This is a genomic window from Gilliamella sp. W8145 (assembly GCF_016101145.1).
In the GTDB taxonomy this organism is placed as follows: domain Bacteria; phylum Pseudomonadota; class Gammaproteobacteria; order Enterobacterales; family Orbaceae; genus Gilliamella; species Gilliamella apis_A.
The window spans coordinates 57,672-100,336 of sequence record NZ_JACFRC010000006.1 but is presented as its reverse complement, the minus strand read 5'-3'; the positions used below and the strand labels follow the sequence as shown (position 1 = coordinate 100,336).

General features: G+C 34.3%; 41 protein-coding genes and 1 pseudogene (1 of these 42 only partly in view). 29 read left to right on the top strand and 13 right to left on the bottom strand.

The features are described from left to right. The first annotated feature begins 139 nt into the window (after positions 1-139). From H3T80_RS12065 to H3T80_RS12040, 6 genes and pseudogenes are all read left to right on the top strand, one after another. Positions 140-706: a pseudouridine synthase gene (locus H3T80_RS12065; RefSeq protein WP_110446885.1), complete on the top strand. Its 567-nt coding sequence runs from the start codon at positions 140-142 to the stop codon at positions 704-706. Positions 707-868: 162 nt separating this feature from the next. After that, a pseudogene (ftsY, locus tag H3T80_RS12060) lies at positions 869-1,792 on the top strand (signal recognition particle-docking protein FtsY); the annotation flags it as partial. Positions 1,793-1,801: 9 nt separating this feature from the next. After that, positions 1,802-2,461 carry a cell division ATP-binding protein FtsE gene (gene ftsE, locus H3T80_RS12055; protein WP_065577961.1) on the top strand — a complete coding sequence of 220 codons (660 nt, stop codon included), beginning with the start codon at positions 1,802-1,804 and terminating at the stop codon, positions 2,459-2,461. Then, positions 2,461-3,438, top strand: a complete 978-nt coding sequence (gene ftsX / locus H3T80_RS12050) for a permease-like cell division protein FtsX (protein WP_110446886.1) — start codon at positions 2,461-2,463, stop codon at positions 3,436-3,438. Before ftsE ends, ftsX begins: the two co-directional genes overlap by 1 nt. A 162-nt stretch (positions 3,439-3,600) precedes the next feature. Then, positions 3,601-4,461 carry an RNA polymerase sigma factor RpoH gene (rpoH, locus tag H3T80_RS12045; RefSeq protein WP_086360144.1) on the top strand — a complete coding sequence of 287 codons (861 nt, stop codon included), beginning with the start codon at positions 3,601-3,603 and terminating at the stop codon, positions 4,459-4,461. A 202-nt stretch (positions 4,462-4,663) separates the two neighbouring features. Next, positions 4,664-4,963, top strand: coding sequence for a hypothetical protein (locus tag H3T80_RS12040; RefSeq protein WP_110446887.1), 300 nt, complete (start codon positions 4,664-4,666; stop codon positions 4,961-4,963). Here H3T80_RS12040 and H3T80_RS12035 read toward each other — a convergent pair. Then, a complete protein-coding gene (locus tag H3T80_RS12035; RefSeq protein ID WP_198201840.1) occupies positions 4,949-5,638 on the bottom strand; it encodes an aspartate/glutamate racemase family protein in 690 nt (229 codons plus the stop codon). The genes H3T80_RS12040 and H3T80_RS12035 overlap by 15 nt on opposite strands. Positions 5,639-5,856: 218 nt before the next feature. Between H3T80_RS12035 and H3T80_RS12030 the strand changes: the two genes are divergently transcribed. Together H3T80_RS12030 and cobB are read left to right on the top strand one after the other, a co-directional pair. Next, positions 5,857-6,624 (top strand): hypothetical protein, encoded by a 768-nt coding sequence (locus tag H3T80_RS12030; protein ID WP_198201839.1) that lies wholly within the window; start codon positions 5,857-5,859, stop codon positions 6,622-6,624. Positions 6,625-6,676: 52 nt separating this feature from the next. Further along, on the top strand, positions 6,677-7,363 hold the full coding sequence (gene cobB / locus H3T80_RS12025; protein WP_110446890.1) for a Sir2 family NAD+-dependent deacetylase: 687 nt from the start codon (positions 6,677-6,679) through the stop codon (positions 7,361-7,363). A 9-nt stretch (positions 7,364-7,372) separates the two neighbouring features. Here the strand turns inward: cobB and mtgA are convergent, their stop codons facing one another. Together mtgA and mobB are read right to left on the bottom strand one after the other, a co-directional pair. Continuing rightward, positions 7,373-8,065, bottom strand: coding sequence for a monofunctional biosynthetic peptidoglycan transglycosylase (gene mtgA, locus H3T80_RS12020; RefSeq protein WP_110446891.1), 693 nt, complete (start codon positions 8,063-8,065; stop codon positions 7,373-7,375). A gap of 80 nt (positions 8,066-8,145) precedes the next feature. Further along, on the bottom strand, positions 8,146-8,640 hold the full coding sequence (gene mobB / locus H3T80_RS12015; protein WP_198201838.1) for a molybdopterin-guanine dinucleotide biosynthesis protein B: 495 nt from the start codon (positions 8,638-8,640) through the stop codon (positions 8,146-8,148). A gap of 73 nt (positions 8,641-8,713) precedes the next feature. On the opposite strand from mobB, the gene H3T80_RS12010 reads away from it, so the two are divergent. Then, positions 8,714-9,748, top strand: coding sequence for a low specificity L-threonine aldolase (locus H3T80_RS12010; RefSeq protein WP_198201837.1), 1,035 nt, complete (start codon positions 8,714-8,716; stop codon positions 9,746-9,748). A 323-nt stretch (positions 9,749-10,071) separates the two neighbouring features. On the opposite strand, the gene mobA is transcribed toward H3T80_RS12010, so the two are convergent. Continuing rightward, on the bottom strand, positions 10,072-10,665 hold the full coding sequence (mobA, locus tag H3T80_RS12005; RefSeq protein WP_198201836.1) for a molybdenum cofactor guanylyltransferase MobA: 594 nt from the start codon (positions 10,663-10,665) through the stop codon (positions 10,072-10,074). Positions 10,666-10,906: 241 nt separating this feature from the next. Between mobA and H3T80_RS12000 the strand changes: the two genes are divergently transcribed. Next, positions 10,907-11,176, top strand: coding sequence for a YihD family protein (locus H3T80_RS12000; RefSeq protein WP_110446895.1), 270 nt, complete (start codon positions 10,907-10,909; stop codon positions 11,174-11,176). 14 nt (positions 11,177-11,190) lie between these two features. Beyond that, complete coding sequence (locus H3T80_RS11995) at positions 11,191-11,931, top strand: DsbA family protein (protein ID WP_198201835.1); 741 nt, start codon at positions 11,191-11,193, stop codon at positions 11,929-11,931. Between the two features lie 91 nt (positions 11,932-12,022). On the opposite strand, the gene H3T80_RS11990 is transcribed toward H3T80_RS11995, so the two are convergent. Beyond that, positions 12,023-13,993 carry a MacB family efflux pump subunit gene (locus H3T80_RS11990; RefSeq protein WP_198201834.1) on the bottom strand — a complete coding sequence of 657 codons (1,971 nt, stop codon included), beginning with the start codon at positions 13,991-13,993 and terminating at the stop codon, positions 12,023-12,025. A 1-nt stretch (position 13,994) separates the two neighbouring features. Then, positions 13,995-15,197, bottom strand: a complete 1,203-nt coding sequence (locus H3T80_RS11985) for an efflux RND transporter periplasmic adaptor subunit (RefSeq protein WP_110446898.1) — start codon at positions 15,195-15,197, stop codon at positions 13,995-13,997. 260 nt (positions 15,198-15,457) lie between these two features. Between H3T80_RS11985 and H3T80_RS11980 the strand changes: the two genes are divergently transcribed. Continuing rightward, entirely contained in the window at positions 15,458-15,712 is a 255-nt protein-coding gene (locus tag H3T80_RS11980; RefSeq protein WP_198201844.1) for a YfhL family 4Fe-4S dicluster ferredoxin, read from the top strand. Here the strand turns inward: H3T80_RS11980 and ispH are convergent. The 5 genes from ispH to folE form a co-directional block, all read right to left on the bottom strand. Beyond that, positions 15,709-16,659 carry a 4-hydroxy-3-methylbut-2-enyl diphosphate reductase gene (ispH, locus tag H3T80_RS11975; protein ID WP_198201832.1) on the bottom strand — a complete coding sequence of 317 codons (951 nt, stop codon included), beginning with the start codon at positions 16,657-16,659 and terminating at the stop codon, positions 15,709-15,711. The genes H3T80_RS11980 and ispH overlap by 4 nt on opposite strands. Position 16,660: 1 nt before the next feature. After that, the gene (lspA, locus tag H3T80_RS11970; RefSeq protein ID WP_198201831.1) at positions 16,661-17,131 is read right to left on the bottom strand and encodes a signal peptidase II; all 471 of its coding nucleotides are present in this window, start codon (positions 17,129-17,131) and stop codon (positions 16,661-16,663) included. 118 nt (positions 17,132-17,249) lie between these two features. Continuing rightward, entirely contained in the window at positions 17,250-20,057 is a 2,808-nt protein-coding gene (ileS, locus tag H3T80_RS11965) for an isoleucine--tRNA ligase (RefSeq protein ID WP_198201830.1), read from the bottom strand. A gap of 37 nt (positions 20,058-20,094) precedes the next feature. Next, the gene (ribF, locus tag H3T80_RS11960) at positions 20,095-21,030 is read right to left on the bottom strand and encodes a bifunctional riboflavin kinase/FAD synthetase (RefSeq protein WP_110446900.1); all 936 of its coding nucleotides are present in this window, start codon (positions 21,028-21,030) and stop codon (positions 20,095-20,097) included. Between the two features lie 261 nt (positions 21,031-21,291). Then, positions 21,292-21,951, bottom strand: a complete 660-nt coding sequence (folE, locus tag H3T80_RS11955) for a GTP cyclohydrolase I FolE (protein ID WP_086363232.1) — start codon at positions 21,949-21,951, stop codon at positions 21,292-21,294. 204 nt (positions 21,952-22,155) lie between these two features. Here folE and polA point away from each other — a divergent pair, with 204 nt between their 5' ends. The 12 genes from polA (at position 22,156) to H3T80_RS11895 (ending at position 35,984) form a co-directional block, all read left to right on the top strand. Further along, complete coding sequence (polA, locus tag H3T80_RS11950; protein ID WP_198201829.1) at positions 22,156-24,930, top strand: DNA polymerase I; 2,775 nt, start codon at positions 22,156-22,158, stop codon at positions 24,928-24,930. A 272-nt stretch (positions 24,931-25,202) separates the two neighbouring features. Next, positions 25,203-26,633 (top strand): glutamate--tRNA ligase, encoded by a 1,431-nt coding sequence (gltX, locus tag H3T80_RS11945; protein WP_110446902.1) that lies wholly within the window; start codon positions 25,203-25,205, stop codon positions 26,631-26,633. Between the two features lie 58 nt (positions 26,634-26,691). Next, the gene (locus tag H3T80_RS11940) at positions 26,692-28,296 is read left to right on the top strand and encodes a YdbH domain-containing protein (RefSeq protein WP_198201828.1); all 1,605 of its coding nucleotides are present in this window, start codon (positions 26,692-26,694) and stop codon (positions 28,294-28,296) included. Between the two features lie 18 nt (positions 28,297-28,314). Continuing rightward, a complete protein-coding gene (locus tag H3T80_RS11935) occupies positions 28,315-28,500 on the top strand; it encodes a YnbE family lipoprotein (protein ID WP_173795303.1) in 186 nt (61 codons plus the stop codon). Positions 28,501-28,640: 140 nt separating this feature from the next. Further along, entirely contained in the window at positions 28,641-28,985 is a 345-nt protein-coding gene (locus H3T80_RS11930; RefSeq protein ID WP_198201827.1) for a YdbL family protein, read from the top strand. Between the two features lie 164 nt (positions 28,986-29,149). Then, entirely contained in the window at positions 29,150-30,823 is a 1,674-nt protein-coding gene (gene asnB / locus H3T80_RS11925) for an asparagine synthase B (protein ID WP_086363227.1), read from the top strand. Between the two features lie 339 nt (positions 30,824-31,162). Further along, positions 31,163-32,143, top strand: a complete 981-nt coding sequence (locus tag H3T80_RS11920) for a D-isomer specific 2-hydroxyacid dehydrogenase family protein (protein WP_198201826.1) — start codon at positions 31,163-31,165, stop codon at positions 32,141-32,143. A 61-nt stretch (positions 32,144-32,204) separates the two neighbouring features. Next, positions 32,205-33,029: a PTS sugar transporter subunit IIC gene (locus tag H3T80_RS11915; protein ID WP_065614796.1), complete on the top strand. Its 825-nt coding sequence runs from the start codon at positions 32,205-32,207 to the stop codon at positions 33,027-33,029. A gap of 43 nt (positions 33,030-33,072) precedes the next feature. Next, positions 33,073-33,933, top strand: coding sequence for a PTS system mannose/fructose/sorbose family transporter subunit IID (locus tag H3T80_RS11910; RefSeq protein WP_065577935.1), 861 nt, complete (start codon positions 33,073-33,075; stop codon positions 33,931-33,933). Between the two features lie 38 nt (positions 33,934-33,971). Continuing rightward, complete coding sequence (locus H3T80_RS11905; protein WP_065577934.1) at positions 33,972-34,469, top strand: PTS sugar transporter subunit IIB; 498 nt, start codon at positions 33,972-33,974, stop codon at positions 34,467-34,469. A gap of 15 nt (positions 34,470-34,484) precedes the next feature. Then, positions 34,485-34,928, top strand: coding sequence for a PTS sugar transporter subunit IIA (locus H3T80_RS11900; RefSeq protein WP_198201825.1), 444 nt, complete (start codon positions 34,485-34,487; stop codon positions 34,926-34,928). 231 nt (positions 34,929-35,159) lie between these two features. Beyond that, positions 35,160-35,984, top strand: coding sequence for a hypothetical protein (locus tag H3T80_RS11895; protein ID WP_198201824.1), 825 nt, complete (start codon positions 35,160-35,162; stop codon positions 35,982-35,984). Positions 35,985-36,054: 70 nt separating this feature from the next. Here H3T80_RS11895 and satP read toward each other — a convergent pair whose 3' ends face one another. Further along, positions 36,055-36,633: an acetate uptake transporter gene (gene satP / locus H3T80_RS11890; RefSeq protein ID WP_198201823.1), complete on the bottom strand. Its 579-nt coding sequence runs from the start codon at positions 36,631-36,633 to the stop codon at positions 36,055-36,057. Between the two features lie 229 nt (positions 36,634-36,862). On the opposite strand from satP, the gene dnaK reads away from it, so the two are divergent. The 5 genes from dnaK (at position 36,863) to H3T80_RS11865 (ending at position 42,285) form a co-directional block, all read left to right on the top strand. After that, on the top strand, positions 36,863-38,782 hold the full coding sequence (dnaK, locus tag H3T80_RS11885) for a molecular chaperone DnaK (protein ID WP_198201822.1): 1,920 nt from the start codon (positions 36,863-36,865) through the stop codon (positions 38,780-38,782). Positions 38,783-38,908: 126 nt separating this feature from the next. After that, positions 38,909-40,039 (top strand): molecular chaperone DnaJ, encoded by a 1,131-nt coding sequence (gene dnaJ / locus H3T80_RS11880; RefSeq protein WP_110446910.1) that lies wholly within the window; start codon positions 38,909-38,911, stop codon positions 40,037-40,039. Between the two features lie 195 nt (positions 40,040-40,234). Continuing rightward, on the top strand, positions 40,235-40,732 hold the full coding sequence (locus H3T80_RS11875; RefSeq protein ID WP_086363220.1) for a MarR family winged helix-turn-helix transcriptional regulator: 498 nt from the start codon (positions 40,235-40,237) through the stop codon (positions 40,730-40,732). Beyond that, positions 40,729-41,370 (top strand): peroxiredoxin-like family protein, encoded by a 642-nt coding sequence (locus H3T80_RS11870; protein WP_110446912.1) that lies wholly within the window; start codon positions 40,729-40,731, stop codon positions 41,368-41,370. Before H3T80_RS11875 ends, H3T80_RS11870 begins: the two co-directional genes overlap by 4 nt. A gap of 192 nt (positions 41,371-41,562) precedes the next feature. Then, positions 41,563-42,285 carry a GntR family transcriptional regulator gene (locus H3T80_RS11865; RefSeq protein ID WP_366940014.1) on the top strand — a complete coding sequence of 241 codons (723 nt, stop codon included), beginning with the start codon at positions 41,563-41,565 and terminating at the stop codon, positions 42,283-42,285. Positions 42,286-42,332: 47 nt separating this feature from the next. Here the strand turns inward: H3T80_RS11865 and H3T80_RS11860 are convergent, their stop codons facing one another. Next, positions 42,333-42,665, bottom strand: partial view of an enolase C-terminal domain-like protein gene (locus tag H3T80_RS11860; RefSeq protein WP_110446913.1) — the end only. 867 nt of this gene lie beyond the right edge of the window; only the last 333 of its 1,200 coding nucleotides appear in the window; the start codon falls outside the window, past its right edge; the stop codon is at positions 42,333-42,335.

Sequence of the window (42,665 nt, the reverse complement as noted above, 5' to 3'; positions counted from 1 at the left end):
AACGCCGTAGTGCCGATGGTAGTGTGGGTATTACCCATGTGAGAGTAGGGTGCCGCCAGACTTTTAAATATACGAGCCCAGCAGCAATGCTGGGCTTTTTTGCATTCTAAGAATAGTTAAAAATTCTTCTGAGGGTGAGATGAGTTCATTAATCGCTTTTAATAAACCGTTTAATGTTGTGACGCAATTTTCTGCACATGAGAAATATCAAACATTAAAAGATTATATATCTTTACCTGGTTTTTACCCTGCTGGTCGTTTAGACACCGATAGTGAAGGTTTGTTGCTGCTTACTAATGACGGTAAACTACAAGCAAAAATTAGCTCACCAAAATTTAAATTACCTAAAACTTATTGGGTGCAGGTAGAAGGATTAATTGATCGACAAGCCATAGATAGATTAACTCGTGGTGTGCAATTAAAAGAGTTTCATACCGCTCCGGCAATCGTGGCATCACTTGCAGAGCCAACTAATTTATGGCAACGAATACCCCCTATCAGAGAACGCAAAACTATTCCTACTTCATGGATAAGTATTACCATAACAGAAGGAAAAAATCGGCAGGTTAGAAGAATGTGTGCTGCGGTTGGATTCCCGTGTTTACGCTTAGTTCGTGTTCAGATTGGAAAATATAATTTATTCACTCATCAGTTACCGTTAGGCGAATGGCGTTCGGTTGCTATTGGTGATCTTTATCTCCGCTAACCTCATTTAACAGACAATTCTAAAAGAATTATATTTTTTGAAAGATCAAAAGGATCAATTATATGATTCTCTTTGATCGAATCCTTTGGGCTTTATTGTAAAATGAGATAAAATGATCATTAATATTGATCGTGGGATAGATTATTTATGGTTGAACAAAAGAAAGAAGGTTTTTTTTCTCGTTTAAAGAAAGGGCTTTTTAAAACTAAACAAAATATTGGATCTGGTTTTCTAAGCTTATTTAAAGGCAAAAAGATCGATGATGAGCTATTTGAAGAATTAGAAGAACAGTTGATCATTGCTGATGTCGGTTTCGACACCACGCAAAGATTAATTAGCTCGTTAACGCAACAAGCCTCAAGAAAAGAATTAAAAGATGCGGATGCATTACATGATCTATTAAAAAATGAAATGAAATCTATTTTAGATGGTGCTCAGCAACCACTTAATATAGAAAACCATAAACCTTTTGTTATTTTGATGGTTGGTGTCAATGGTGTTGGGAAAACGACAACCATTGGTAAATTAGCCCGTCAATTTCAACAACAGGGCAAATCAGTAATGCTTGCCGCTGGTGATACCTTTCGTGCTGCCGCGGTTGAACAATTGCAAGTCTGGGGTGAACGTAATAACATCCCTGTCATAGCTCAGCATATTAATGCTGACTCAGCATCGGTAATCTTCGATGCTATTCAGGCTGCAAAAGCAAAAAATATCGATGTTTTAATTGCCGATACTGCTGGCCGTTTGCAAAATAAATCTCATTTAATGGACGAATTGAAAAAAATAGTCAGAGTAATTAAAAAGCAAGATGAAACAGCTCCGCATGAAATTATGTTAACTATAGATGCTGGGACAGGACAAAATGCAATTAGCCAAACAAAGTTGTTTAATGAAGCGGTTGGCGTAACAGGGATGACATTAACCAAGTTAGATGGTACCGCAAAAGGTGGCATTATATTTAGCATAGCTGATCAATTTAATATTCCAATCCGCTATATTGGCGTAGGTGAAAAAATTGAAGATTTAAGACCTTTTGTTGCTGATGATTTTATTAATGCCCTATTTGACGAAACGGAAGAATAGAGATAAATCATGATCCAATTTCAACGCGTTAGTAAAGTTTATTCGGGTGGTAAACCAGCTTTACAAAATATAACATTTACTTTAGCGCAAGGAGAAATGGCCTTTTTAACTGGTCACTCTGGTGCGGGTAAAAGTACATTAATGCGTTTGATTTGTGGATTAGAAAAAGCTAATGACGGCAAGGTATTACTGAATGGCGTTGATGTTTCCAGCTTGAAAAAAAATCAAATGCCTTTTCTGCGTCGTACCATTGGTATGATTTTCCAAGATCATCAACTATTACTCGATCATACTGTTTATGATAATGTTGCTTTTCCATTAATTATCTTAGGTAAACCTGTTGAAGAAATTAAAAGACGAGTTTCTGCGGCATTAGATAAAGTTGGTTTGATTGATAAAATGAAATTTTACCCAATACAGCTATCTGGCGGTGAACAGCAACGAGTAGGGATAGCTCGAGCAATCGTCAATCGACCTACGGTTTTACTTGCTGATGAACCAACTGGTAATTTAGATGACAAACTCTCAAAAGATATTTTGAAATTATTTGAAGAGTTTAACCAAGCTGGTGTAACTGTGTTAATGGCGACCCATAACATGGGATTGATACGTCGAAAACATCATCGAATACTAAATTTAAATCAAGGACGTTTAGAGGTTAAAAGTTGATGATAAATGCGAAGGTTAAACCATCTAAACAAAAAAACAAAACCAACAACAATAGCTTTTTGGGCCGCTGGCAAAGGCAGATCAGCTACGCATGGCATAATGTGTTTAATTATTTTTACCAAAATATATTTGCTTCTCTGCTGACAATTTTGGTTATTGCTATATCAATTACTTTGCCGACGATAGGCTATTTATTATTGAAAAACGCCAATCAAGCGGCGGAACAGTGGTATCCGACGCCTAATTTAACAGTTTATATTAATAAAACATTAGATTCGGAACAAACTAATGATTTAATTGATAAATTTAAGACTATTGCTGAAGTTGAAAATGTGACTTATCTTTCTCGTGAAGATACACGAGAAGAGTTTAAAACTTGGTCTGGATTTGATGATGCTCTTGACCTACTCGATGAAAATCCATTACCAGCTGTTGCTATTGTTTTTCCAATAGAAGAAGCCAAATCTACCGATAAATTACATGATCTGCAAACACAGTTAAAAAAAATAGCGGGTGTTGATGATGTGCAACTTGATGATAGCTGGTTTACTCGATTAACCGCATTAACCAATATGGTAAAATCGATAGTGTGGACAATCTCAATTTTTATGGTTATTGCAGTATCACTGGTTATAGGTAATAGTATTCGGTTAAATATATTTGCCCGTAGGCAAACAATTATTGTTATGCAATTGATTGGTGCGACTGAAGGCTTTATTTTACGACCATTTTTATATAATGGTATTTTTACTGGATTGATTAGTGCGGTTTTGGCGTTGATTCTATCGAAAGTATTTATTCTTCAAATAGATTCAACCATGTTGCATGTATCAGATGTTTTTGGAACAATGATTAATATAAATGGGCTTTCATGGGAAGAAAGTTTGTTAATTGTTTTATTTTCGATGATTATTGGCTGGTTTTCAGCATTTATTGCCACTAAAAAGTATTTGAATAAAACGGTAATAGCTTCATAATTGTAAGTTAATTATTTACGATTTTTATCAGATGCTTTACTGCAAATATAATGATAAAAATGTGAACTAAATCACATTTTGATGGTCTAAGTTTATAGAAAGATTTTAAATTGTTACTGATGTAAAATGTAGCAAAATTAGTTTAATTTAAGGGGGAATTAAATGAGTACTGATTTAAAAATGCAAGCAGGTGCTTTAATCCCACAAGGAAATATTGAATCATATCTTCGTATGATAAATACTTATCCGATGCTAACTGCAGAGGAAGAGAAGTCTTTAGGTGAACGTCTTTATTATCATGATGATGTGGATGCAGCAAGACAATTGATTTTGTCCCATTTGCGTTTTGTTGCGCATATTGCGCGTGGTTATTCTGGTTATGGTCTACCACAAGCCGATTTGATTCAAGAAGGTAATATTGGTTTAATGAAAGCCGTACGTCGTTTCAATCCTGAAATGGGTGTTCGTTTAGTATCATTTGCAGTACATTGGATAAAAGCTGAAATTCATGAATATGTACTAAAAAATTGGCGTATTGTTAAAGTTGCTACAACCAAAGCACAAAGAAAATTATTCTTTAATTTAAGAAAGAATAAACAACGCTTAGGTTGGTTTAATAGCGCTGAAGTCGATATGGTTGCTGATGAACTAGGTGTAAGTCGTAAAGACGTCTTGGAGATGGAATCACGTATGTCAGCGCAAGATATGTCATTTGATATTGATAATGATGACGATGATAATTCAATTGTCGCTCCAGCGCTTTATTTAGAAGATGGTAATTCTGATTTTTCAAAATCGATCGAAAACGATAATTGGGAAAATGATGCAACTGACAAGTTACATGATGCCTTGTCTCAATTAGACGAACGTAGCCAAGATATTATCAAAGCTCGTTGGTTAGATGCCGATGACAGTAAATCAACATTGCAAGTATTGGCCGATAAATACAGCGTTTCAGCCGAACGTATACGCCAACTTGAAAAAAATGCAATGAAAAAACTACGAGTTGCGATAGAAGCATAATTGCTTTTATTAATAACATATAAGCCCTACTTTGGTTAAAAGTAGGGCTTTTTTATATGCTGAATTTAAGTTAGTTTATAAATAAATTAAGAATTAAAATAAATATTTGAATAAATTAGTTATATTTAAATTTTTTTATACACTATAGTTTAAGATTAAATAAATAATTACCAAGAAGTTAGTTTTGATACGAGGGATAAAAATGTTAAATAATTTGCAGAGAGTTATTTTACTTAGTCTAATTACTGTTAGTTTAGTTGCTTGTAATGATAATGCTAAAAATACATCTTCTGATGAATCCATTGATACTGGTGTTATTGAATGTGATCGCTATATAAAATTAGTTCACGAATTACAATTATCATCTAAACTCCCAGCTGATCCTGAAGAATCATTAGAAACTACTATAAATCATTTTAAACAATTGATAGAAAAAAATCCCGAATCAACTAGGAGAGAATGTAATTCTGCTTATACTGCTTTGCGATCAATGAATCGCTAACCATGCAGCTTCTTGAGCATGTAATAAGGCTGTATCAAAGAAAGGAATGGCGTAATCTTGTTGGGATATTAATAAACCGATCTCCGTACAACCTAAAATCACCGCTTCTGCACCTTGTTTAACGAGTTTATCAATAATATTGAGATAAGCTTGCTTAGATTCTAGTTTAATTTGCCCAAGGCAAAGTTCGTCATAAATAATATTATTAATGATTATCCTATCTTGTTCATTAGGGATTAAAACATTTAAACCTTTTTCAATTAATTTTGATTTGTAAAAGTCTTGTTCCATGGTGTACTTAGTACCAAGTAAGGCAACCGATTTTATTTTATCTTTGATCAAATGTTTGGCGGTCACGTCGGCGATATGAATGATAGGAATTGTAATTGCTTTTTGAATTTGGTCTGCAACTTTATGCATCGTATTAGTACAAATAATAATAAAATCAGCACCGGCTAATTCTAATTTTTTGGCTGCATCAGTTAAAATAATTGCGCTTTTATCCCATTCATTATTCGCTTGGCAGCTTTCTATTTCTTGAAAATCGACACTATATAACAGAGTTTTAGCTGAATGTAATCCACCAAGCGATTTGCCAATAAATTGATTAATGACTTGATAATAAGTAACGGTACTTTCCCAACTCATACCACCAATTAACCCAATTGTTTTCATTTCTAATACTCCATAATATTTTTACTATTAGTGATTAATTATTAGGTATAATTATTAGTATGTAAAGATAATAAATTAGAATGAAATATCATTAACTATCAGAATATTGTCGTGAATAAGTTATAAAAACCAATTGTAGCCGTTGTTTGATAAATGGATGATTATTATTAATGAAAAAATATAAAAAGTATTTCGCATTGCTCTCATTTGGATTGCTAATGTTATCATTTTCATGTTTGGCTGAACCCAAAGTGATCCATGTGCTGGTTGCGTTATGTGATAACAAATATCAGGCCATCGCTCCAGTACCTGCGGCAATTGGTAATGGTCAAGATCCTAAAAATAATCTTTACTGGGGCGCTGCTTATGGTTTTAAAACGTATTTTGCTAAACAAAAAGAGTGGCAAGTTATTCAAGTTAATAAACCTGATAACGGCAAGATATTAGAGGAGATAATTTATAAACATCAAAGCAAGGATGTCTATCTTATTGCTCAGGCATATGATGGTAAGTATATCAATGATACAGTAGATGATTTTATTAGTTACTCAGCTGGGAAACAGTCAGCGTCATTTTTAATCGATAAAACACAAATTGAGGCTGGAGCTAAAGCCAATTTAGTGGTTTACGTTGGTCATGATGCATTAATGGAGTGGTCATGGCGTAATTATTTACCCGATAGTTGGCGTTGGTATACCTTGTCAAAAGCAGAACAAGAAAAACAAAAATCACGCTATGCAGCCGTATTTGCTTGTAAAAGTCAGAAATATTTTACTCCGCCATTATCTCGATTCGGTATTACGCCACTTATTTTAACTTTGCACCGTATGGCTCCTGAAGCTTATAGTATTCATGCTATGATTAGTAGTTGGTTGGATGGTGAAGCAAAAGATGTAATAATGCTTAAAGTAGCAACAGCTTACAGTCAATATCAAAAATTAAGCAAGCCAGCGTTACATATATTTACGACAGAATATAGCCAATAATCGTGTTTAACTACTGTAAATAATTTAACTTGTTAATAAAAGGCCAATAAATATGTTGCAAATACCGAAAATAGTCATTTTAACTGGTGCAGGTATCTCTGCTGAATCAGGATTATCAACATTCCGTGCTCAAAATGGATTATGGGAAGGTCATAATGTAGATGATGTTGCTACTTACGAAGGTTATTTGCGTGATCCGATTGCCGTACATAGTTTTTATAATATGTTACGTAGTAAGTTACAAAATCCTGAGGTGAAACCCAATGCGGCTCATTTTGCTTTAGCGCAATTAGAACAGAAATTAGGCTCGGATAATGTACTAATTGTTACACAAAATGTGGATAACCTTCATGAAAAAGCCGGTTCCAAAAATATCATCCACATGCATGGCGAATTATTAAAAGTGCGTAATGAAAAAACAGGGCAAGTTTTTGCTTGTTATGATGATGTAATTTATCAAGATAACCACTTAATTCGTCCACACATTGTTTGGTTCGGTGAAATGCCCCTACAAATGGATGAAATCTATGATGCGCTATCGAAAGCTGATTATTTTATTTCAATTGGTACTTCAGGAAATGTTTATCCGGCCGCTGGTTTTGTGCAAATGGCTAATCAATTTGGCGTTAAAACGGTAGAACTTAACTTAGAGCCTAGTTTAGGTGAAAACTTATTTAATACTAAAATTTACGGTCCTGCCAGTCAAGTAGTACCTGAATATATTAAAAACTTTATGTAATGAAATATATCAGTTGAGTTGTTTTAGGTAATTTTTGCCACCTAAATTACTCATTTGCCCGCGGATCCATTCGGCCTTTTTTTGTATCTTATCATCAGGATTGGCCGGACTCCATTTTCTTGGATTTGGTAGTGTAGCCGCTAATAAACTAGCTTGATACGGTGTTAATTGGTTAGCACTGACATTAAAATAGTGTCGAGAAGCAGCTTCAATACCAAAAATACCCTCACCCCATTCAACACTATTTAAATAAATTTCAAGCGTACGTTGTTTTGACCAGATAACTTCAATCCAAACAGTAAACCATGATTCAACGCCTTTACGGATCCAACTTCGTGATGACCATAGAAAAATATTTTTTGCTACTTGTTGCGTTATGGTACTGGCACCACGGATTTTTCTATTTTTTTGATTATAAATTAGTGCCCGATTAATGGCTTTAAAATCAAAGCCCCAATGATCCGCAAAATTTTGATCTTCAGCTGCAATAACTGCAATCTTAATATTATCAGAAATCTGATCCCAATCTTTCCAAGTTCGCTGTTGGCTGATATTCCAGTGAGCGATTTTTCTTTCAACCATCAACATCGAACAAAATGGATTAACCCAGCGCATTAATAAAATAAGAAAAACCGAAACTAGCATAAATCCAATCACGATTTTTTTTATTATGCTTAACGTTTTCCTTAATGTAATTTTCATGTTAGTCCAGATACCACTAATTAAAAATGGTTGAATAAACAGTATTCTAATACAAAAAGAGTCAAGTGAGATAGGTTATATTAACCGTTAAATAAATAATTATTTATAAACATAATTATTTGTTCTGGCTCATTAATATCTAATACAGGTACGGATGTATTTAATGGCTCATTACTGGCAACGGCGATGGTAAAATCATCAATAAATAGTGGTTTTGCGATTGTGTTACGATGGCACATGATTTTGGGAATTTGCTCATCTTTAAATCCTTCAACTAATATGATATCAACATCGCTAAAATGGTTAATAAGTGTTTTTAAGTCAACGGGTTGATTGGGTGTTTCCTCAATCAATGCATAACGTTTATCACAAGCAATAATCGTTTGCTGCGCCCCAGCTTTGCGTAGCTCATAGCTATCTTTACCTGGAATATCTAATTCAATATCATGATGGGCATGTTTTAATGAACCTACCTTAATATTTTGTGAAACCATTAACTGAATAATCTTTTTTAACAAAGTGGTTTTACCACTCCCACTATATCCCGTGATGCCAATAATTTTTTTACTATTCATAGACTCTTGTCACTAACATGTTATATTTAAAAGTAGATATTACATTATTTTATACAAGATTAAAGGCAATGGTATGTATGATTTTTTAAATGATTATAATCAAACAGTGCACCCTGATTTATTAAAAGAATTTATCGATATTAATAATAAAAAGTTGAGTGGTTATGGTTTAGATGATTGTTGTAATGATGCCATCAATCACATAAGGAAAATATTAAAATCACCGAATGCTGATATACATTTTATAGCAGGTGGAACCATGACCAATTTGACGGTGATTTCGCATATTTTAAAACCTTATCAAGCGGTGATCGCTGCTGAAACAGGGCATATCAATGTGCATGAAACTGGTGCAATTGAGGCCACTGGGCATAAAGTGGTGACGGTTAAAACCGAAGATGGAAAATTAACGCCAGAATTAATCAAACCAGTGTTAGATTACCATTGTGATGAACATATGGTACAACCAAAACTGGTGTATATTTCTAATACCACCGAATTAGGGACTATATATAGTAAGCAAGAGTTACAAAATCTGTATCAATTTTGTCAAAAAAATCATCTTTACCTTTATTTAGATGGTGCGCGTTTAGCAATGGCATTAGCAGCTAAAGATAATGACATTACTTTTCCTGACTTAGCCAAATATACTGATGCATTTTATATTGGCGGAACCAAAGTTGGTGCTTTTGTCGGTGAAGCGTTAGTATTTAATAATCATAGTATTAATCATGACTTCCGCTTTAATATGAAACAGAAAGGAGCAATTTTAGCGAAAAGTTGGATTATAGCCGTACAATTTAAAGCATTAATGCAAAATAACCTCTATCTTTCCTTAGGTAAACATAGTAATAGTATGGCCGAAAAACTCACAACCTTATTTGAAAAAGCCGGATTTACTTTTGCTGCTAAACCACAAACTAACCAATTATTTGTTAAGTTACCTAATCAATTAGCGCAAAAAATTCTTTCTGTTTATGCCGTGGATAATTTAGGGCAAAGTGATCCTGAACATATTTGCTTACGTTTTTGTACTTCATGGTCCACTCAGCAAGCTGAAATAGAAAACTTTGCTAAACAGTTAACTAAGCTACTCAAGGAAGTATAGTGTGCTTTTCTATCGGTAAGTTTAGATTTGTTGTTATCTAATTTGAGAAATAAAAACATCTAAGGAAAGGGGATTTGAAGCTGTTAAATCGCTAAAAATCCCTTTTTTGTTATGCTGTGATTTAATATAAATAGATTAAAACTTCAACAGAATTGAAAATGTGTTTAGGTGTGAACTAAGTTTGTGATTAGCAAATCAACTAACTGTATTAAAAATACTAATAAACAATAATATGAAACTAAACAAAATTTTAATTTTGAGGAAAGGGGTTTTTTATAGTTTAAAATTACCGATTGGTTATTTGATATGGTTGTTTGAATGATTTAGTTATTTGTTTTGATCATAAAATTGGCGTTTTCCAGCATATCTAATGTATTAATATTGGTAAAACTAGCTGGTTTGTCACTAAAATCTACGGCAACGGCATTAATTTGCTGTAAAAATAACATCAGTTTGCGATCACCTTCTTCTAAATACTTTTTTAATTGAGGGGCGATGGATTTATTGATTAATAAAATGGTTGGGTGGTCATTTTTGCCATCAAAAGGATAGATAGCTTGATGGGTTGTAGTGAGTTTTACTAAACGAGTGATAAGATCATCAGGTAAAAAAGGGGTATCACAACTGACAAATAAATTCCAAGTAGTGGGACTGCGTAATAAGCCACTATAAATTCCGGCAAGAGGCCCTAAAAATCCCTGCAAATCATCACAAAATACTGGATAACCAAGCGAACGATATTGCTCAACATGACGGTTACAATTAATCATTAGCAAATCGATTTGTGGCTTAATTCGATCAATAACATATTGGTAAAGCGGTTTACCGGCTAATAACATCAAGCCTTTATCCTTACCATTCATGCGGTTACTTTGGCCACCAGCTAAAATAATGCCAGTAATTGGCGGTTTTTCCATAAATTCTTTCTCTTTTACATTGCTAAAAAACAAAATAGCATTACTATATAGCAAAGTTATTTTTTAGTCGCAAATAACGTATATCATCACCAGTTTATGAATCTTTGTAAATGCACTATTTAAATTTAAAGTCGAGTATATAATAGATACTTTTTAATATATAGATAGTAACGAAGAAGATTAACATAAAGGTTTATATCATCGCCTTCAACTTAGTTGAATATTAAATAAGGTATTTATTATGAAATGTCATCGTATCGATGAGTTAATAGAATTATTACAACCAGCTTGGGAAAACGATTCAGATCTTAATTTATTGCAACTTTTAAATAAATTAGGAAATGAAGCCGGTTTTGATGGTGATCTTAAAGATCTTAGTGATGAAGTTTTAATTTATCATTTAAAAATGCGTAATTCAGATAAAAACGAAGCTATACCTGGATTAAAAAAAGATTATGAAGATGATTTTAAAACCGCACTATTAAAGGCACGCGGAATTATTGAAGAATAAGGAGAATCAATTAAATGAAAAAAACGCTTATTGCAATTGGAGTATTACTAACCTCTGTGACCTGTTTTGCTGATGAAGCGCCAGCAACTAGTACAAATGATACTCAGCCAGCTACAGCAAGTGCTGCTACACAGGCAGCACCGATTGAAAGTGGCAAACAATATGGTGTTTTGCCATTTCAGCCATCTCCGGATAAAGAAGTCATTGAATTCTTCTCGTTCAATTGCCCTAGCTGTTTTAAATTTGAAAGTGAATATCATGCACCAGAAATGATTGCTAAAGCTTTGCCAGAAGGGATAAAGTTTAGACGTTATCATTTAGAAAACTTTGGCGCTTTAGCTAAAGAGCTTTCTGAGGCATGGGCTATTGCTAATGTTTTAGGGATTGAAGATAAAGCCTCTGATGCGCTTTATAAAGCGGTGCAAACCGATCGTAGAATAAAAACAGCCGATGACATTAAAACCGTTTTTGCTGAGTTAGGCGTTGATGCTGAAAAGTTTGAGAAAACCCAAAAAAGTTTTTTAGTTAAAGCGTTTATAGCCCAACAAGCAGATGCATTTAAACAATTAAGCCCAGATTCCATTCCAATGGTGGTGGTTAATCGCAAGTTTTTTGTCAACTCACGTGGTCTTAATACCAGTAACACTACTGATTTTATCAAAGACTATGCTAGAGTAACTGCTTATTTAGTTGATTTAGATACGAATGTAGACGTAGAAAAAGATAAAGCTGAGAGTCAAGAGCAAGCAAAATAATCATTAATTAATGCTTCTACGGTTTTCTAAAAATATTAAAATCCCTTTGTTGATTTTTACGACAAAGGGATTTTATTTTATTAAAAAGTCTCTATTCTCTTTCTAATGCATAAATTGGATCAAGTTTTGCTGCTCGTTTTGCCGGAACATAGCCAAAAATAATACCAATCATAGTTGAACAACTAAAGGCTGCGATAATCGAAATGATAGAAAAACTCATGGCAAATGAGGTAACAAAATAATTAAAAATAAAGCCGATAATAAATGATAGAACGATACCTAAGGTACCACCAATTAAACACACTAACACAGCTTCAATTAGAAATTGTTGTAAAATATCACTAGAACGAGCACCAACCGCCATACGGACGCCAATTTCCCGAGTTCTTTCTGTTACTGATACCAGCATAATATTCATTACCCCAATACCTCCAACAATCAAAGAAATTAATGCGATAGTTGAGATCAACAAAGTTAACACCCAAGCGGAAGAATTAACGGTTTCTCTTACGCTGTCTGAATTAAAGATAAAGAAATCTTTACTACCATGACGTTGCAACATAATTTTATTAATCGCTTGTTCGGCAATATTTAAATCCACATTATCATTTATTCGAACAGTAATACTTCTTAACGATGTTTGTCCAACCATGCGATTAGTTACCGTGGTGTAAGGTAACCAAATATTAAGGCTTTCGTTATTACCAAATCCTTGTTGCTGTCTAGTTGCAACCCCAATAATTCTAACAGGTAATTGGCCAACCATTAGAATTTTACCTATTGGATCTTGATCACTAAACAATCTTTTAACGGTATTTTCATCAATTACCGCTTCTTGGGCTGAGGTCATTACCGCTGTTTGATCGAAGGCAATACCTTTACTGATTGTATAGCCACGTACAGCAAAAAATTGCTCGCCGACACCATTTACAGTCCCTGTAACTGCTAAATTATTAATACGAAAATAGACACTAGTAGAAAGGTTAGGTGTAGTACTATGAACAAAACTTTGTTGCGCTAGAAAATCAGCATCCGATGATCTTAGTGTAGTAATTTTATCGGAATTACGATCACCAAAACCACTACCGGCATAAATTTCTAACGTACTGGTACCTAATGAATTAATATTGGAAAGTATTTTTTGCTTCGTTCCTTCCCCTAAAGCAACCATAGAGACCACAGAAGCAATACCAATAATAATACCCAACATAGTCAAAAAAGTTCGTAATCGTTGTGACAACATAGATAATATTGCCATTTTAAACGCATCGCGAAAACGGTAATATTTAGCTGAAAAATTATCTTGAGTTTTGGTTATTTCTATTTGCTTAACTTGTCGATTATTAGCTTGTTCAGAGTAATAATTAGGATTAATTGAATCGGAAATAATATTGCCATCACTAATTTCAATAATTCTTTCGGCACTTTGGGCAATATTGGGGTCATGGGTAACGATAATGACAGTATGCCCTTGTTGATGCAACTCTCGTAAAATAGCCATGACTTCTAAACCACTTTTACGATCGAGTGCGCCAGTTGGTTCATCGGCTAATATAATTTGTCCGCCATTGATTAATGCCCGTCCAATACTTACTCGTTGTTGCTGACCGCCGGATAATTGATTGGGTTTATTATTTATTTTATCGGCAAGGCCTAAACGAGATAAAATGTTGGTGGCACGACTTTGCCGTTGTTCATTGGTCACACCAGCATAAATTGCCGGTATTTCCACATTACCTTGTGCAGTTAAGGCATTTAATAAATGATAACGTTGAAAGATAAAGCCAAAATGTTCACGACGTAACTCAGCTAATTCATCCGGCGATAATTGACTCGTAGTTCGGCCACCAATTGAATAAATTCCCTCTGTTGGCTTATCAAGACAACCAAGAATATTCATTAAAGTCGATTTACCAGAACCCGAGGCCCCTATAATGGCAACCATTTCCCCGGCATTAATGGTTAAGTTGATGCCTTTTAGAACTTGTATCGTAGAATCTCCAGCCGGAAATTCACGAATAATATTCTCAAGTTTTATTAATGGAGTATTATTGTTGGTCATCTTAGAATCTTATCCTTGGCCCTTTGTTATTTGGATTAAATGTTGCACCATTTGCACTACTGACAACGACAACTTCTCCTTCTTTAAGACCTGATTTGATTTCAACATTAATATTATTATTAATCCCTAAATTAACTTCCCGCTCTTCGATACTATTTTGATTATTCAGAACATAAACGATCGCTTTATTTTTACCAGTATTTTTTTGGATAGCTTGTGATGGAATGGCAAGGACATCTTTTGCTTCTGCTAGCACAATATATACTTGAGCAGTCATAGAAATACGTAAAATATGATCAGGATTATCGACATCTAATAAGCCGTTATAATAAATTGCACTTTTGGTGGTCGATGACGTACTTGAATTCGCTGAGCTTTCAGTATTAATTGAGTCAGGAGCTGGTTCAATTGCCCGCAATGTTAGTCCATCAAAACGTTTGTTTGGTTGTCCCAATATAGTGAAATAAACCGGCATTCCTTTTTTAACACCGATAACATCTGCTTCGGAAATTTGTGCTTCAATAGTCATTTTGTCCAGTTGGGCAACTTTAACAATTGTTGGTGCACTTTGTACCGAGTTTACGGTTTGCCCTTGATCAACTGGAATCGCAACAATAACACCATCAATCGGTGAACGTATTTTAGTATAGCCTAAATTGACTTTTGCTGTATCAACTGCGACTTGAGCACTAACAATATCTGCATCAAGAGCGGCAATATCGGCTTTAATTGCATCAAGATCTGCTTTGGCAGAATCTAAATCAGATTGGACGCCAACCCCTTTTTTAACCAACTTTAATTGACGTTCATAGGTTAATTGATAATTGACTAATTTTGCTTGCTTCGAGGTTCGTTGGGCTTCTAAGCTGTTAAGAGACGCCTCGGATTGTTTAAGATCATTGCTTTGCTTAAGATCATCAATCTCAGCAATCATATCACCTTGTTTAACCTCATCACCGAGCTCAACATACAATTTTTTAATTTGCCCAGAAACTTGCGCACCAACGCTAACTTGTTTGAAAGCACTTATAGTGCCGTCAGCAAGTACCGTTTTCTCAATATTCGCTTTAGTGACCGTTGACGTTATATAATTAATATTTGGTTCAGCAGGAAACAAAATTAATTTTGCTATATAAAGCAGAACAAAACCAATAACCGTAATAACGATGGATTTAACGCTTAAGAATTTTGCCAATCTTTTCATCCTTTTATTTCTTTTGTTATTTTTTTGAGCATTGTAACGTATTAATTTAATTTGCGATGATAACTAAAGACAATAAATTGTAATTTTTATGAAAATTAACTAGTTTTGGTGCTAAATTTTGTTTTAAAAAACCCCTTTCCTCAAAATTTTTTGCAAAAATTTTAATAATCATGTGATAGCAATGTAGATCCGTATTAGGAATTATTGGCGATTGCGTTATAATGGCGCCAATTTTTTTACTGGTTAAAGATATTATAGCAATGGCATTAAAAATAACCGAAAAGTGTATTAATTGTGATATGTGTGAACCCGAGTGTCCAAATGAGGCTATCTCAATGGGGTTTGATACTTATGAAATTGATCCAAATAAATGTACTGAATGTGTTGGTTATTATGATCATTCGACTTGCCAGCGAGTTTGTCCGATTCAAAATGCGATTATTGCCGATCCAGAGTGTGTCGAAAGCCAAGAGCAATTATTAGAAAAATTTAAGCAACTAACTCATTCATCTTAGTTAGTTGATTTTACCTCTATGCGTAATTCTTTTGGAATTTCAAAGGTGATATTTTCTGAAATTCCTTCGGTTTCAACCAATGATGTACAACCTAGACTTTTTAAATGATCGATAACTTGTTTAACCAAAATATCTGGCGCTGATGCCCCAGCTGTTACACCGATAGTTCGAGCATTAACTAGCCACTCAAGATTAATATCGGATGCCAAATCAATCAAATAAGCGTGTTTACTGTTTCGCCTTGCCAGTTCAGCTAATCGGTTTGAGTTTGACGAGTTTTTCGAACCAACTACTAAAACCACATCGGCTTGAGATGATAGCTGTTTAACCGCTTGTTGCCGATTGGTGGTCGCATAGCAGATATCATTTTTACGAGGGCTGCGAATATTCGGAAAGCGATTTTTTAAAGCTGAAATTATCTCAGCAGTATCATCAACGGATAACGTTGTTTGGGTTGTAAAACAGAGGTGCTGGTCGTTTTTTACTTGCAGGTTCTGCACATCTTCAATGGATTCGACTAAATAAATGCCACCTTCAGGATTGCTATACTGCCCCATAGTACCATCGACCTCAATATGACCAGCGTGACCAATAAGAATAACTTCTTCTCCTCGATAGCTTGCTCTAGCAACTTCCATATGAACTTTGGTAACTAAAGGACATGTTGCATCAAATATCCGTAGTTGACGACGTTTAGCTTCATCTCGAACCGCTTTAGATACGCCATGGGCGGAAAAAATAAGGATACTATCATCAGGTACTTCATTAATTTCTTCAATAAATATTGCGCCTAACTCTTTAAGACGATTAACCACGTAGCGGTTATGCACGACTTCATGGCGCACATAAACCGGTGCGCCAAACAGTTCGATTGCTCGTTCAACGATGGTTATTGCTCGATCTACACCTGCACAAAAACCACGTGGATTAGCGAGAATAATCTGCATGTTAATCCATCTTTTTTGGTTTTACATAATTGCTTAGGATAAAGACGCCAATACCTAAACAAATGGCACAGTCGGCAATATTAAAAGTTGGGTAATGCCAATCACCAAAATTAACATCTAGGAAATCAACAACAAAACCATGATAGAGGCGATCGAATAGGTTGCCTAACGCACCACCTAAAATTAATGCTAATGAGAAGTTTTCTAGTTTTTGTTTATTCTTATTGCGATATAGCATATAAACAATTACTGTACTGACAATAAAGGCAATTGCTGCCAGTATCCAGCGTTGGCCTTCAAATATACTGAATGCGGCACCAATATTGCGGACATACGTTATCGAGAAGAAGGGGAGTAGATTTACTGATTCAAAAAGGAAAAAATTCTTCACAATCCAAAATTTACTTGCGATATCTATAACAAAAACCAATAAAGCTAATAATAACCAGTAAAGTCCGTTATCTTTTTTCATATAATTTATGCTCATTATTATAATACCGCCGACAATCGTCGGCGGTAAATGTATTTAGTTAATTGCTATAAGATTATTTTTATAGCTCTTTTCTATACCTAACACTCACTGTTAGTGGTTAAGCAAAATGTCTTACTTCACCATTGCCATGAATATTTTCTTCACAGCGTTTACATAAGTGAGTGGTTGGATTGTTATCAACAGTATAATGCCAGCAGCGAGGGCATTTATCGCCTTGTGCTTTAGCAAGCTCAATTTTAAGACCTTGAATATCACTTTGTACTGCTTGTTGTGATGCACTGTCTAACGGTTTAACACTTGCTTGTGAAGTCAGTAATACAAATCGTAATTCGTTTTCTAATTTCGCAAGTGCCGTAGCAATTTCGCTATTAGCATAAAGTGTAACTGCTGCTTCGAGTGAACCGCCAATAACTTTATCATTACGACCTTGCTCTAACACTTTGTTCACTTCACTACGAATAGTTAAAATTTGTGTCCAGTAAGCGCTGTTTAGTGTTTCACTCTCAGACAGACTAAATAGTGAGGTATACCATTCATCTTCAAACACAAATTCTGATTTTTCTGTTGCAGGTAGATATTGCCAAATTTCATCTGCAGTAAATGATAAAACAGGTGCAATCCAACGAACCATCGCTTGAGCAATATGGTATAACGCTGTTTGACAGCTATGACGGGCAATACTGTCACTTTTCGCCGTATATTGACGATCTTTGATAATATCTAAATAGAATGAGCCCATTTCAATTGAGCAGAATTGCATTATGCGTTGTACCACTCTATGGAAATCGTAGTTTTCATAAGCTTGAATAATTTGTTCCTGTGCTTCTTTAGCCACGCTAACCGCCCAGCGATCGAGTACCACCATATCTTCAGGTTTAACCATATCTTTAACTGGATCGAAACCATTTAAGTTAGCCAATAAGAAACGCGCAGTATTACGGATACGACGATAGCTATCAGCTGCACGTTTGATGATTTCATCTGAATAGCTCATTTCACCTGAATAATCGGTTGAAGCAATCCATAATCGTAGAATATCGGCACCTAATTTATTCATTACCTCTTGTGGTGTAACGATATTACCTAGCGATTTAGACATTTTACGACCTTGTCCATCGACCACAAAGCCATGCGTTAATACTTGTTTATACGGTGCTTTGTTATCAATTGCAGTTGATAACATTAACGAAGACATAAACCAACCACGATGTTGATCTGAACCTTCTAAATACATATCCGCTTCATGTCCTTCAAACTCAGGACGTACGCCAACAACTGAGTAGAATGTTGAACCTGAATCAAACCATACATCTAGCGTGTCTGGTACTTTGCGATAATCATCGGCATCGGGACCTAATAGATCTTTAATATCGGCATCCCACCATGCTTGAATACCATTTTGCTCAACTAATTTAGCGACTTTTTCGACTAATTGTAGTGTGTCTGGATGTAACTCTTCAGTTTCTTTGTGTACAAATAACGTCATTGGTACACCCCATGTACGTTGACGTGAAATACACCAATCAGGACGATTTGCCACCATTGTTTCAATTCGAGCTTGACCCCAATCAGGGATCCAACGAACTTGTTTAATCTCTTTTAGCGATTGAGCACGTAAACCTTGTTTATCCATGCTGATAAACCATTGTGGCGTTGCACGATAAATTACAGGTGTTTTATGTCGCCAACAGCATGGGTAACTATGTTCAATATTTTCAAAGTGTAATAGTGCATTGTGTTCTTTTAATAGCTCAATGACTACTTTATTGGCTTTAAAAACGAATAAACCATCTAAACCAGCACCCGTTCCCGGTAAATAACAACCATTACCTCCAACCGGATTGGCTACTTCAAGGTCATATTTTTGACCAACAATAAAGTCTTCAGCACCATGACCTGGAGCGGTATGAACAGCACCAGTACCTGCATCAACAGTAACGTGTTCACCAAGTACAATTGGCTCATCAAAATCGAGGAATGGATGTTTGAAACGTAATAATTCAAGCGCATCACCTTGGCAAGAACCTAAGATTTTCCAATCAGTGATATCAGCACGTTTCATAACTGATTCAACTAAATCAGCAGCTAAAATTAGGCACTCTTTATCGTTGATTTGGATTAATTGATATTCAACCGTTGCATTAAGCGCAATTCCTCGGCTAGCTGGTAATGTCCATGGTGTGGTGGTCCAGATAACCGCATAAATAGTTAAGTCAGTACTAACTCCGAATTTATTTGCTACTGTTTGATTGTCAGTTGCTTTGAATTTGACATCAATTGCCGGTGATGATTTATCATAATATTCAACTTCGGCTTCCGCTAAGGCTGACATACAGTCGGTACACCAATAAACCGGTTTAGCCCCTTTGACTAAATGACCATTTTCAATCACTCTACCTAAAGCCCGAATAATATTCGCCTCAGTATCATAATTCATTGTACGATATGGATTTTGCCAATCGCCAAGTACACCCATACGAATAAAATCAGCTTTTTGTAGTTCAACTTGTGAAGCCGCATAATCACGACAAATTTGGCGAAATTCAGCTGGTGTCACTTTTACGCCTGGTTTACCAACCTGTTCTTCAACTTTTTGTTCTATCGGTAATCCATGACAATCCCATCCTGGAATATACGGGGAGTCATAACCACTTAAACCTTTAGATTTGATGATAATATCTTTAATTATTTTATTAACGGCATGACCGATATGAAGTTTTCCGTTTGCATAAGGAGGGCCATCATGCAAAATAAAAGATTTTTTGCCTTTTTTTACTTGACGGATTTTGCGATAAAGTTCTTTATCATACCAATTTTGCAACATAGCTGGTTCACGTTTAGCAAGATCGCCTCGCATAGGGAATCCAGTTTCCGGTAAATTCAATGTATTTTTATAGTCTGTCATGCTGATTTATTCCAGTTATTTTTGTTGATACTACTTTTTAATTGGTTAATTTTGCACTGATCTGTTTCGCAGTGCAAACATCTTGTGAAATTTGTTGTTTTAAATCTGCTAAAGAATCAAATTTTTTCTCATCGCGTAATTTACAGACAAAGGTAACGTCTAAATATTGTCCATAAATATCACCTGAAAAGTCAAATAGATTCACCTCTAAAATCGCTTTTTTACCTTCAATGGTTGGTCTAATACCGATATTGGCAATGCCATGATAATATTGATTGCTACAACAGTTTTTGACTTTGACAAAATAGACCCCTTGTAAAGCAGGTTTTTTTCGATTCAAATGAATATTGGCGGTTGGAAATCCTAATTGTCTTGCTAATGCATTACCATGCACCACTCTACCTTGAATGGCGTAATCACGACCTAAAAGGCAACGAGCTAATTCAAAATCACTATTAAACAGTGCTTCACGAACAGCTGTACTGCTGATTCTTAAATTATTCCAAACAAAGGTTTGCATACTTTCAACCGAAAAATGGTTATTTGGAGTATATTGTTGTAACAGATTGATGTCGCCTTTGCGGTCTCGGCCAAATTGGAAATCATCACCAATAACAATATATTTAGCGTTCAATTTATTAATCAACCAGTCTTGAATAAATGCATTGGCTGACATATTGGCAAAAGTTTGGGTAAAGGGTACTGCAATAATATAGTCGATACCGAGTTTTTCAATTAGTCGTACTTTTTCTTTAAATGAAGTTAAGCGAGTTGGTGCTCGCTTACTGAAAAACTCTAATGGTTGTGGCTCAAATAACATAACCGCTGTGGGTAAGTTTAATTTTTTACCTTGTTCAATTAAATGATTTATTAATTGTTGGTGTCCTAAGTGCACACCATCAAAGTTGCCCAATGTAAGTACACACTGAGTAAATTCATTGTTTAAATTATCAATACCGCGGATTATCTTCATTAAAGCGTGTTAGTTAATTATTATGTTTTCACTAAAATAGCTGCCAATTATACCAATCTTTCTTGAAGATGCACGCAATAACAATTGGGCTTTTTATGGCGGTGTCGGCAATATTGTGATTGATTAATATAAAAACGCTTGAGGTAGTCTCAGGCATGTTTATATTTTTCCTGTTGTGAGTATAAAATAAGCGATAACTGGTTTTTAGTAGATTATTGATAAATAATCCAACATATACTTTATATTGGATTATTTTATTGATTAATAGTGTTTTAACGCTCTTAAAAACTCTTGTCGAGTACTTGGATTAGTTTTAAATCCGCCACCTAACGCGGTAGTGGTGGTTAAACTATTTGAATCTTTAATGCCTCGGGCTTTTACACAAAAGTGTGTTGCATCAATTGATACTGCAACATTAACTGTACCAAGTAGAGTTTGCAATGCAACCAAAATTTGTTGGGTTAATCTTTCTTGTACTTGTGGCCGTTGTGAAAAAAACTGAACAATTCGATTGATTTTTGATAGACCGATCACTTTATCTTTTGGGATATAAGAAACGGTTGCTTTACCATCGATGGTGACAAAATGGTGTTCACAAACACTGGTTAAAGTAATATCACGAACAGTGATCATTTCATCAACCTGCATTTTATTTTCAATAAGAGTTATTTTCGGAAAATTATGATAATTAAGACCGGAAAATATTTCATCAACATACATTTTTGCGACTCGATGCGGCGTTTCGGCGAGGCTATCATCATGCAAATCAAGTTCCATGAGTTTCATGATTTCTCGGAAATGCGCTTCGATTTTAGCTTTCCGTTCGCTATTTTCCATAGCTAAACGACATGATGGGGTTTCAAGATTTTTAGCTGCTAATGCCTCTTTGACTTTTTGCGCAGCAAGACTTAATTCTGTCATTTATTTAGTACTCAGGCGAAAATAGATGTCACATTATATATTACTCATATAGTGATATACAGTAATTTTCATGCATTGGATTGGATAAAAGATCGTTATTATCTGGATTATTTTTACACTATATTATCGGAGCCAGCAACAATATTACTGTTAATTAGGTTATACTTATAGTTATTAAATCTAATAACATTTGGGTAACTATTGATGCTAAATAATGCGCCAATTATTTTAATTGATGGATCTTCTTATCTTTATCGGGCTTTTTTTGCTTGTCCGCCTTTAACCAATGCCAATGGTGAACCGACTGGGGCTATTTTTGGTGTTATTAATATGATTCGTAGCTTGATGAATCAATATAATCCTACCCATATTGCGGTAGTTTTTGATGCTAAAGGTGGATCATTTCGTAATGAAATTTATAGTGAATATAAAGCAACTCGTGAAGAGATGCCGGAAAATTTACGGCCACAAATTGAACCCATTCACACCATTTTAAAAGCGATGGGTTTACCATTACTTTGCGTTGAAGGTGTTGAAGCTGATGATGTGATCGGGACTTTAGCCAAACAAGCAGAAAAAGAAAATCTTCAGGTACTTATTAGTACTGGGGATAAAGATATGGCGCAATTAGTCAGCGATAAAGTTACACTGATTAATACCATGAATAATACGGCGCTTGATCCGCAAGGTGTTGTGGATAAATTTGGTGTGCCACCAGCAAAAATTATAGATTATTTAGCATTAAGAGGTGACAATTCCGATAATATCCCTGGGGTAGCAGGAATTGGAGAAAAAACAGCACAGGCTTTATTAACTGCTTTTGATAGTGTAAAAGATATTTATAACCATTTAGACGATATTGAGAAATTATCGATTCGAGGCGCTAAATCATTAAAGCAAAAATTAATAGATAATCAAAAGGATGCTGAGCTTTCTTATCTATTAGCTACCATTAAAACCGATGTGGCATTAGATTTTACGAATGAACAACTACTTGTTAAAGATCTTGATGTAAATAAATTAGTCGAATTATTTTCCTATTATGGTTTTCATCGTTGGCAAAAAGAATTAATAGCGGGTAATTTTTTAAAACAACAAAAACTAACGGCTACTGATATTGATAATATGTCGTTATTCTCGCAGGAAAGCGATACCGTTAAAGATAAGATAGATACAGATTACCAATGCATATTGACCTATGAGCAATTAGATGATTGGGTTAGTAAATTAGCTAATTGTCAGCAGTTTACCTTTGATACAGAAACGGATAATGTTGATCATATTCATGCTAAATTGGTTGGAATATCACTAAGTGTGGCACCTTATCAAGCTGCCTATATTCCAATTAATCACCAATATCTCGGTGTACCAGATCAATTACCATTAGATGATGTATTAACTAAATTAAAACCAATATTAGAAAACCCAGCAATTAAGAAAATCGCCCAAAATGCCAAATTTGATTACAGTGTGTTAGCTAATTATGGTATCCATGTGCAAGGTATTGCTTATGATACAATGTTGGAGTCATATGTCTTAAATAGTACTGAACGACACGATATGGATAGTATGGCGAATCGTTATTTGCATCTTAAAACTATTACTTATAATGAATTAACCAAGGTTGATAAAAAACAAGTCACTATCGATGCTATTGAAGTTGAAAAAACTACGCAATATGCCGCTGAAGATGCGGATGTGACTTTGCAACTTCATCAGAAACTATGGCCTGAACTGGAAAAAGATCAAAAGCTCAGTAAGTTATTTACCGATATTGAAATGCCGTTGGCGATTGTGTTGGCCGATATGGAAAGGACAGGGGTGTTAATTGACGCTAGACAGTTAAATGATTATTCCATTGAATTAAATAAAAAAATGCTAGAAATAGAGGCTGAATTACATTTCCTAGCAGGTGAAAAATTTAATCCTTCTTCACCAAAACAGATTCAAGCTATTTTATTTGATAAACACCAATTACCTGTCTTAAAAAAGACACCAAAAGGTGATCCATCAACTAGTGAAGATGTGTTGAGTGAACTTGCTGAGCAGTATGTTTTACCGCGTAAAATTTTGTTTTATCGTAGTTTAGCAAAACTGAAAAACACTTATACTGATAAATTACCGCTGATGGTAAGTCCAATAGACCATCGCATTCATACCAATTACAATCAAATTGGTACGGTAACTGGGCGGTTGTCATCAAATGATCCGAATTTACAAAATATCCCTGTACGTAATGAAGAAGGACGTAGAATTCGGCAAGCATTTATTGCACCACAAGGTTATAAGATTATTTCAGCCGATTATTCGCAAATAGAGTTGCGTATTATGGCGCATTTATCACAGGATCAAAGTCTGCTTAGCGCTTTTGCTGATGATAAAGATATTCATAGGGTTACCGCGAGTGAAGTATTAAGTAAACCAGAGGCAGATGTTACAGCCGAAGAGAGACGACGTGCGAAAGCAGTCAATTTTGGTTTGATTTATGGTATGAGTGCATTTGGATTATCGAAACAAATTAATCTTCCCCGTAAAGAAGCACAATTCTATATTGATCGCTATTTTGAACGTTATCCTGGTGTACAAGCTTATATGGAAGAAACACGCCAATTGGCAACGCAACAAGGCTATGTGGAAACTTTATCAGGAAGACGATTATATTTACCAAAAATCATTTCTGGCAATGGTATTGAAAAACGGGGCGCTGAACGTGCGGCAATTAATGCACCAATGCAAGGTACTGCAGCAGATATCATCAAAACCGCTATGATTAAAATGAGTGAGTGGATAAAAAATCAACCGACAGGTAATATCAGAATGGTGATGCAAGTACACGATGAGCTGGTGTTTGAAGTAAAAGAAGAGTTGGTGAGTGAATATAGTGCGTTGATTAAATCAATTATGGAGAATTGTTATCAACTTTCAGTACCGTTAAAAGTTGATGTTGGTATTGGTAATAATTGGGATGAAGCGCATTGATCTTTTTATTAAAATTAACTTATACGTTATAGTTTGATTTTTATACTAAAATATGTAGTTAATTACTCAATACTTTTATAAAATAGTTGTTAATTTTATGCTGTTAGCGATGGCTTGCCGAAACCTTTTGGCGTGTTAGAATAAACAACTAAATTGAATTTATTACAAATTGTTATTATTTTTCTCACTTATGAGAAAAGTTTAAATAAAGAAGAGCGCGAGCAACGAATTGACGTTTGAGTGTTCTTTTTTGTTATTAATAGGATTATTTCATGAAAATTAAAACCCGTTTTGCACCAAGCCCTACCGGTTACTTACATGTGGGTGGTGCTCGTACAGCACTTTATTCTTGGCTATATACTCGCCATGCGCAAGGTGCTTTCGTATTACGTATTGAAGATACCGATCTTGAGCGTTCAACGCCAGAAGCGATTGAAGCGATTATGGAAGGTATGAATTGGTTAAAATTATCATGGGATGAAGGCCCATATTTTCAAACTAAACGCTTTGATCGTTACAATCAAGTGATTGACGAAATGTTAGCTAATGGTACTGCTTATCGTTGTTATTGTTCGAAAGAGCGATTAGAAAAATTACGTGAACAGCAAATGGCGAATGGTGAAAAAGCTCGTTATGATGGTCATTGCCGTTGTGATAATGTACAAAAACAGCATAATCATGACGAACCGCATGTTGTTCGCTTTGCTAATCCTACTGATGGAGTAGTTGTTTTCAACGATTTAATTCGAGGACCAATTGAAATTGCCAATAAAGAGCTTGATGATCTCATAATTCGTCGTACTGATGGATCACCAACTTACAATTTTTGTGTCGTGGTAGACGATTGGGATATGGAAATTACTCATGTTATTCGTGGTGAAGATCACATTAATAATACCCCTCGACAAATTAATATTCTTAAAGCGCTTGGTGCACCATTACCTGAATATGGTCATGTATCGATGATTTTAGGTGATGATGGGCAAAAACTCTCGAAACGTCATGGTGCGGTAAGTGTTATGCAATATCGTGATGATGGTTATTTGCCTGAAGCACTATTAAATTATCTAGTTAGGCTTGGTTGGTCTCATGGTGATCAAGAAATATTCTCGGTGCCTGAAATGGTGAGTTACTTTTCTTTAGATGCAGTCAGTAAGTCGGCCAGTGCATTTAATACTGAAAAACTACTTTGGTTAAATCATCATTATATTAATCATTTAGACGCTGATTATGTTGCACAGCATTTAGTTTGGCATATGAATCAACAAGGTTATGATTTAGATCAAGGCCCCGATTTGATTACTATCGTCAAATTATTTGGTGAGCGTTGTAAAACATTGAAAGAAATGGCTGAATCAAGTAGCTATTGCTATCAAGATTTTGCTGAGTTTGATGCTGATGCGGCTAAAAAGCATTTGCGCCCCGTTGCCAAAGAGCCATTAGAAGTGGTTAAGGCTAAAATTGAAGCAATTTCTGACTTTGATTGGCAAATCGATAAAATTCACCATGCCATTGAAGCAACAGCAGCTGAGCTTGAGGTTGGTATGGGTAAAGTTGGTATGCCTCTTCGGGTTGCTGTAACCGGAATTGGGCAATCACCTTCAGTTGATGCCACTGTTTATGCGGTTGGTAAAAAACGCACCTTAGCTAGAATAGATAAAGCATTGGCTTATATTGCTAACAGAGAACAAACTCAAGCGTAATCTCATTTAATCGCCGATAATAACTCGGCGATTCACTTTATCTTGTTGAGAGTTTATTATGGCTCGCTTAAAGAAACGTTATTGGATTCCGTCGCTTATATTATTGATTATAATCATAGCAAGTTTATCTGGATGGCGTTATTGGTTAGCACTTAAGGATGAATATAATCTGTCGATAGACTGGCAAGGCATCAACATCGGCTGGGATGGTTTATCTTTTGCTGAACTAAATATTGCTCAGCAATCACAATTATCAGTAACGGCTAGCGATGTGAAAATATCATGGTCACAGCTGAGCGCTAAAAATATCGATATCTATTGGCAAAAAGCCGATTTTACCAATACACAAGCAGTAACGAAAATTGCAGATGATCAATTACAACAACTTGATCAATCTACTTTTGAACCTTCATTGATTTCGACTATTATTGCCTGGTTACCAACAAATATTAACATTAAACATTTAATATTACACCAGCAAGATAGTGAATTATTTAATCTGAAAGTTGCAGTGGTTAAAAATCAAAATACTTTGCAACTCAACCTAGCCAGTAATTCTCAGGATATGGCAACGCTTGCTGCTGATATCTCATTTAATCAATCAAATTCATCGGTTGAAATTGAAAATGGTGTTTTGACCACATCTTTATCGTATTTTGGTATTGAAAAAGGTAGTTTAACTTTACCATTCAGTGGTGTTTTAACCGATAAGCTATTTACTTTAATAAGTACCGATAAAGCACTAGTTAATATTGAAAAAGCGAATTTTTCCGATGATTTAATTATTAAACCATTAATCGGAAAATTAACTCTTGATGCAGCATTGGCTATTCCATTTAAAGCTAATCAAGTTAACGTCAAATCATCATTAACAATTAATAAATTTGACGGCATATATAAGGCAAGCGAATTTAAATCCGCTTTGGGGGATATAAATCTTTTATTCAACAATAATCAATTTACTGTTACAACTTCAGGATTAACCATTCAACAAGTGAATATTGGTGTTATTTTTGAAAAAGTAAAATTAGCTGGTAGTTATTCAGCATCTTTAGCTGCACCAAATAAAGGAGTTGTAAAATGGCAATTAGCACAAGCCGCTATTTTTTCTGGTTCTGTTTCTCTTGATAAAGGGCAATTGAATTTAGCAAAATTACCCCAAAAATTTAATTTAAGGTTAAAAAAGGTACAACTTAAAGATATTTTTGCAAAATATCCTGCTGAGGGTTTAGTTGGAGAAGGGATGATTGATGGTGTTTTACCGATTACTTTATTGCCTTCTACTAAAAAAGGCACCGCTTTGACCGAAGTTATTATCAAAAATGGTCAATTAGTCACGGTCAATGAGGGCTTTTTGCGGTTTGAAAATTCAGCATTGCAAAATTATGCACAAGCCAATCCTAATATGAAAATTCTCACTGATATTATTAAAAATTTTCATTATACTAAATTATCAGGTACGGTTAATTATGCTAATGAGATTGCTAAGTTAGGATTAAATATCCAAGGCAGTAACCGAGATGTTGAAAATGGTAAAGCAGTAAATTTAAATATTAATCTTGAAGAAAATATTGCAAAATTGTTGATAAGTTTACAACTTTCCGATCAGATTAACGACCCCATACGAAAACGTATTGAAGCGTATTTGAGAGGGAAATCTTGATAGATAAGAGGCTATATTATGCTAAAAAATATGATTACTATTATCGTGTGTAGCGCAGTATTAATTGGCTGTACGCCAACGGTTAAGGTACAAGCGCCAAATGAACCAATTAATATCAATTTAAATGTTAAGATTGATCATGAAATTAATATTAAAGTTGATAAAGCCTTAGATAACATTATCAATAAATCAGGTTTATACTAAATTAATATTATTATCGATCGTTATTTACTAATAATGTCGTGAATCTAAAAATTACTCTTGCGCAACATAAGATGATTTTTTAATAATTTTTACACATATTTAATACAATTTAATATGATGTATTTAATAAGGGGGTTATTATGAATATCTATAAAAAAGCAACGATAGCATTATTATCAATAATATTAGCTTTACCGGTTTTTGCTTTAAATTTAGATCAGGCAATTAATGAATTAAGTCAAGCCAAAGCTAATGGTTTGGTTGGTGAACAAGCTGATGGTTATCTAGGCGTGGTCAAAAATGAAGGTAATGCTAGCGAAATTGCTCAATTAATTAATCAGGCTCGTAAACAGCAATATCAAAAAGTCTCTGCAGAAACTAAAGTACCTTTGTCTGATGTGCAGAGTCGTGCAGGCAGTAAAGCACAAGAAAAAACGCCAGCAGGCCAATATATCAAACAACAAGGGCAGTGGTTAAAAAAATAATAGCAAACTTTATTACAACAATAGAAAAAGTATAATGATATTGTACTTTAATTGTTTACCAATAATGTGTATCCTGTTATTTTTGTGATTTACTTGCAGTGATAATTAAAATAAGTTTTATTTGTAAATAGTATCGCTTTGGCGATTTTAAATGGAGAAAATCAATGTGTTCGATTTTAGGTATTCTTGATATTAAATCAGATCCAGAACAACTACGAACAAAAGCATTAGAGCTATCAAGTCTACAACGTCATCGTGGACCTGACTGGTCTGGTATTTTTGCTTCTGATAAAGCTATTTTAGCTCATGAACGTTTATCAATTGTAGATGTTAATACAGGATCTCAACCGCTTTATAATAAAGATAAAACCCTAGTTTTAGCGGTAAATGGCGAAATTTATAATCATCAAGAACTCCGAAATCAGTACAAAGATCGTTATGAATTTCAGACAGGATCTGACTGTGAAGTTATCCTAGCCTTATATCAAGAAAAAGGTATTAACTGTCTTGATGAACTACAAGGTATGTTTGCTTTTATTCTTTATGACATCAACAAAGGTACCTATTTTATTGGTCGCGATCATATTGGTATTATCCCAATGTATATGGGATATGATGAAAATGGTACATTTTATGTTGCCTCTGAGATGAAAGCTTTAGTACCTGTTTGTAAAACTATTGAAGCATTTCCTCCTGGTTGTTATCTTTCTAGCACAGAGGGTGAAATAAAGACCTACTACAAACGAGATTGGATGGAATATGATAATGTCAAAGATAATAAGACAGATATCAATGAACTTCGTGTCGCATTAGAAGAGTCAGTAAAAAGCCATCTTATGTCTGATGTTCCTTATGGTGTTTTATTATCTGGTGGACTTGATTCTTCAGTTATCTCAGCGATTACTAAAAAGTTTTCTGCGCGTCGAGTTGAGGATCATGAAAAATCAGAAGCATGGTGGCCACAATTACACTCGTTTGCGGTTGGTTTAAAAGGTGCGCCTGATCTTAAAGCTGCCCAAGCAGTTGCCGATCATTTAGGTACTGTTCATCACGAAATTAACTTCACAATACAAGAAGGGATTGATGCAATTCGTGATGTAATTTATTACATTGAAACTTATGATGTAACAACGATTCGTGCCTCAACACCGATGTACTTAATGGCAAGAAAAATTAAAGCTATGGGTATTAAAATGGTTTTATCAGGTGAAGGTGCTGATGAAGTATTTGGTGGTTATCTCTATTTCCATAAAGCGCCAAATGCTCAAGAATTCCATGAAGAAACTGTGCGTAAATTAGCGGCACTGCATATGTATGACTGTGCGCGTGCTAATAAAGCGATGGCTGCTTGGGGTGTTGAAGCTCGCGTACCATTCTTAGATAAAAAATTCTTAGATGTTGCTATGCGCATTAATCCACAAGATAAAATGTGTGGTAGTAATGGTAAAATGGAAAAACACATTGTTCGTGAAGCATTTGAATCTTATTTACCAGCATCAGTGGTTTGGCGTCAAAAAGAGCAATTTTCTGACGGTGTAGGTTATAGTTGGATCGATACCTTAAAAGAGATTGCCGAAAGCAAAATTACCGATCAACAGTTGGAAAACGCAAAATTCCGTTTCCCATACAATACTCCAGCTTCAAAAGAAGCTTATATGTATCGTGAAATTTTTGATGAATTATTCCCAGTTGAAAGTGCTGCGCATTGTGTACCTGGTGGTCCTACAGTGGCTTGTTCAACAGCTAAAGCAATTGAATGGGATGAGTCATTTAAAAATCTAAATGATCCATCAGGTCGTGCAGCGGTTGGTGTACATAATGATGCTTATAAAAAGTAATATTAACTAATTCAATCTGAAAAAGGGCATTATGCCCTTTTTTTATATCTAAATAATTTGTTAAAAATATTCATGTTTAGATTATATAATTATAAAAATCGATAATATAATCAATAAATTATTTTTCAATTCTACCTTTCTTATTCATTCAATTTGCTACCAAACAATCATAGAAAATAATTTTTTATTAAATATGTGATCTAAATTCACTTTTTTAAAAAGTTTATAAACTATACTAAATGTTACCAGTCACATTGTGGCTGAATGGAAATAAAATAATATTTATATTCCTATAAATAACTTTATATAAGTATATAAATCATGAATTAGGAGCATTGAGTGAAAAATTATAAAATCGCTATAATCAACTCAAGTAGTTTTGGAAAATATTTTCCTAATCATCTAGAAAGATTAGAAAAAATAGGTGAAGTAAAACATTTTACTTTTGAAAATAATATTCCAGGGAAGGAATTAGCTGAAGCATTGCAAGATTTTAATATTGTTATTGCCAGTGTTAGACCTTTTTTTAACAAAGAGTTTTTTGATAATAAAAAACAACCGCTACTATTACTTTCCCGTCATGGCATCGGATTCAATAATGTTGATGTTGTTGCTGCCAAAGAGCATGGCACAATAGTTACTATCGTTCCTCCTTTGGTTGAACGTGATGCTGTTGCTGAAAATGCAGTGACTAATTTACTTGCATTAATTAGACAAACAGTTCAATCACAAGAAGCGGTTAAGTCAAATGAATGGAAGAAAAGAGCCTCTTTTTTAGGTATCAATGTTACGGGTAAAGTAATTGGTATTATTGGCTGTGGCAACATTGGTAGTCGCGTGGCAGAAATTTTCAAACATGGATTTAATGCTCGCCTATTGGTGGTGGATCCAAACGTTAATGTTGATTGGGCTAACAAAAATAATATTGAAATTGTTGAGTTAGATTATTTACTGCAAAATGCAGATATTATCTCGTTAAATGCCTCATTAAATGAGACTAGCTATCATATTTTAAAAGCGCCGCAATTTTCTTTGATGAAAAAAGGCGTTTATATAACTAACACTGCTCGAGCCGAATTAATTGATGAAACTGCACTTTTAAATGCGCTCGATAATGGCACTGTAGCTGGTCACGCAACAGATGTCATGTATGTTGAACCTTCATACAGTGATCATCCTTTAGTTAAACATCCTAAAGTTCTTGTTACACCACATACTTCTGCTTATGCAATTGAGTGTCTGCAAGGTATGGGGGAAAAATGTGTACAAGATGTAGAAAATTTTGTTAATAACTTAGAGCTACAATCGGTGGTTTCTTAATCATTTAACTGAAACTAACTAATTAATTATAAAAATAGTAAGGAGTTTATATATGCAAGAAATGCATGTAACGTTTCTTCAAGCAGCTATTATATCAATATGGGTTGCAATGGTCATGTCTCGGGGTCTAGGTGGTGCTACGTTAACGTTACGATTTACACCAATGATGACAGGTTTAATTGTTGGGATTGTATTTAATGACATTCCTAATGCAATGATAACAACAGCTGCTATTCAGTTGATTTATATGGGTGTTTTTTCACCTGGTGGGCAAATGCCATCAGAACCAGCTATAGCAACAGCAGTTGCTGTTCCCGTCGCATTGTTGGGTAAAATGGAACCAACAGCCGCCGTAGCTGTGGCAGTACCGGTAGGTTTATTAGGATCTTACTTGTATCAATTAAGATTTTTCTTTAATACCATGATTATGAAATTAACAGAAAAATATGCCGAAGAAGCTAATAGTAAAGGATTAACCTTTTCTATCATCGTGTTACCAATAATTTGTAGTTTTGCATTGTTCGTACCGTTTATGTTTGTTGCGTTATATTTTGGGGCACCAATTATTGCTGATGTGATTAAATCGAATGCGGGAGGACTAGTTTTCCATATTCTTAATGTAATTGGTGGTGGGCTTGCTGCGGTGGGTATTGCATTAACCATTTATGTTATTGGTAAAAAAAGCTACATCATTTTCTTCTTACTTGCCTATTTTATGGCGGTTATTGCCAAACCACTAAATATTACCATGGTAACTTATGCAATAGTTGGTGCAATAGTTGCCTTTATTTTTGTTCTTGCAAAAAATGAAGCAGTAAATTCTGCGGTAGATCAACCTAGAAATAATTCAAATAATAACAATCAAGTTGATGACGATGATTATTAATCATTAGTTATTTGATTAATAAATTAGAAAGAGGAATTTTATAATGACAGAAATAGTACAAGAAAGTATTGATCTAAAGCCAGAAACGATTACTAAAAAAGATATCACATTTGCATGGTTACGTTGGTATTATGCCAATGAAATTCCACACTCATTTGACCGTTATCTTGCGGCATCATTAATGTGGGGATTAATGCCAATTCTTAAAAAGTTATATAAATCAAAAAGTGAATTAGCTGCTGCTTACCAACGACATTTGTTATTTTTTAATACTCAAATCACGTGGGGTGGTGGAACTATTTCAGGAATTATGGCTTCACTAGAAGCTGTACGTGCTGATGAAGTTTATCAAAACAAACCAATTAGTATTGATAATGATGTGCTTTATAACACTAAAGCCGGTTTAATGGGAGCCTTGGCCGGTATCGGGGATGCGATTGACTCGGGTACTATACAATATATTTTTATTGCCATCGCATTACCATGGGCGCAAGAAGGATTAGCGATAGGTGCGTTATTCCCATTTGTTGCATTTGTTTTATATCAACTATTTGTTGGTTACTATTTTGCCCAATTAGGATTTAAATTAGGTAGAAATGCGGCAACAGAAGTCGTTGGTAATAAGATGCAGATGATCATAGAAGCCTTATCTATTTTAGGTCTATTTATGATGGGTATTCTAGCTGCAAGCTATATTAAAGTTTCCTCTAGTTTAAAATTCACCTTATCTGGTAAAGATTTCATTATACAAGATACACTGGATAAGATTTTACCTGGAGTATTACCGCTTGTTGTTGTAATGGGATTGTATTTTTATTTTTCTAAGAAAGGATTGAAAGTAACAAGAGCTTTAATTGGGCTAACTGTTATTCTTGGTGTTTTAGCCGCAATTGGTATTTTATAAAAATAATTAAATATAAATAATAATAGAGGTTTTAAATTATGGGAAAAGTTGTTTTAGCTCGGGTTGATAGTCGTCTTATTCATGGTCAAGTCGCAACAAATGTTTCAAAAGCAGCCGGCGCTAATGCTTTATTTGTTGCAGATGATTATTCGGCAAATGATGAATTCACCAAAAATATTATTCTTGGCGCAGGCGCCAGCACTGGTCATAAAATTAGAGTATTAAAAGAAGATGGTGCGGTTAGGTATTGGAACGATCGTCAATATGATGATTTTAACGTTATTTTAATTACTAAAAATATTGAAGTAATGTATAAAATTATTAAATCTGGCGTACCTGTAACTAATCTTAATATTGGCGGTTTACCACTGGTTCCAGGGGCAACCTCAATCATTAAAGAAGTATCGATTAATAAAGAGCAACTCGATTTATTAATTGATTTACAAAATAGTTTTCCGAATATGGATATTTATTGCCAAGCAACGCCTTCATTAAAGAAAGTACCTTTAAGTGAAGTAATTAAAATGTTTGAATAATATAGGATTAATAACATGATCGGTGTTTTATTAGTTAGCCATGGAAGTATGGCGGCTGGAATAAAAGACAGTGTGAAAATGATTGTTGGAGAACAAAGCCAATTTGAATCATTATCACTTAATCCTGGACAAGATATAAATCAGTTAAAAACTGATTTATTCAATTGTTCAAAATCTTTAGATTCTGGCGATGGTGTTCTTATATTTGTCGACCTTTATGGCGCATCTCCATATAATGCTTCGATGCAATGCGTTCCACAATGGAATGAGCTTGGTATGAATGTTCGAGTCATTACTGGTATGAGTCTGCCTATGGTAATTAATGCAGTATGTAATAGAGATTCTGTGTCATTGAATGATCTTACTGCGGAAAGTATCGAGGCTGGGCATGAAAATATTCAAGATGCCGTTGCTAACATATCTCAATCAAACAACAATGAAAATGATGATGATTATTAATGTAATAACTAATTTAATGTTATTAAGTTAATTTTTATCTTAATCTATTTATAGTTAATATGATTTTTAAAATCATATTAACTATATTGTCTAACTTTATATAAAAATAGTTTATTAATAATGGAAATATTGAAAGATCTGATTTTGCGATATGGCATCATATTTGGTAAAAGGTTTAATCCAAAAGAGAAAATCTCTTTTTTAAGGATAATATCTAAGGAATTAGCTCCATTGGGTTATCAAGTGGATGCGAAACTATCTAAATTAAAATTAGCGACTAGACGTTATCAAAATTATTATAATGCTTATATCGGCGATCTTAATAAAGCAGAGGTCGTTATTTGTACTAATTACGATACTGGGATCAATAATTTTAATTTGCAGAAAACGTATGCTTTTCAATCACAATTTAGTAAGCTGACTTACTTTATTAGTGTTGCTCCGTTTATATTTTTATTCATTGCATCATTAATATTAAATTACCTCGTTTTTTTACCTGATATCCGGATTAATGGCTTTTTCAGTGTTTCTGGCATTTCAGCTATAGTTTCAACAGTGCTGTTGTTTTTCTTAATTGCCAAATTTAAGAGTGGGATTCCAAACACTAAAAATTTCGTTTGTAATTCATCAAGTATTATTACTATTATTAATCTTATTAATAAGTTAGATAAAAAACAAAAGAAAAAAATCGCTTTTGTTCTTTATGATGGCGGCAATAGTGGCCAATATGGTCTAAAAATGTTAGAAAGCTATGCTAAGCAAATCAAAGATAAAAAATTTATTTTTTTGGATAGTATTGCCAATGGTGATGATTTAGTTTTTTTTAAACCACAAGGATGTGATCTAAATATAGCGGATGTTCATTTTCATGATGGGAGTATTGAAACGACATTATCTAATTACATTATGATCACATCAGGTGATATAAATGAAGATAATAAAATTCTAATAAAAAATGCTCACTCGTCTAAAGACAATTATTTATCTGATGAAAGATTAGAAAAATATACACAATCACTACGAGATGTATGCCGAGCATTGATGAATGAAAAATGATAATGGATTGTTGTGGAAAAGAACTTGATACCTACCGATAGAATTGAGTAGGTATCAGAATTGTGATGAACTAATGTATAGCGCCTTTTGCTGCACCAATAGGTAGAATTGTACGACCAAATTGTTCATTTAGAACTTCAGCCATCGCAAGATAAATTGCACTCGCACCACAAATTATGCCTTCAAATCCAGCAATATGAATAATGTCATGGTTACCAGAAATATTACCAATTGCTAATAGAGCGAATAAAATGGTTAAGCTGGCAAAAACAAATTGTAATGCTCGGTTAGCTTTTAATGTACCAATAAACATAAATGCGGTAAAAATACCCCACAGTGCTAGAAAAATCCCTAAAAAGGTTGCATCGGTAGGTGCAGTTGCTGGTGAAGTAGGTAAATACCAAATACCAACTAAAGCAATCCAAAAGAAACCGTATGAAGTAAACGCTGTTGTTCCGAAGGTATTTCCTTTACGGAATTCTAAAATTCCTGCGATTACTTGGGCTAATCCACCATAAAAAATACCCATAGAAACGATTGCCGTCATAACTGGAAAAAATCCTGCATTATGAATATTTAATAAAATTGTAGTCATACCAAAACCCATTAGTCCAAGTGGACCTGGATTTGCAAGTTTTATTTGTTCCATAAGGATCCTATAAATTAATTTTCGTAAAAAAAAGAGCGGCAATAATAAGTGTTGAAAAGCTGATAATCAAGATTTTGTAAAAAATAATTTTGTATCACCCCTTGATATTAATAATATTGTTCCCATTTATGTGAAAACAAAAACATTTCTTTATCTAAAATGGGACTTGAAAACGATGTTTTCAGTCTTATATATAAGAAATAAAATACAGGTTTGAGGAGAAAAGATTATGGGTAAAATTATTGGTATCGATTTAGGTACAACAAATTCATGTGTTGCAGTAATGGATAATGGTCAAGCAAAAGTATTAGAAAATGCCGAGGGTGATCGCACAACCCCTTCCATCATTGCTTACACTCAAGATGGTGAAATCTTAGTTGGTCAACCAGCTAAACGCCAAGCCGTAACTAATCCACAAAATACATTATTTGCAATTAAACGTTTAATCGGTCGTCGTTATGAAGATGCTGAAGTACAACGTGATGTTGGTATTATGCCATATAAAATTGTTAAAGCTGATAATGGTGATGCTTGGGTTGATGTTAAAGGTCAAAAAATTGCTCCACCACAAATTTCTGCTGAAGTATTAAAGAAAATGAAGAAAACTGCAGAAGATTATCTTGGTGAGCCTGTTACAGAAGCAGTTATTACTGTTCCTGCTTATTTTAATGATGCACAACGTCAAGCAACCAAAGATGCTGGTCGTATTGCTGGTTTAGATGTAAAACGTATTATCAATGAGCCAACAGCAGCAGCGTTAGCTTATGGTTTAGATAAAGATGTTGGCAACCGAACTATTGCGGTATATGACCTTGGTGGTGGTACTTTTGATATCTCAATTATCGAAATTGATGAAGTTGACGGTGAAAAAACATTTGAAGTATTAGCAACAAATGGTGATACTCACTTAGGTGGTGAAGACTTTGACTCACGTTTAATTAACTATTTAGTTGACGAATTTAAACGTGAACAAGGATTTGATCTTAAAAATGATCCATTAGCAATGCAACGTTTAAAAGAAGCTGCTGAAAAAGCTAAAATTGAATTATCATCAGCGCAACAAACTGATATTAACTTACCGTATATCACTGCTGATGCAAGTGGGCCAAAACACTTAAATATCAAAGTGACTCGCGCTAAACTTGAATCATTAGTTGAAGATTTAGTTAAACGTTCAATGGAACCTGTTAAAACAGCATTAAAAGATGCCGGTCTTAGTGTTTCTGATATTAAAGATGTCATCCTAGTTGGTGGTCAAACACGTATGCCAATGGTTCAAAAAGCTGTTGCAGATTTCTTTGGTAAAGAACCACGTAAAGACGTTAACCCTGATGAAGCAGTAGCTGTTGGTGCGGCAGTACAAGGTGGTGTATTAGGTGGTGATGTTAAAGATGTATTATTACTTGACGTAACACCATTATCATTAGGTATTGAAACAATGGGTGGTGTAATGACTACCTTGATTGAGAAAAACACGACTATCCCAACAAAACATAGTCAAGTATTCTCAACTGCTGAAGATAATCAATCAGCTGTAACTATCCATGTATTACAAGGTGAACGTAAACGTGCAAGTGACAACAAATCATTAGGTCAATTTAACCTTGATGGTATTCAAGCTGCACCACGTGGTATGCCACAAATCGAAGTAACCTTTGATATCGATGCTGATGGTATTTTGCATGTATCAGCAAAAGATAAAAATACTGGCCGTGAGCAAAACATTACCATTAAAGCTTCTTCAGGATTAAGCGAAGAAGAGATCCAAAAAATGGTAAATGATGCTGAAGCAAATGCTGATGCAGACCGTAAATTCGAAGAATTAGCTCAAATTCGTAACCAAGCTGATCATCTTGTTCACTCAACTCGTAAACAAGTGACTGAAGCTGGTGATCAATTATCAGCTGATGATAAAACAGCTATTGAAAGCGCTGTGAGTGATTTAGAAAATGCAGCTCGCGGTGAAGACAAAGCAGAGATCGAAGCTAAAATTAATGCATTAATGGAAGCTTCAAAAAAATTACTTGAGTTAGCTCAACAACAAGCTCAAGCAGATCAATCTGCAGGTCAAGCCAATAGCGAAAGTGCTGCAGGACAAGATGATGTTGTTGATGCAGACTTCAAAGAAGTTGATGATGAAAAAAAATAAGCATTAACTGATATGTTTTTTAATGAGTTATTGCAACGAGTTTTAAACATGTAAAACATTAAACGGGCGCGAGGTAACTCAAGCCCGTTTAGTTGTTTATATAATGATTAAATTTAAAGGTTAATTATGGCGAAGAAAGATTATTATGAAACATTAGGCGTGAGTAAAAGTGCCAGTGAAACTGAGATAAAAAAAGCCTACAAACGCCTAGCCATGAAATATCATCCGGATAAAAATCAGGATAACAAAGCTGAAGCTGAAGCAAAATTCAAAGAAGTTAAAGAAGCTTATGAAATCTTAACCGATCCACAAAAGAAAGCTGCTTATGATCAGTATGGCCATGCTGCTTTTGAACAAGGGCAAGGTGGCGCTGGTGGTTTCGGCGGATTTGGTGGTTTTGGAGGCGGTTCTGCATTTGATGATATCTTCAGTGATTTCTTCGGTGGTGGCCGAGGACGAGGTCAAGCCGCATCGCGTGGTAATGACTTACAATATAATATTTCATTAACATTAGAAGAAGCAGCTAGCGGTGTAAGTAAAGAGATTAAAGTACCAACTTGGGTAAATTGTGATGTTTGCCATGGTCAAGGAACTGAAAAAGCTTCAGATGTTGTAACTTGTAATACCTGTCACGGTGCGGGTGTTGTGCAAATGCGGCAAGGCTTTTTTGCTGTGCAGCAAGAGTGTCCGACTTGTCATGGGCGTGGAAAAGTGGTTAAAAATCCATGTAAAAAATGTCATGGAGAAGGACGTGTTCAAAAAACTAAAACACTTTCTGTTACTATTCCTGCTGGGGTTGATACAGGAAACCGTATTCGACTTTCAGGTGAAGGTGAAGCGGGATTAAATGGTGCTCCAGCTGGTGACTTATATGTACAAGTACAAGTAAAACCGCATGCAATCTTTGAGCGAGATGGCACTAATTTACATTGCGAAATTCCAATTAATATTGTGTTAGCATCACTAGGTGGTGAGGTTGAAGTACCAACTCTGAACGGTAAAGTTAGCCTAACCATACCGGCAGAAACACAAACCGGTAAAATGTTTAGGTTACGTGGAAAAGGCATTAAATCATTACGAGGCAGTGCTGTAGGTGATCTCTATTGCCATGTTGCAGTTGAAACACCAGTTAATCTAACTAGCAAACAAAAAGAGTTATTAAAAGAGTTAGGCGAAAGTTTTAAATCGGATAAAAACTCAAAACATAGCCCAAAAGAAAAAAGCTTTCTTGATAAAGTGAAGAAATTTTTTGGATAACATTCTTTATTGATTATACAATCGAGCCAAATAATGGCTCGATTTTTTTATTCTGCCTTTTTAAATAGTATTATTGCTGTTTTCAGATATCGTATATTTTTCTTTATTATTCAATATCCCTTATTGACATAAAACCATATCTTAATTAGCATATAAAATTAGTAAGGTGGCTAACTAATTTTATGGATATAAAATATGCAGCTTGAAAATCGCTATTTATCTTTTTGCAATATTTTGAAGAAACAAAACACGGTAGATTTAGAAAAGATCCGAACATGCTTTACGTTGTTATCTGTTGCTAATCTAATTGATATAGAGTGTGCCAAACGTCTCCAGAAATATCATCTCTCAGAAAGTCGATTAATTATTTTAGTTTTATTAAAAGAATACCAAGAATTATCTTTGCAAGAAATTGCTAAATTATTAGGGATAACTAAAGCTTCAACAACAACACTTGTTAGTTCTCTAATTAATGATCAGCTAGTATCAAAAAGAAATGATGACAATGACAAAAGAATTTCTATTATTTGTTTAACCCCAGCAGGAATGGATTTATTGACGGAAACGTTAAAAGAGCACAGTTTTTGGATAGAAAAAATAACTAATAATTTATCTGATAATGATGTTGCTATATTCAAAAAGGTATTAAGCCAAATTCATGAAAATGTATCAAGAAAGGAAATCGTTAAATGAAACTAATTGAAGATTTACAAAGATTAAGACGAGATTTAATTACTCAATTACCCCAAGATGTACAAAATATTTTGGATAACTCATTAGCAGATATGTTAAGTGAAAAACTAGATAGTCATTCTTTACAATGTGGAGATATTGCACCAGACTTTTCACTAATATCAACTGATAATCAAGAAATCAATTTATACAAATTACTTGAAACTCAACCCGTAATTATTAGTTTCTTTCGAGGTAGTTGGTGCCCGTTCTGTGTAAAAGAATTAGAACATTTTCAAAATAATTTAGAGCTGATTCAGCAAGTTAAAAATATGCATTTTATTGCTATTTCACCGCAGAAAGCTTCAATTAGCGCACAGTTAAAACAAGAAAAATCGATGTCGATAACGATACTATCAGATATTAAAAATAACATAGCTAATAAGTTTGGTTTAGTATTCACATTACCTGAAAAAGTTAGAGAGTTATATAATAGTTTAGGTGCTAATTTATTGGATTTTAATGGCGATGATAGCTATACATTGCCAATACCAGCAACTTATTTAATTGGGCAAGATAAAAAGATTTATTTTGCTTATGTTAATGCTAATTATATGGAACGAGCTGATATATCCGAATTAATAAATGTATTAAACTAATAAAGATTTAAATTTATTTAATAATATAAAATGTTACTAATCTGATATAAAAAGGGATAATATAAAATATTATCCCTTTTTATATTAAATTTAATTAAAACTATAAAGTTACATTTTAATCGTGAGAACATACTTAATAATATGACGTTGTTGTTCTGCTGTGAGTGAGTTATAAGGTAACAGCTTGTGAAGATAAAGAAAAAAGATTTTATTGCTCAAGATCTGTTAGGGCGAATTTATCAACAATTAAGTTTTGTTAATCAAAAATTGCCTCCCGAACGAGAGCTTGCGGAAAGTTATGGAGTCTCTCGTCATACTATACGTAAAGCGCTAGAAAAACTGCTGCAAATTGGTATTATTTCGGTTCAAAAAGGTTCGGGTGCTTTTATTAATCAACAAGCTAAAAATAATCCTTTAATTTATAATTCGCTGACTGAAAAACATTATGATCAAATCAACTCTAAACTGATTTTATTTCGTAAACGACGAGTACAGTTGGAAGAAAAACAAACATTTAATCTAACTGATGATGAATATATTTGGGAGTTTCATCGTATTCGTTTTGTTGACGGTCGAGGTACCCAAATTGAGATTTCTAAGTTACCTTGTCGATATTTTCCTGATCTGAAACAAAAAAATATTGAAAACTCTATTCAACAATATGTATTAAGTAAAGGCTATGAGATATCCCATTATCTAACTCAATATCAAGCTGTTGCCATTAATCGTCAGGAATCTGAATTACTCAAATGCAAAAAAGGCATGCCAGCAATGAAAATTATTAATCGGTGTTTTTTAAATAATGGTGCAATTTATGCCATTAGTGAAATTATTGATATTCACTATACTTGCACTTATATTACACCGTTTAATAAACCTAATTTTGAATTAAGATTAGTTGATGATAAAAAGTAAATTTATCAATCAACTTTGGTTATTTAAAAAATATTCATTAACTTGATTTATGGGGTATGTATAACTCCATTGGGCAAGCGGCTTTGTGTCCATTCATGTGGTCGATAAACCACTGGATATTTATCTGCCTGAGCTTTATCTAGTGTAACGCCAATGCCTATTTTCTCTATTGGATATAAATAGCCTTGTTTGGCGGCAATAATACCTGGAAATACTGCCTGTGTATTTGCCGAATAAGGAATATATTCCTGAATTGCTGCATTATGTAAATGAATATTTAAATGAGTATTCACAGCTGCTCCAATTGGTGTCATATCAGGTGGGCAATGCCAAGCAACTCTTATCCCAAATGGTTGGCAAAAAGTAGCTAATTTTAATGC

Excerpts from the sequence above, each read along its gene's own strand:
- ftsE (WP_065577961.1), top strand. The coding sequence starts at position 1,802 with ATGATCCAATTTCAACGCGTTAGTAAAGTTTATTCGGGTGGTAAACCA.
- dnaJ (WP_110446910.1), top strand. The coding sequence starts at position 38,909 with ATGGCGAAGAAAGATTATTATGAAACATTAGGCGTGAGTAAAAGTGCC.
- lspA (WP_198201831.1), bottom strand. The coding sequence starts at position 17,131 with ATGAAAAAAGATAACGGACTTTACTGGTTATTATTAGCTTTATTGGTT.
- H3T80_RS12000 (WP_110446895.1), top strand. The coding sequence starts at position 10,907 with ATGAAATGTCATCGTATCGATGAGTTAATAGAATTATTACAACCAGCT.
- H3T80_RS11935 (WP_173795303.1), top strand. The coding sequence starts at position 28,315 with ATGCTAAAAAATATGATTACTATTATCGTGTGTAGCGCAGTATTAATT.
- H3T80_RS11990 (WP_198201834.1), bottom strand. The coding sequence starts at position 13,993 with ATGACCAACAATAATACTCCATTAATAAAACTTGAGAATATTATTCGT.
- gltX (WP_110446902.1), top strand. The coding sequence starts at position 25,203 with ATGAAAATTAAAACCCGTTTTGCACCAAGCCCTACCGGTTACTTACAT.
- polA (WP_198201829.1), top strand. The coding sequence starts at position 22,156 with ATGCTAAATAATGCGCCAATTATTTTAATTGATGGATCTTCTTATCTT.
- cobB (WP_110446890.1), top strand. The coding sequence starts at position 6,677 with ATGTTGCAAATACCGAAAATAGTCATTTTAACTGGTGCAGGTATCTCT.
- H3T80_RS11900 (WP_198201825.1), top strand. The coding sequence starts at position 34,485 with ATGATCGGTGTTTTATTAGTTAGCCATGGAAGTATGGCGGCTGGAATA.
- ileS (WP_198201830.1), bottom strand. The coding sequence starts at position 20,057 with ATGACAGACTATAAAAATACATTGAATTTACCGGAAACTGGATTCCCT.
- H3T80_RS11980 (WP_198201844.1), top strand. The coding sequence starts at position 15,458 with ATGGCATTAAAAATAACCGAAAAGTGTATTAATTGTGATATGTGTGAA.
- H3T80_RS12010 (WP_198201837.1), top strand. The coding sequence starts at position 8,714 with ATGTATGATTTTTTAAATGATTATAATCAAACAGTGCACCCTGATTTA.
- H3T80_RS11930 (WP_198201827.1), top strand. The coding sequence starts at position 28,641 with ATGAATATCTATAAAAAAGCAACGATAGCATTATTATCAATAATATTA.
- ribF (WP_110446900.1), bottom strand. The coding sequence starts at position 21,030 with ATGAAGATAATCCGCGGTATTGATAATTTAAACAATGAATTTACTCAG.
- H3T80_RS11870 (WP_110446912.1), top strand. The coding sequence starts at position 40,729 with ATGAAACTAATTGAAGATTTACAAAGATTAAGACGAGATTTAATTACT.
- rpoH (WP_086360144.1), top strand. The coding sequence starts at position 3,601 with ATGAGTACTGATTTAAAAATGCAAGCAGGTGCTTTAATCCCACAAGGA.
- H3T80_RS11910 (WP_065577935.1), top strand. The coding sequence starts at position 33,073 with ATGACAGAAATAGTACAAGAAAGTATTGATCTAAAGCCAGAAACGATT.
- H3T80_RS11995 (WP_198201835.1), top strand. The coding sequence starts at position 11,191 with ATGAAAAAAACGCTTATTGCAATTGGAGTATTACTAACCTCTGTGACC.
- H3T80_RS11915 (WP_065614796.1), top strand. The coding sequence starts at position 32,205 with ATGCATGTAACGTTTCTTCAAGCAGCTATTATATCAATATGGGTTGCA.
- H3T80_RS11905 (WP_065577934.1), top strand. The coding sequence starts at position 33,972 with ATGGGAAAAGTTGTTTTAGCTCGGGTTGATAGTCGTCTTATTCATGGT.
- H3T80_RS11940 (WP_198201828.1), top strand. The coding sequence starts at position 26,692 with ATGGCTCGCTTAAAGAAACGTTATTGGATTCCGTCGCTTATATTATTG.
- H3T80_RS12030 (WP_198201839.1), top strand. The coding sequence starts at position 5,857 with ATGTTATCATTTTCATGTTTGGCTGAACCCAAAGTGATCCATGTGCTG.
- H3T80_RS11985 (WP_110446898.1), bottom strand. The coding sequence starts at position 15,197 with ATGAAAAGATTGGCAAAATTCTTAAGCGTTAAATCCATCGTTATTACG.
- mobB (WP_198201838.1), bottom strand. The coding sequence starts at position 8,640 with ATGAATAGTAAAAAAATTATTGGCATCACGGGATATAGTGGGAGTGGT.
- H3T80_RS12040 (WP_110446887.1), top strand. The coding sequence starts at position 4,664 with ATGTTAAATAATTTGCAGAGAGTTATTTTACTTAGTCTAATTACTGTT.
- folE (WP_086363232.1), bottom strand. The coding sequence starts at position 21,951 with ATGACAGAATTAAGTCTTGCTGCGCAAAAAGTCAAAGAGGCATTAGCA.
- H3T80_RS12035 (WP_198201840.1), bottom strand. The coding sequence starts at position 5,638 with ATGAAAACAATTGGGTTAATTGGTGGTATGAGTTGGGAAAGTACCGTT.
- H3T80_RS12065 (WP_110446885.1), top strand. The coding sequence starts at position 140 with ATGAGTTCATTAATCGCTTTTAATAAACCGTTTAATGTTGTGACGCAA.
- asnB (WP_086363227.1), top strand. The coding sequence starts at position 29,150 with ATGTGTTCGATTTTAGGTATTCTTGATATTAAATCAGATCCAGAACAA.
- satP (WP_198201823.1), bottom strand. The coding sequence starts at position 36,633 with ATGGAACAAATAAAACTTGCAAATCCAGGTCCACTTGGACTAATGGGT.
- dnaK (WP_198201822.1), top strand. The coding sequence starts at position 36,863 with ATGGGTAAAATTATTGGTATCGATTTAGGTACAACAAATTCATGTGTT.
- ispH (WP_198201832.1), bottom strand. The coding sequence starts at position 16,659 with ATGCAGATTATTCTCGCTAATCCACGTGGTTTTTGTGCAGGTGTAGAT.
- ftsX (WP_110446886.1), top strand. The coding sequence starts at position 2,461 with ATGATAAATGCGAAGGTTAAACCATCTAAACAAAAAAACAAAACCAAC.
- mobA (WP_198201836.1), bottom strand. The coding sequence starts at position 10,665 with ATGGAAAAACCGCCAATTACTGGCATTATTTTAGCTGGTGGCCAAAGT.
- mtgA (WP_110446891.1), bottom strand. The coding sequence starts at position 8,065 with ATGAAAATTACATTAAGGAAAACGTTAAGCATAATAAAAAAAATCGTG.
- H3T80_RS11875 (WP_086363220.1), top strand. The coding sequence starts at position 40,235 with ATGCAGCTTGAAAATCGCTATTTATCTTTTTGCAATATTTTGAAGAAA.